At 65.2% G+C, this 51,989-nt stretch carries 49 protein-coding genes, 1 tRNA gene and 1 pseudogene; 23 read left to right on the top strand and 28 right to left on the bottom strand.

Annotated elements, in window-relative coordinates:
• A pseudogene (locus tag IOC82_RS15185) lies at positions 1-126 on the top strand (IS630 family transposase); the annotation flags it as partial.
• Here IOC82_RS15185 and IOC82_RS15190 read toward each other — a convergent pair.
• From IOC82_RS15190 to aroA, 4 genes are all read right to left on the bottom strand, one after another.
• The gene (locus IOC82_RS15190; RefSeq protein ID WP_290547051.1) at positions 119-1,153 is read right to left on the bottom strand and encodes a hypothetical protein; all 1,035 of its coding nucleotides are present in this window, start codon (positions 1,151-1,153) and stop codon (positions 119-121) included. The pseudogene IOC82_RS15185 and the gene IOC82_RS15190 overlap by 8 nt on opposite strands.
• Before the next feature lie 243 nt (positions 1,154-1,396).
• On the bottom strand, positions 1,397-2,929 hold the full coding sequence (gene metG, locus IOC82_RS15195; protein WP_290547052.1) for a methionine--tRNA ligase: 1,533 nt from the start codon (positions 2,927-2,929) through the stop codon (positions 1,397-1,399).
• Positions 2,930-3,181: 252 nt separating this feature from the next.
• Positions 3,182-3,796 (bottom strand): (d)CMP kinase, encoded by a 615-nt coding sequence (gene cmk / locus IOC82_RS15200; protein WP_290547053.1) that lies wholly within the window; start codon positions 3,794-3,796, stop codon positions 3,182-3,184.
• Positions 3,793-5,130: a 3-phosphoshikimate 1-carboxyvinyltransferase gene (gene aroA, locus IOC82_RS15205; protein ID WP_290547054.1), complete on the bottom strand. Its 1,338-nt coding sequence runs from the start codon at positions 5,128-5,130 to the stop codon at positions 3,793-3,795. The genes cmk and aroA overlap by 4 nt, the downstream gene beginning before the upstream one ends.
• Positions 5,131-5,268: 138 nt before the next feature.
• Here aroA and IOC82_RS15210 point away from each other — a divergent pair, with 138 nt between their 5' ends.
• From IOC82_RS15210 to IOC82_RS15220, 3 genes are all read left to right on the top strand, one after another.
• Positions 5,269-5,676 (top strand): TIGR02300 family protein, encoded by a 408-nt coding sequence (locus tag IOC82_RS15210; protein WP_290547055.1) that lies wholly within the window; start codon positions 5,269-5,271, stop codon positions 5,674-5,676.
• Positions 5,677-5,759: 83 nt separating this feature from the next.
• Positions 5,760-5,835 (top strand) — tRNA-Ala (locus IOC82_RS15215).
• Between the two features lie 169 nt (positions 5,836-6,004).
• Complete coding sequence (locus tag IOC82_RS15220; RefSeq protein ID WP_290547098.1) at positions 6,005-7,162, top strand: LptF/LptG family permease; 1,158 nt, start codon at positions 6,005-6,007, stop codon at positions 7,160-7,162.
• A gap of 169 nt (positions 7,163-7,331) precedes the next feature.
• On the opposite strand, the gene IOC82_RS15225 is transcribed toward IOC82_RS15220, so the two are convergent.
• Together IOC82_RS15225 and IOC82_RS15230 are read right to left on the bottom strand one after the other, a co-directional pair.
• Positions 7,332-7,694, bottom strand: a complete 363-nt coding sequence (locus IOC82_RS15225; protein ID WP_290547056.1) for a cupin domain-containing protein — start codon at positions 7,692-7,694, stop codon at positions 7,332-7,334.
• Positions 7,695-7,802: 108 nt separating this feature from the next.
• The gene (locus IOC82_RS15230) at positions 7,803-9,530 is read right to left on the bottom strand and encodes an APC family permease (protein ID WP_290547057.1); all 1,728 of its coding nucleotides are present in this window, start codon (positions 9,528-9,530) and stop codon (positions 7,803-7,805) included.
• A 228-nt stretch (positions 9,531-9,758) separates the two neighbouring features.
• On the opposite strand from IOC82_RS15230, the gene IOC82_RS15235 reads away from it, so the two are divergent.
• The 6 genes from IOC82_RS15235 (at position 9,759) to IOC82_RS15260 (ending at position 17,466) form a co-directional block, all read left to right on the top strand.
• On the top strand, positions 9,759-12,122 hold the full coding sequence (locus tag IOC82_RS15235) for a DUF1989 domain-containing protein (protein ID WP_290547058.1): 2,364 nt from the start codon (positions 9,759-9,761) through the stop codon (positions 12,120-12,122).
• Positions 12,123-12,319: 197 nt separating this feature from the next.
• Positions 12,320-13,453, top strand: a complete 1,134-nt coding sequence (locus IOC82_RS15240) for an aminomethyltransferase family protein (RefSeq protein ID WP_290547059.1) — start codon at positions 12,320-12,322, stop codon at positions 13,451-13,453.
• Between the two features lie 15 nt (positions 13,454-13,468).
• The gene (locus IOC82_RS15245; RefSeq protein ID WP_290547060.1) at positions 13,469-14,074 is read left to right on the top strand and encodes a dimethylamine monooxygenase subunit DmmA family protein; all 606 of its coding nucleotides are present in this window, start codon (positions 13,469-13,471) and stop codon (positions 14,072-14,074) included.
• Complete coding sequence (locus IOC82_RS15250; protein WP_290547061.1) at positions 14,071-15,036, top strand: PDR/VanB family oxidoreductase; 966 nt, start codon at positions 14,071-14,073, stop codon at positions 15,034-15,036. The genes IOC82_RS15245 and IOC82_RS15250 overlap by 4 nt, the downstream gene beginning before the upstream one ends.
• Positions 15,037-15,047: 11 nt before the next feature.
• Positions 15,048-16,091, top strand: a complete 1,044-nt coding sequence (locus tag IOC82_RS15255; RefSeq protein WP_290547062.1) for a DUF3445 domain-containing protein — start codon at positions 15,048-15,050, stop codon at positions 16,089-16,091.
• Between the two features lie 34 nt (positions 16,092-16,125).
• Positions 16,126-17,466 carry an NAD(P)/FAD-dependent oxidoreductase gene (locus tag IOC82_RS15260; protein WP_290547063.1) on the top strand — a complete coding sequence of 447 codons (1,341 nt, stop codon included), beginning with the start codon at positions 16,126-16,128 and terminating at the stop codon, positions 17,464-17,466.
• A 250-nt stretch (positions 17,467-17,716) separates the two neighbouring features.
• Here IOC82_RS15260 and IOC82_RS15265 read toward each other — a convergent pair whose 3' ends face one another.
• The 14 genes from IOC82_RS15265 to IOC82_RS15330 all read right to left on the bottom strand — a co-directional run bounded on the left by IOC82_RS15265 (position 17,717) and on the right by IOC82_RS15330 (position 29,068).
• Positions 17,717-18,076: a hypothetical protein gene (locus tag IOC82_RS15265; RefSeq protein WP_290547064.1), complete on the bottom strand. Its 360-nt coding sequence runs from the start codon at positions 18,074-18,076 to the stop codon at positions 17,717-17,719.
• 1 nt (position 18,077) lies between these two features.
• The gene (locus IOC82_RS15270; protein WP_290547065.1) at positions 18,078-18,602 is read right to left on the bottom strand and encodes a chemotaxis protein CheD; all 525 of its coding nucleotides are present in this window, start codon (positions 18,600-18,602) and stop codon (positions 18,078-18,080) included.
• On the bottom strand, positions 18,602-18,991 hold the full coding sequence (locus IOC82_RS15275) for a response regulator (protein WP_290547066.1): 390 nt from the start codon (positions 18,989-18,991) through the stop codon (positions 18,602-18,604). The genes IOC82_RS15270 and IOC82_RS15275 overlap by 1 nt, the downstream gene beginning before the upstream one ends.
• Positions 18,992-19,002: 11 nt before the next feature.
• Complete coding sequence (locus IOC82_RS15280; protein WP_290547067.1) at positions 19,003-20,031, bottom strand: chemotaxis response regulator protein-glutamate methylesterase; 1,029 nt, start codon at positions 20,029-20,031, stop codon at positions 19,003-19,005.
• Positions 20,028-20,894, bottom strand: coding sequence for a protein-glutamate O-methyltransferase CheR (locus IOC82_RS15285; RefSeq protein ID WP_290547068.1), 867 nt, complete (start codon positions 20,892-20,894; stop codon positions 20,028-20,030). The genes IOC82_RS15280 and IOC82_RS15285 overlap by 4 nt, the downstream gene beginning before the upstream one ends.
• Positions 20,891-21,361, bottom strand: coding sequence for a chemotaxis protein CheW (locus IOC82_RS15290; RefSeq protein WP_290547069.1), 471 nt, complete (start codon positions 21,359-21,361; stop codon positions 20,891-20,893). The genes IOC82_RS15285 and IOC82_RS15290 overlap by 4 nt, the downstream gene beginning before the upstream one ends.
• 5 nt (positions 21,362-21,366) lie before the next feature.
• Positions 21,367-23,466 carry a chemotaxis protein CheA gene (locus IOC82_RS15295; protein WP_290547070.1) on the bottom strand — a complete coding sequence of 700 codons (2,100 nt, stop codon included), beginning with the start codon at positions 23,464-23,466 and terminating at the stop codon, positions 21,367-21,369.
• 13 nt (positions 23,467-23,479) lie between these two features.
• Positions 23,480-23,845 carry a response regulator gene (locus tag IOC82_RS15300; protein WP_290547071.1) on the bottom strand — a complete coding sequence of 122 codons (366 nt, stop codon included), beginning with the start codon at positions 23,843-23,845 and terminating at the stop codon, positions 23,480-23,482.
• On the bottom strand, positions 23,842-24,138 hold the full coding sequence (locus IOC82_RS15305) for an STAS domain-containing protein (protein WP_290547072.1): 297 nt from the start codon (positions 24,136-24,138) through the stop codon (positions 23,842-23,844). Before IOC82_RS15305 ends, IOC82_RS15300 begins: the two co-directional genes overlap by 4 nt.
• Positions 24,139-24,245: 107 nt before the next feature.
• Complete coding sequence (locus IOC82_RS15310; protein ID WP_290547073.1) at positions 24,246-24,764, bottom strand: hemerythrin domain-containing protein; 519 nt, start codon at positions 24,762-24,764, stop codon at positions 24,246-24,248.
• 81 nt (positions 24,765-24,845) lie between these two features.
• Positions 24,846-25,766, bottom strand: a complete 921-nt coding sequence (locus IOC82_RS15315; RefSeq protein ID WP_290547074.1) for a sugar kinase — start codon at positions 25,764-25,766, stop codon at positions 24,846-24,848.
• The gene (locus IOC82_RS15320) at positions 25,763-26,599 is read right to left on the bottom strand and encodes an ATP-binding cassette domain-containing protein (RefSeq protein WP_290547075.1); all 837 of its coding nucleotides are present in this window, start codon (positions 26,597-26,599) and stop codon (positions 25,763-25,765) included. Before IOC82_RS15320 ends, IOC82_RS15315 begins: the two co-directional genes overlap by 4 nt.
• A gap of 13 nt (positions 26,600-26,612) precedes the next feature.
• Positions 26,613-27,959, bottom strand: coding sequence for a sugar ABC transporter permease (locus IOC82_RS15325; protein ID WP_290547076.1), 1,347 nt, complete (start codon positions 27,957-27,959; stop codon positions 26,613-26,615).
• Between the two features lie 128 nt (positions 27,960-28,087).
• Positions 28,088-29,068, bottom strand: a complete 981-nt coding sequence (locus tag IOC82_RS15330) for a substrate-binding domain-containing protein (protein WP_290547099.1) — start codon at positions 29,066-29,068, stop codon at positions 28,088-28,090.
• Between the two features lie 295 nt (positions 29,069-29,363).
• Between IOC82_RS15330 and IOC82_RS15335 the strand changes: the two genes are divergently transcribed.
• The 9 genes from IOC82_RS15335 (at position 29,364) to IOC82_RS15375 (ending at position 39,812) form a co-directional block, all read left to right on the top strand.
• Positions 29,364-30,623: an ROK family protein gene (locus tag IOC82_RS15335; RefSeq protein WP_290547077.1), complete on the top strand. Its 1,260-nt coding sequence runs from the start codon at positions 29,364-29,366 to the stop codon at positions 30,621-30,623.
• Positions 30,620-31,942, top strand: a complete 1,323-nt coding sequence (locus IOC82_RS15340; protein ID WP_290547078.1) for a vanadium-dependent haloperoxidase — start codon at positions 30,620-30,622, stop codon at positions 31,940-31,942. Before IOC82_RS15335 ends, IOC82_RS15340 begins: the two co-directional genes overlap by 4 nt.
• The gene (locus tag IOC82_RS15345; RefSeq protein ID WP_290547079.1) at positions 31,939-33,543 is read left to right on the top strand and encodes a CRTAC1 family protein; all 1,605 of its coding nucleotides are present in this window, start codon (positions 31,939-31,941) and stop codon (positions 33,541-33,543) included. The genes IOC82_RS15340 and IOC82_RS15345 overlap by 4 nt, the downstream gene beginning before the upstream one ends.
• A 165-nt stretch (positions 33,544-33,708) precedes the next feature.
• Positions 33,709-34,902: an ABC transporter substrate-binding protein gene (locus IOC82_RS15350; protein ID WP_290547080.1), complete on the top strand. Its 1,194-nt coding sequence runs from the start codon at positions 33,709-33,711 to the stop codon at positions 34,900-34,902.
• On the top strand, positions 34,899-36,497 hold the full coding sequence (locus tag IOC82_RS15355) for a hypothetical protein (protein ID WP_290547081.1): 1,599 nt from the start codon (positions 34,899-34,901) through the stop codon (positions 36,495-36,497). Before IOC82_RS15350 ends, IOC82_RS15355 begins: the two co-directional genes overlap by 4 nt.
• The gene (locus tag IOC82_RS15360; RefSeq protein WP_290547082.1) at positions 36,488-37,132 is read left to right on the top strand and encodes an ATP-binding cassette domain-containing protein; all 645 of its coding nucleotides are present in this window, start codon (positions 36,488-36,490) and stop codon (positions 37,130-37,132) included. The genes IOC82_RS15355 and IOC82_RS15360 overlap by 10 nt, the downstream gene beginning before the upstream one ends.
• Complete coding sequence (locus tag IOC82_RS15365; protein WP_290547083.1) at positions 37,125-37,730, top strand: CDP-alcohol phosphatidyltransferase family protein; 606 nt, start codon at positions 37,125-37,127, stop codon at positions 37,728-37,730. Before IOC82_RS15360 ends, IOC82_RS15365 begins: the two co-directional genes overlap by 8 nt.
• A gap of 321 nt (positions 37,731-38,051) precedes the next feature.
• On the top strand, positions 38,052-39,188 hold the full coding sequence (locus IOC82_RS15370) for a type III PLP-dependent enzyme (protein ID WP_290547084.1): 1,137 nt from the start codon (positions 38,052-38,054) through the stop codon (positions 39,186-39,188).
• Between the two features lie 99 nt (positions 39,189-39,287).
• Complete coding sequence (locus IOC82_RS15375; protein WP_290547085.1) at positions 39,288-39,812, top strand: GNAT family N-acetyltransferase; 525 nt, start codon at positions 39,288-39,290, stop codon at positions 39,810-39,812.
• Here the strand turns inward: IOC82_RS15375 and IOC82_RS15380 are convergent.
• From IOC82_RS15380 to IOC82_RS15395, 4 genes are all read right to left on the bottom strand, one after another.
• Positions 39,809-41,230, bottom strand: coding sequence for an FGGY family carbohydrate kinase (locus IOC82_RS15380; protein WP_290547086.1), 1,422 nt, complete (start codon positions 41,228-41,230; stop codon positions 39,809-39,811). The two genes, IOC82_RS15375 and IOC82_RS15380, sit on opposite strands and share 4 nt — an antisense overlap.
• A complete protein-coding gene (locus tag IOC82_RS15385; RefSeq protein ID WP_290547087.1) occupies positions 41,227-42,093 on the bottom strand; it encodes an FAD-dependent oxidoreductase in 867 nt (288 codons plus the stop codon). The genes IOC82_RS15380 and IOC82_RS15385 overlap by 4 nt, the downstream gene beginning before the upstream one ends.
• Positions 42,080-43,435 (bottom strand): NAD(P)/FAD-dependent oxidoreductase, encoded by a 1,356-nt coding sequence (locus IOC82_RS15390; RefSeq protein WP_290547088.1) that lies wholly within the window; start codon positions 43,433-43,435, stop codon positions 42,080-42,082. The genes IOC82_RS15385 and IOC82_RS15390 overlap by 14 nt, the downstream gene beginning before the upstream one ends.
• A gap of 66 nt (positions 43,436-43,501) precedes the next feature.
• The gene (locus IOC82_RS15395) at positions 43,502-45,073 is read right to left on the bottom strand and encodes an amino acid permease (protein ID WP_290547089.1); all 1,572 of its coding nucleotides are present in this window, start codon (positions 45,071-45,073) and stop codon (positions 43,502-43,504) included.
• A 342-nt stretch (positions 45,074-45,415) separates the two neighbouring features.
• On the opposite strand from IOC82_RS15395, the gene IOC82_RS15400 reads away from it, so the two are divergent.
• Positions 45,416-46,966 carry a trimethylamine methyltransferase family protein gene (locus tag IOC82_RS15400; RefSeq protein WP_290547090.1) on the top strand — a complete coding sequence of 517 codons (1,551 nt, stop codon included), beginning with the start codon at positions 45,416-45,418 and terminating at the stop codon, positions 46,964-46,966.
• Positions 46,967-47,119: 153 nt separating this feature from the next.
• The gene (locus IOC82_RS15405) at positions 47,120-47,758 is read left to right on the top strand and encodes a MarC family protein (RefSeq protein WP_290547091.1); all 639 of its coding nucleotides are present in this window, start codon (positions 47,120-47,122) and stop codon (positions 47,756-47,758) included.
• Here the strand turns inward: IOC82_RS15405 and IOC82_RS15410 are convergent.
• From IOC82_RS15410 to mscL, 4 genes are all read right to left on the bottom strand, one after another.
• Positions 47,736-48,029 (bottom strand): hypothetical protein, encoded by a 294-nt coding sequence (locus IOC82_RS15410; RefSeq protein ID WP_290547092.1) that lies wholly within the window; start codon positions 48,027-48,029, stop codon positions 47,736-47,738. The genes IOC82_RS15405 and IOC82_RS15410 overlap by 23 nt on opposite strands.
• Positions 48,026-48,352, bottom strand: a complete 327-nt coding sequence (locus IOC82_RS15415; protein ID WP_290547093.1) for a DUF4112 domain-containing protein — start codon at positions 48,350-48,352, stop codon at positions 48,026-48,028. The genes IOC82_RS15410 and IOC82_RS15415 overlap by 4 nt, the downstream gene beginning before the upstream one ends.
• Before the next feature lie 477 nt (positions 48,353-48,829).
• A complete protein-coding gene (locus tag IOC82_RS15420; RefSeq protein WP_290547094.1) occupies positions 48,830-50,023 on the bottom strand; it encodes a pyridoxal phosphate-dependent aminotransferase in 1,194 nt (397 codons plus the stop codon).
• A gap of 73 nt (positions 50,024-50,096) precedes the next feature.
• The gene (gene mscL, locus IOC82_RS15425) at positions 50,097-50,537 is read right to left on the bottom strand and encodes a large conductance mechanosensitive channel protein MscL (RefSeq protein WP_290547095.1); all 441 of its coding nucleotides are present in this window, start codon (positions 50,535-50,537) and stop codon (positions 50,097-50,099) included.
• 109 nt (positions 50,538-50,646) lie between these two features.
• On the opposite strand from mscL, the gene pip reads away from it, so the two are divergent.
• Positions 50,647-51,612 (top strand): prolyl aminopeptidase, encoded by a 966-nt coding sequence (pip, locus tag IOC82_RS15430; RefSeq protein ID WP_290547096.1) that lies wholly within the window; start codon positions 50,647-50,649, stop codon positions 51,610-51,612.
• A 106-nt stretch (positions 51,613-51,718) separates the two neighbouring features.
• Positions 51,719-51,853, top strand: a complete 135-nt coding sequence (locus IOC82_RS15435; protein WP_290547097.1) for a hypothetical protein — start codon at positions 51,719-51,721, stop codon at positions 51,851-51,853.
• Positions 51,854-51,989: the final 136 nt, after the last annotated feature.

Genomic DNA, 51,989 nt, shown 5'->3' on the forward strand with positions numbered 1-51,989 from the left:
CACCTCAGAGCCAAAGCAGCACGCACCATCGATGATCTCTGGAAGGCCATCGGAAACATCTGCTCGCTCTTCACTCCAAACGAATGCGCCAACTACTTCGCCGCTGCAGGATATGGATTCAATTGACCGCCCGATGCTCTAGTCCGGGGGCGCAGGCTGCGACCAGATCATGCCCGGCGAGCCATTTGGCGGCGGCCCGCCAGACCTCCGCAGGCGCGTCCACATTGCCCTTGGCCTGCATCTGATGGATGCGGGGAATGGGGTTCCAGTGCAACCGCTCCACCGCGAGTACGGCCTTGCGGGCATCGCCCTGCCTGACGCTCCAGAAGGCCACCGTTCCGTCCGCGACATCATCCAGATAGTCGCGTATGCAGTTCTCCATCGCATCTGCCTCGGCAATGACCTCCTCCCGCGTGACGATGGGCTGGAACACGTATCCGTCCACCTCGCGACACTCCCGCGGCAGAATCAGCGGCGCGGCGGAGAGGCCGGCGAGCCGCGCATTGACGGCGCTGAGCCAGACGCGCGCCGCGTCGCGCGCGCTGTCGATGGCAATGGCGGGCGTCCAGGGCGTGGCGATCAGCCCGCTCGCGGGAAGGTCCGGCCGCAGCGAATGCCAGGCCCAGAGCGAAAGCCTGGCCCAGTCCCCCCGCCCCCTCGCCTTGGGCTTGGCCAGCTGCGCTGCAGCCCAGACGGCGAAATCCTCGCCACCCCAATAGGCCGCAAAGGCGACAACAGCCAGCCACCGCCTCATGGCGCTCTTGCGCTTGGGCAGCGCGTTGCAGATGCGGCGGCGGAAGACCTCGCCGTCGGGCAGTTTCGGGATGGGGCCCACGAACATCTCCGGCGGCAGCTTGCGCAGCCAGAGGGGCAGGCCCGCCAGCTGTGCGACATTCTTCAGGCTGTCGCCGCGGATCACGGCGTCGATCACCGCGCTCGCCGGAAAGCCCGCCCGCCTGACGCTGAGCGCGAACAGGAGTGCGGGAAAGGAGAAGGCGAGATCGGCGATGCGCGGATGGCGGCTGGCCATCCAGGCGAGTGGCGCGCGATGGCGCTTATCGAAGCGCCGCAGTTGTTTTTCCAGCTGCCGTTGCGCGGCATGGCCGGCCATTGCCGGCAGCCGCAGGGGCGCCAGCGCGGTATGAGCTTGCATGACAAGAGGTCCCGATGCGCCGGAGAAACTCCGGGCGGTGATGGATGAGCGGTGGAATGAGCCCGATGGAGCCGGGCAGCTCAGCGCAGCTAGCTGGACCGGCCCACCGGGAAGCGGCGTTCAAACGTCATGGCGCTTCTCCGTGTGGAAGTTGTCGGAGGCGGTGGATAATCCGAACGCGGATGAACCGCAACCCATCCGGACACTTTCTCCACCCCTGTTGCGCGCGCGACACAGGGTGCATCACAGCGTTCGCCCCATGCGCGGAAACAGGATCGATGCCTCTCCCAGCGATGCACCGTCCTCAAGCAGGTCGAGCTGCGGTTGCCAAACTTCGGATGGGCCTGCCCGGCGCGGCAGCGGGGCCAGCGCCCGCTGCGCGGTGGCGGGCATGATGGGCCAGAGCGCTTCGAAGACAAGGCGCAGGCCGTCGAGCGCCACGTGAGTGACGGTCTCGCCGCGGCTGCGGGTCAAGCGGGACTTCGCGAGCGACCAGGGCGCTTCTGATGTGACATAGCGGTTGAGCTGCTCGACGGCGTCCAGCACGGCCCGCGTGCTGGCTGGAATATCCTCCGGCGACAGCGATGCTGCGAAGCGCTGGGCGGCCGCCAACACGCATGACCGCACCGCCTCATCGACCGGGGACAACGCTCCTTTCGGCGGAACGCGGCCCGCAAAGGCCGCGTGCGTGAAGGAAAGGAGGCGCGCATGCAGGTTGCCGAGCTTGTTGGCGAGCTCCGCCACATAGCACTGGCGGATCAACGCCACCGAGATCGCACTGTCCGCATCGGCGCGCATGTGGCGGGCGAAGACATAGCGTAGCGCGTCCGCACCGAGTTCATCAATCACCGCGTTGGGATCGACGACGTTGCCGAGCGACTTCGACATCTTGAGGCCGCCCTCGCCCACCCAATGGCTGTGGACAAGCAAGCGCTTGGGCAGCGGCTCGCCCAAGGCCAGCAGCATGGCGGGCCAATACACGCCGTGGGTCTTCAGGATATCCTTGCCGATGATGTGCTCCGCCCCGGCCCACCAGGCCCTATACCCGGGCGCGGGCCAGCCGAGATTAGTGAGATAGTTGATCAGCGCATCGAACCAGACATAGACCACATAGTCCGGATCGAAGGGAAAGCGCACACCCAGCGGCACGCGCGCCGCGGGGCGCGAGATGCAAAGGTCCTCCAGCGGTTCCGCCAGCAGCCGCAAAAGTTCCATGCGGAAGGTCAGTGGGCGGATGAAATCTGGCCTGGCCGCGATATGCGCGCGGATCGCCTGACGGAAGGGCTCGATCGCGAGGAAATAGTTCTCCTCGCGGATCAGCCCCGCCACAAGGTTCGGGTGCTCGCGGCAATGGCCCGCCTGGTCGAGGTCGGAGGTCTTCTTGAACTGCTCGCAGCCCGCGCAATAGTGCCCCTCATAGGTCTTGCGGTGAAGCAGGCCGCGCTCGTGGAGCCTGCCCACGATGTGCTGCACCTGGGGCACGTGGACGGCGCTGCTGGTGCGGGCGAAGACATCGTAGCCGACGTTGAGCCTGTCGAAGAGCGCGCGGAACTCGGCACTGCGCAGGTCGAGATAGCGCTGCGGATCGAGCCCCATGGCGCTCGCAGCTTGGGCATTCTTCTGGCCATGCTCGTCGCAGCCGGTCGAGAGCAGCGTGGCAACGCCAAGCCGCGCATTCTGGCGCTTGAGGATGTCGGCGACGACAGTGGTGAAGGCATGGCCAAGGTGCGGCGGGCCGTTCACGTAATAGATGGGCGTGGTGAGATAGGACTGCATGTCCGCTCCTGACCTGACAAGCTGACGGGAAGGGCTTGTGCTGCGCAAACGGGCGAAGCCCGGCGCAGCGGCAGGTGAGTCACATTCGGTCGTTGAGTGCAAAACACAGGGGCCGCGGGCGCCGCGGCTTGGTTGTTTCGGAGCGCAGATAATTGGTCTGCGTGAGATGGTGAGCGAAAATCCGGAAAGGCGACTCCTGAAAGTGATGATCATTCAACCAGAAGGTTACATCCTTGTCAATTTGAACGGAGCCTATGGTGACCGCCGGCGTTCGACCACATCGATGGAGGCCTTCACCGCCGCCGCGATGTCCATCCCGGAGGTATCCAGCACCACCGCGTCCTTCGCCGCCACCAGCGGGGCCGTGGCGCGTTTCGAGTCGCGTTCGTCGCGGGCGCGGATGTCGGCCAGCACCGCCTCGTAATCCTCAGCGCCCAGTTCCAACTGGCGGCGCTTCGCACGCACCTCCGCACTCGCCGTGATGAAGAGCTTGGCGTGGGCATCCGGGCAGACCACGGTGCCGATGTCGCGGCCGTCCAGCACCGCGCCCGGCTTCTGGCGGGCGAAGGCGCGCTGCAACTCGAGTAGCGCGGCGCGGACCTCCGGGATCACCGCGACGATGGAGGCGGCGGCGGCAACCTGCTCGTTGCGCAGGTCCGAATCCGCAAAAGCGGTGGGATCAAGCGATTTCGCGGCGGCGATGGCGGCCTCCGCCGCGATCGGCTCCCCGCCCGCCCGCAGGGCCGCCAGCCCCACCATGCGGTAGAGCGATCCCGTGTCGAGGAAGTGGAAGCCGAAGTGCTGCGCCAGCGCGCGGGCGATGGTGCCCTTGCCGGCGGCGGCGGGGCCGTCGACGGCGATGATCATGCCGAGATCTTCGCGCCCATGCCGTTCATGAGGCCGGCGAAGTCCGGGAAGGACGTGGCGATGAAGCGGCTGTCGTCGACCCTGGTGGCTTCCGCCGAGGCCAGTCCCATGACCAGGAAGGACATGGCGATGCGGTGGTCCATATGCGTCACCACCGTGCCGCCGCCTTTGGCGCCGCCGCCATCGACCTCCAGCCAGTCATGCCCCGACCGCGTGGTGACGCCATTGGCGTGAAGGCCTGCTTCCACCGCTGCGAGGCGGTCCGATTCCTTGACGCGCAGTTCCTCCAGCCCCTCCATGCGGGTGACGCCCTGCGCGAAGGAGGCGGCAACCGAGAGCACAGGATATTCATCGATCATCGAGGGCGCGCGCGACGCGGGCACCGTGATGCCCTTCAGCTGCGAGTGCTTCACGTGGAGGTCGCCCACCTCCTCGCCGCCCGCCAGCCTGCGGTTCTCGATCGCGATGTTGCCGCCCATCTCGATCAGCGTGTCGATGAGCCCCGTACGGGTGGGGTTCAGCATGATGTTCTCGATGACGATGCTGGAACCCGGCGTGATGAGGGCCGCGACCATCGGGAAGGCGGCGGAGGACGGATCGCCCGGCACGTCCAAAGCCTGCGCCTTCAATTCGTGCTGGCCTTCGACGGAGATGTGATTGCCGTCCGCCTTCTTCTCGACCGAAATCTTCGCGCCGAAGCCCTTGAGCATGCGTTCCGTGTGGTCACGCGTGGGGGTGGGCTCGATCACCGTGGTCCGGCCCGGCGTGTTGAGGCCCGCCAGCAGCACGGCGGATTTCACCTGGGCGGAGGCGACGGGCAGCGTGTAGGTGACAGGCACGGGGTTCTTCGCGCCATGCAGCGTGAGCGGCAGGCGGTTTCCCTCCGCCGTCTCAAACCTCGCGCCAAACTGGGAGAGCGGAACGGTGACGCGGCCCATGGGGCGCTTCGAGAGCGAGGCGTCGCCCACGCAGGTGGCGGTGAGCGGGGTCGTGGCCATCAGCCCCATGGCGAGCCTGACGCCGGTGCCGGAATTGCCGAAATCGAGCGGCTGGGAAGGCGACTTGAGACCCGCCACGCCCACACCCTGGACGCGCCACACGCCGTCAGCCCCGCGCGTCGCATCCGCCCCCAGCGCCGTCATGGCCCGGGCGGTGTTGATCACGTCCTCCGCTTCCAGCAGCCCCCGGATGGTGGTCTCGCCAATGGCGATGGCCCCAAACATGAGCGCCCGGTGGGACATCGACTTGTCGCCCGGCACGCGGATACGGCCCTGGAGCGCGCTGGCGCGGCTGGACGTGAGGGGAAGGGGGTCGGCGGGGGTGTGGCTGGTCATTGTCGCTCCATGTGCCGGTTCCGATACACGATCGCTTCGCCCGCTTCCAGCCCTTGGGCATCCGGGGTTTTGACATTGCCTGCCAGAAGTGTCATGGAGCGCCGCAATCAACCTGTTTTGCCGCCGAAAGGAACAACCGTGGTCAAGGCTGAACTCGGAACCAAGCGGACGTGCCCGTCCTGTGCCGCCCGCTTCTATGACCTGATGAAGAACCCGATCGTCTGCCCGAAGTGCAACGCTAATTTTGTGGCCGCCCAGGTTCTGCCGTCCAAGGGCGAAATGCCCGCGCCGGCGCCGAAGCCACGCGTTCTCGAGGTGGCGGACGACGTGGAAGTGGCGGACGTCGAACTCATCAGCCTCGAAGACGCGGAAGCGCCCGACACCGGCGACGACGACGAGACTGCGGGCATCGAAGACGTGGATCTCGGCGAAGAGGGTGCTGCGGAAACCGAGGACGACACCTTCCTGGTCGAGGAAGAAGAGGACGGCGACAACATGTCGGGCCTGCTCGACACCGGCGGCAAGGAAGACGAGGAAGGAGCCTGAAAATAGTTCTTGCGTGTCAGCGGCGGCGGAACTAGTTTCCGGCCCGCTTTGCCACCCCCATGTGGCGAAAGCGATGGTTTCATGGGGTCATAGCTCAGTTGGGAGAGCGCTTGAATGGCATTCAAGAGGTCGGCGGTTCGATTCCGCCTGGCTCCACCATCGCTGGCGGTCCGTCGGCCGTTCCTCTGCCGGTCCCCGCGTGGCGTCATGGCTTTCCGAAGCCGCTTCTTGGTTTCAGTTTCGCAATTCGATCATGTTTCTCTGATGTCCTGAGAGTCGACGCGGGCAACCAGGCGAGGCCAGACTGACCATCATCGACCGCTATGTACTGCGCCAGAGCCTTATTCCGATCGTGGGGACGATCGTGATCGGCCTGCTTGTGCTGTCGGCGGCGAGGTTCCTCATCGTCTTCGACCTGGTGCTGGGCAATGACCAGGGGCTGCTGATCGTGGCGCGGTTGCTCGGCGCCTTCGTGCCGCATTACCTGGCCTTCACGCTGCCGCTGTCGCTCTACTGGGGCAGCTACGTGACAGTGCGCCAGCTGACGGTGAGTTCGGAGGCGAACATCCTGCAGGCCACGGGCTCATCCATCGGCCGCACCTTCCGGACGCTGCTGGTGCTGGGCGCCGTTTTCGCCTGCATCAACGTTGCCGTGGTGGGCTGGCTGCAGCCGCTGGGGCGCTATGCCTATCGTGCCCTGTCCTACAAGCTTGAGAAGGCCGACTTCTACCTGCGCGTCCGCGACAGCACCTTCATGAACCTAGGGCCGCGCACCGTCTTCGTCGAAAAGATCAACCCCGACCGCCAAAGCTTCGAGAAGATCCTGATCTACGAGCGGCTCGACAAGGGCGGCAGCATGACGATCGCGGCGCCGCGCGGCAGCATCGCCAAGCTGGGCGAGCGGCTGAGCCTGCGCCTGAACGGCGGACAGCGCATACTCATCGAGAATCCCGCCGAACCGGACAATGTGCAGATGATGAACTTCGACGTGCTCGACGTGCCCGTCGGCGGCGTGATGGAACCGTTCCGCCGCCGCGGCGGCGACGAGCAGGAATTGCTGCTGCCGGAACTGCTGCGGCAGGACAAGCCGCTCGCCGACGCCAGCGTGGCGGACATCTCCTCCAGCACCCACAAGCGGCTGGTGATCGCGCTGTCCTGCCTGTTCCTGCCCATGCTGGGGATCGTGCTGGGGGTGCAGAGCGCGCGCAAGAAGAACCTCTATCAGTCGATCGTTGCCCTGCTCATCGTCATCGTCTATCACCAGCTGGTCGAGTTCATGGGCGACTTTGGCAAGGGCCTGGCCGCCGGGCCGGCGGCCCTGCTGTGGTTCACCTACGCGATCTTCTTCACCATCTCCGCCGTACTTTTCTACAAGACGACCACCGGCATCGGCACGCTGCCGGACCGCTTCTGGTCCACCGTGAGCCGGTGGGGACTGGACGCAAACCTGCCGGTCTGGCGGCGCGGCAAGCCGCAGACGCCGTGACCGCGATGGCGCATGGCCTTTTCGCAAAAGTGGGTTCCGCTTTCGCGGGTCATGCTCCGGTGTAACGGGACCTCAAGTGCATTTGCAATTGAGGGCGGAAAGTTGCGCCAGCTTATCAATCCAGAGCACCTTTCGCATCGCAAGCGAGTCCACTTGCCCGAACGGTGCTCTAAAGATTCCTTTCGAGCTCCCGGACGAAGACCACGAGAGTTGCGCCCGTCCCGGTCGTGGAGAAATGCTGCGTGCCGGTTTTCAGCAGCACGAAATCGCCGGCCCGATAGACATAGCCGTCATTGTCGGTCACCTCGCCCTCGATGACGAAGAACTGCTCATGGCAGGTGTGCTCATGCGGCTGGCTGGAGGAGCCGGGCGCCATGCGGTAAAGCGTGAAGCCCGCTCCCTCCGGGAAGGTGTCGTCGAACTGCACGAAGGACTGACCGGGGATCGCGCGGCCATCGGCGTCGACATAGTTCCTGTAGGGCGCAGTCTTATAGTTAGCGACGATGCGCTCGGTGGCGGCGATCTTCTTCATGGTGGAGCGTCTCCCTGTTCAACGGAGTTTAAAACGAGAAAGCTCTTGCTGAAAGACGCATGCGGGGCCCCGCAGGACCCCGCACGGTCGGAGAGTCGAGACCGGAGTTCAGCCAGGCAGCACGAAGAACCAGTTGGCCCAAAGCGCAACGGCAGCTCCTGCCGCAAGCGTCAGATATGGCAACACGCCCGCCTTGCGTTCGCCAAGCCCACTGCCGACGATGCCGAGATCATCGAGCGCCTCCTTGGGGAACTTGCCACCATCCTGAACATAGTGCCGGAAGACGAAGACCGGGATGATCAGTGCGGCAAAGACAAGTCCTGCCCAGAGGGGGTTGGGTGCATCAGCCTTTGCGCCAACCAGCTGCCAGACCTTTGCGCCTGCTCCCAGCAGCATGATGTTTACAAAGGCCAGGATGGTATTCAGTCCGATCAGCCACGTTGGGGCCTTCCAAGGCCGTTCAACGTGCCCCGAATCAACCCGGTGAATCCAGCCGGAATTGAGATTCAGGAAGTTAAAAATAATGTACCCCACGTTTGAGACCGCCAGGACGAAGAAGTATCCGCCCACATCCGAGGCGATTGCCAAGAGCAGGAGGTTGAAGCAGAGGTCCGTCCACATGGCGCCAGTGGGGGCGCCGTGGGCGTTCACACGGCCCAAGTACTTTGGCAGCCAACCGTCCTTTGAACCTTGGTAAAGGGTTCGCGAAGATCCGGCCATGGCCGTCATGATTGCCAGAAACAATGCCATGATCATCAGAATTACGAAGATTTGGGTGATCACTTTGCCACCGCCGACCATGTTTCCGAGAGCTTCGCCAACCCCGGAACCGTCGACGATCGGAGTTGCGAGCATCCCCTCGAGACCAAGCACCCCCTGGAACGTGAAGGGCACAAGGAAGAAGAAGAGGATGCAAAGCAGGCCGGAGAAGAATATTGCCTTGAATGCGTCTGTCGCTGGGTTCTTGAGCTCGCGCGTATAACAAACGGCTGTTTCGAAGCCGTATGTGGACCACGCTGCAATGAATAGACCGGCGAAGAACAGGGTCCAGCCAGGATTGTTCCATGTACCGTCTGTTGTTACGTAGACGTTAGATGGGGGCACCAGCGGTGAGAAGTTCGCGAAATTGATCGATCCCTCAAGAATGGGAATAATGCCCACCAGTAGCAGGGGTACGAGTACGATGATGGCAAGCCATTTTTGAGCATTCGCCGTCCCCAGTATACCACGATGCTGGATCGCAAAGATCGCTAGCATCAGAATGGCGCCTATCACAAACGTGGCATTGATGTTGAACGACGCCACCCCCGGAATGGAAAAGTTAAAGAGACTCCATGTGCGCACAGCGGGCGTGGCAGCCGCCGTAAGGGCAGCAATTGCGTCAGTGGCTAGTTTTCCGGCATGAGCGGGATCCGCCATCCATGCAATGACTTCCGGTGAAGTATCGGTGAATACAGGAACCGGGAACAACGAGTTCAACACGTAACTGGCGGCGATGGCGCAGCCCAGCGACAGCACCGGGCTCCAGGCGAACCAATTGCACCACACAGACAGGGGTGCGATGAACTTCGAATAGCGCAGCCAGGCCATTGCTCCGTACACGGAGGCGCCGCCCGACTTGTTGCCGAACATGCCGGCGATCTCGGCATAGGTGAAGGACTGCAGGAAGCCCATGATCATCGAGATGATCCACACCAGGAAGGCGAGCTTGCCGGTTACACCGGCGATGCCGCCGATGGAGAAAAGCACGAGAGGCGGCACGCCGGCCGCCACCCAGAAGGCGCCCTTCCAGTCGAGCGCCCGGACGAGTTCGCCCGATTTTGATTGTTCCGACATAATGGTCCGATCCTCCGTTGGTTCCCAATTCCCATCCCCCGGAGGCGCGCCCGCCTCTCCCGGGCGGGTCGAATATCCAACGGGCGGGAAATGAGGCAGCGGAGCCTGCCGCCGTTCCCCCTCAATCCCTCAGGAAATAATTTTGAATGCCGTTATATCGACGGTCAAGCGAAACTCACTTATAGTTTCAAAAGACATTGGGAGCATAACCCTAGGGAAGGGCGATCGATGCTGGATTTATTGCGACGCAACACGGCCCCGCCCGCGAGCCGCATTCTGCGGCCGGGGGTGCGCACACTCCCGGAAAGAGTGGAACGATATCCCGTTCCGGGGGCGGGTTCGGTGGTGGTCGAGATCAAGGCGGGGGATGTGCTGCGCCTCACTGACATCGAAGGCGGACAGGGCTGCGAAGTGCTGTTCTGCGGGGCGGATGGCAGCTTCGACGTTGCAGCACTCGGCGCGAAGCCCGATGGCACGGGCGAGGGATTGAAGGCCATCCTGTCACGCCAGGCTGGGGGTGCGGCCCGCACGCTGGGCGCGCTGCGCCGCCGCGGCATCGATCTTGCCAAGGCGCGCTCCGCGGGCCTGTTCAGCCAGGAGAGCCGGGCCGGAAACCATGCCGAACTGACGGTGGCGCGTGACGGGCTGGTGATTGTTGCCGTGCCCGGCGCCGACATGAACCCGGATGAACAGGACACCGCCACCCCCATCGAGTTGCAAATAACCCGCGCGGCGCCGCCCACGGGCAAGCAGTTCGACATCCTGCCTGAGCCGCTGGCCGATCCCATCCACGACATCCGCATCAGGGCAGCCACCGCGCAAGCCTACCTGGTCCGCGCCGGCGAATGGATCCAGGTGATCGACGTGTCGGGCCGTCAGTGCACGGATTTTCAGGCGCTGGCCGCGCGCAAGGTGGACAAGGGCCTCGACTATGCGCTGGACTCCACCGTGACGCGCACGCTGCTGGGCCGCAGCTACCCGGCACCGGGCCTTCCGTCGAAGGCCTTCGACCGCGAGTTCGAGCCCCTGGTCGAGATCGTGCAGGACACGGTGGGCCGCCACGATGCCTTCGCCACTGCCTGCAACAGCCGCTACTACGACGACATGGGCTATCCCGGCCACGTGAACTGCACCGAGAACTTCAACAAGGCGCTGGCGCCTTACGGTGTCGCCCCGCGCAAGGGCTGGGAAGCGATCAACTATTTCTACAACACCAACATCGATCACCAGAACCAGCTCTATCTCGACGAGCCATGGTCCAGGCCCGGCGACTATGTGCTGATGCGGGCACTGACCGACATCGTCTGCGTCTCGTCCTCCTGCCCCGATGATATCGACGCGGCAAATGCCTGGGACCCGACCGACATCCACATCCGCACTTATGCCGCAAAAGAAACCTTCCAGAGAGCAGTGGCCTATCGCATGACACCGGACGCCGACGCCCAACTGACCAAGCAGACCGCCTTCCACGCGAGATTCTCCGCGCTCACCCGGAACTTCACGGAATATCGCGGCTACTGGCTGCCCACGCGATTCAACAATGACGGCCCGATCGAGGAATACTGGGCGGCGCGCGAGAAATGCGTGGTGATGGACTTGTCGCCCTTGCGCAAGTTCGAGGTGACGGGCCCCGATGCCGAGGCGCTGATGCAATATTGCGTGACGCGCGACATCCGCAAGCTCGCCACCGGGCATGTGGTCTACACCGCCATGTGCTACGAAAACGGCGGCATGATCGACGACGGCACGGTGTTCCGGCTGGGCCCCAACAACTTCCGCTGGATCGGCGGCGACGACTATTCCGGTATCTGGCTGCGCGAGCAGGCGGAGAAGATGGGCTACAAGGTGTGGGTGCGCTCCTCCACCGACCAGCTGCACAACATTGCGGTGCAGGGTCCCAACAGCCGCGACCTGCTGAAGGAGATCATCTGGACGCCGCCTGCGCAGCCGTCGATGGCTGAGCTCGAGTGGTTCCGCTTCACGCCTGCCCGCATCGGCCACTTCGAAGGTGCGCCCATCGTCGTCTCGCGCACCGGCTACACCGGCGAGCTCGGCTATGAGATCTTCTGCCACCCGAAGGATGCCAATGCCGTCTTCGACGCGGTGTGGAACGCCGGCCAGAAATATGGGCTGAAGCCGATGGGCCTCGAGGCCCTCGACATGGTGAGGATCGAGGCGGGCCTGATCTTCGCGCATTACGAGTTCGACTCCGAGACCGACCCCTTCGAGGCGGGCATCGGCTTTGCTGTGCCGCTCAAGACCAAGGCGGATGACTTCATCGGCAGGCAAGCCTTGATCAAGCGCAAGGAGCATCCGCGCCGCAAGCTGGTGGGCATCGAGATCGACTCGAACGAGGCCGTGGGCCACGGCGACTGCGTGCACATCGGCCGTGCCCAGGTGGGCGTGGTGACGAGTTCCATGCGCTCGCCCATCCTCGGCAAGAACATCGCGCTCGCAAGGGTCGATGCGCTGAACGCGGACCTCGGCACCGAGGTGGAAATCGGCAAGCTCGACGGGCGCCAGAAGCGGCTGCCGGCGAAGATCGTGAAGTTCGCGGCCTATGGCCCGGACAAGACCAGGCCGAGATCCTAAGGGATGATCCGCTTGGTTAAATCGCCGCACGGCGATGCTGCGCCTTTCCGCAGCAGTCTCTGCGTGCTTCACGGCGCGCAGTCCGGGCGCAATTCCTTCGCAACACTTTTCCCGCATGAGACGACTTGCGCTTCTCTGATTCCTGTGTACAGTTCGGAAAAAATAATTCCATACAGGAAACACAGAGGAGGAGACTGATGCCGCTTTCCTGGAGATTCTCGGTCCTTGGCGACCGTCACCGTGCGCTGGGCTCGAAGCTCGAAGACTGGAGCGGCATGGGCACCGCCTGGACCTATGACAAAGACATTTACGAGGAGCACATCGCGGTCCGCACCAAGGCCGGCCTCATGGATGTCTCGGGCCTGAAGAAGGTCCACCTTGTCGGCCCGCATGCGATCGCGGTGCTCGACTACATCACCACCCGCGATCTCACCAAGGTCTATCCCGGCAAGTCCGTCTATGCCTGCATGCTCAACGAGCGCGGCATGTTCACGGACGACTGCATCGTCTATCGCACGGGGCCCAACAGCTGGATGCTGGTCCACGGCTCCGGCTCGGCGCATGAGGAAGTGGTGAAGCAGGCCATGGGCCGCAACGTGGCCGTCCTCTTCGACGACGATCTCCACGACCTCTCGCTGCAGGGCCCGGTCGCCGTCGATTTCCTCGCCCAGCACGTGCCGGGCATCCGCGACCTCAAGTATTTCCACCACATGCAGACGACGCTGTTCGGCGCGCCCGTGATGATCTCGCGCACCGGCTACACCGGCGAGCGCGGCTACGAGATCTTCTGCCGCGGCCAAGATGCTCCGATGATCTGGGACACGATCCTCGACAAGGGCAAGCCGATGGGCATCATCCCCGTGTGCTTCAGTGTGCTCGACATGCTGCGCGTCGAGAGCTACCTGCTGTTCTATCCTTACGACAATTCGCAGATATACCCCTTCCCCGATCAGATCCCGGGCGACTCGCTGTGGGAGCTCGGCCTCGACTTCACCGTCAGCCCCGGCAAGACCGGCTTCCGCGGCGCCGAAGAGCACTACAAGCTCAAGGGCAAGGAGCGCTTCAAGATCTTCGGCGTGCTGGTCGAACATGACGGTCCGGTGGACCTGGGCGACGAGGTCTGGGCCGACGGCCGCAAGGTCGGCGTCGTCACCTGCCCCAGCTATTCGAAACTCACCAAGAAGAGCATGGGCATTGCCCGCCTCGAAGTTCCCTATGCCAAGCAAGGCACGCCGCTTGAAATCCGCGGCAAGAACGTGAAGGCCAAGGCCGTCGCCCACACCATCACCTTCGATGACCCGGAAAAGAAAAAGCGGACCGCAGTCGGTTAAGGAGCAACGGGGCGGATGCTCGTAGCAGGTATCAAGAGCCGCCCGGTGTACGGCGGGCTGAACGTCGACACCCACGCCAAGCGGCACCTCTTCGCCCTCGAGGGCGAAGGGGCGCTCGCCCTGATGGACCAGGTCAAGGCGGTGGGGCCGGACTTCCTTGAGCACAGCGACATCCTCTATGTCGCTGCTGCCTCGGCGGCGCATGAACATGACAAGGCGCTGGCGAAGCTGGGCGCCGATACGCTGTGGGTGGCGCCCACCATTCCGGTGCTGCTCAACCGGCTCAACGTCATGCTCGGCCAGGCCCACATGGGCACCCACATCTATCTCTCAGGGACAGAGGGCTTCATCGGCCAGGCCCAGCAGGTGGCGATGAACCACGGCGTCGATCCGGCCTCGCTTCACAAGGAGCACCGCGGCTCCACCGCCCGGCGCGTGCAATGCGTGCACTGCAAGGGCATCACCGACAATGTCACCACCAGCCCCTACACCTGCAGTGCCTGCGGGTTGCCGCTTCTGGTGCGTGACCATTACTCGCGCCGCCTCGGCGCCTTTCAGGGCGTCAATATCGATGCGGAGGAACCTGGCACGGCGCCCAAGCCCCAGGAATTGTTCCCGTGACCATCAACACCGAAATGAAGGTCCGCGTGGCCAAGGTCACGCAGGTTGCCGACAAGGTGAAGCGCTTCCGCTTCGAGCGCGTTGACGGCGAGCCGATGCCGGTCTTCTCCGGCGGCGCCCACGTCATCGTCTCGATGCGCGACGGCAAGGCGCTGCGCCGCAATCCGTATTCGCTCATGTCCTCGCCGGAAGACACCAAGGGCTATGAAATCAGCGTGCTGCGCGTCGAAAACTCGCGCGGCGGCTCCGCTTTCCTGCACGAGACGCTGAAGGAGGGCGACGAGCTCGTCCTCAGCCAGCCGGTCAACCTTTTCCCCTTCGACCAGCGGGCCAAGAAGCACATCATGATGGCGGGCGGCATCGGCATCACCCCCTTCCTTGCCATGATGGACCAGATGGAGCGCGAGGGTAAAAACTTCGAACTCCATTACGCGGTCCGGACGCGCACCCACGGCGCCTACTGGAAGGACCTGCAGCAGCGCTATGGCGCGCACCGCGTGAAAGTCTACTGCGACGCGGAGAATCTCTTTATCCCCGTCGAGAAGATCCTCGCCAACCAGCCGCTCGGCACGCATCTCTATGTTTGCGGCCCCGCCGGCATGATCAATGGCGTGCTCGGCAAGGCGCGCGACATGGGCTGGCCGAAGCAGAATCTCCATTCCGAGGAATTCCTCGCCCCGCCGCCCGGCAAAGCCTTCCAGGTGAAGCTGGCGAAGTCCAGCCGCGCCATCGACGTGGCGCCCCATCAGTCGATCCTCGAGGCGCTCGAAGCCAATGGCGTGGATGCGCCCTATCTCTGCCGCGGCGGCGCCTGCGGCCAGTGCGAGACGGGTGTCGTCTCCTGTGACGGCGCGCTCGAGCACAACGACCATTTCCTCGAGCCCGACGACAAGGCCTCGGGCAGGAAGATCATGATCTGCGTCTCGCGCATCAAGGGCAACGAGGTTACCCTCGACCTCTAGGAGTTCAGCCGATGAACATCAAATTCAAGACCGAATCCTTCCGCAACGACTACACTTTCAAGAACTCGGCCGAAGCGATCCGCCGCTTCCCCTTCCCGTTCAACGAAGACAAGTACATGTACTCGGTGAACATGGAACCGCATGTTCCGGCAGGCCCTCCGGGACATGCCTATAACAAGCCCATCGACGTCGACGAGCATTACGTGGCCGAGATGCATGACCGTGCGATGGTGCTGAAGGAGGACCCGCTGCGCTACCAGGCGCTGCCGCACATGATGGCGGCCCAGTGGGACACGCTCGAACTCCTGATGGAAGCCCAGGCGGCGGGATACCCCGAGCACTTCACGCTGGAAAGGAACGGCGGCCAGTGGCGCTGGATCAACCGCCCCATGGGAATCGACCAGACCTTCACCTTCGGCGATGCCTCGACCCTGCCGATGGAGCCGCTCGAATTCATCACCCGCCAGGCCCAGGGCGATTTCGTCATCGTCGACCAGCGTGACGGCCAGCTGTGGTGCGACGCCGGCATGGTGACGACCCAGGCCGACTGGTCGCTCGACTTCGACATCGGCATGAACTTCCATGAATGGCATGGGCCCGTGCCGCTGGCCCACGAGATCGGCGTGTTCGACCGCGCGCTGAAGTTCCTGCTGAACCTCCAGCAGGGCAAGCCGGTGCGCCGCCTCAACTGGACCATGACCATCAACCCGCGCCTCGATACGAGCCCCGAGAATTATCACAAGTGGGGCCCGGACCGCGCCACCGTCACACCGGAGAATGTCGGCAACAAGGTGCACCTGCGCTGCGAATTGCAGTCGCTGTGGCGCTTGCCGCGGTCCAACGCCATCCTCTTCGTCATCCGCTGCTATCTCATCAAGATGGAAGAACTGGTAACCGTGCCCAAATGGGCGCGCCGCTTCCACCGCGTGCTCCGCGACCTGCCGCCGGAGCTGGTGGACTACAAGGGTCTGACCCGCTACCGCCCGGCCACTGTCGGGTGGCTGTCGAGATTCGATGACGGCCAGCCGACCTCGCCCGGAATCTATCCGGAGTGAAGGCAGGCGGAAAGAAAAGCACCAGGGAGCTAACATGACGAAAGTTGCAGTTGTCGGCGCAGGCCCGTCGGGCCTGGCGGCGCTTCGCGCCTTCCAGTCCGCGAAGAAGAAGGGGGCCAAGATCCCCGAGGTCGTCTGCTTCGAGAAGCAGGATGATTGGGGCGGCTTGTGGAAATATACCTGGCGCACCGGGCTCGATGAGTTTGGCGAGCCCGTGCACTGCTCCATGTACCGCTATTTGTGGTCCAACGGCCCCAAGGAATGCCTGGAATTCGCCGACTACACCTTCGAGGAACATTTCGGCAAGCCGATCCCGTCCTATCCGCCGCGCGCCGTGCTGTGGGACTATATTGTTGGCCGCGTGAAGAAGGCGGGCGTCAGGAAGTGGATCCGCTTCAACACGCCCGTGCGCATGGTGGAGTACGACAAGAAGAAGAAGAAGTTCTCCGTCACCTCGCACGACCGCGTGAAGGACGTGATGAAGACGGAGGAGTTCGACTACGTGATCTGCGCGTCGGGCCACTTCTCGACGCCGAACGTGCCCTTCTTCCCCGGACTCGACACGTTCAACGGCCGCGTGCTGCACGCCCATGACTTCCGCGATGCGCTGGAGTTCAAGGGTAAGGACATCCTGATCGTCGGCCGCAGCTATTCGGCCGAAGACATCGGCTCGCAGTGCTGGAAGTATGGCGCGAAGTCGGTGACCACCACCTACCGCTCGAAGCCCATGGGCTTCAACTGGCCGAAGAACTTCGAGGAGCACCCGCTGCTGCAGAAGGTCGAGGGAAAGACGGCCTATTTCAAGGATGGCAGCAAGAAGGATGTGGACGCCATCATACTCTGCACCGGCTACCAGCACCACTTCCCTTATTTACCGGAGGACCTGCGCCTCAAGACCGCGAACCGCCTGTGGCCGGAGAACCTCTACAAGGGAGTGGTCTGGCAAGATAACCCGCGCTTCTTCTACATCGGCATGCAGGACCAGTTCTACACCTTCAACATGTTCGACGCACAAGCCTGGTACGTGCGCGACATCATCCTCGGCCGTATCAAGCTGCCCAAGGCCGATGCCATGAAGAAGGACTGGAAGAAGTGGCTGAGGCGCGAGAAGAAGCTCGAGAATGCCGAGCAGATGATCTGGTTCCAGGGCGACTACGTCAAGGAACTGATCGAGGCGACGGATTATCCGACCTTCGACATCGAGGGCGTCAACAGGACTTTCATGGACTGGGAGCACCACAAGATGGATGACATCATGGGCTTCCGCAACAACGCCTACAAGTCGCTGATGACAGGCACCATGAGCCCCAAGCACCACACCCCGTGGAAGGACGCGCTGGACGATTCGCTCGAGACCTATCTGGCGAACAAGTAAGTCTGCAGCTGGAGTTCGAACACGCATCGTCGCCGGGCCACGCGCCCGGCGATTTTTCCTGGGGAGGCGGTTCGCCACTCCTCCACTCGTGCGTCATCCCGGCTTCGAAAGGGAGATGGTCTCGATGGCGGTGCGCGGTGGGATGCAAGGTGTTCAGCGATGCATTTCACTGCACCTCACCGACCCCAACTGCGCCGGGGCCCGTTCCCCTCCCGCCTTACGGGTGGGTGAAAACGATCGAGCACGTCAATCAAGCGTCCGAGAACAGCTCGTAGCTATCCGTCTCCGCCTTCGCCGCGTGGCCCGTCCCGCGGGAGAGGCGTTGGGCAAGGCTGGCGAGCTTGATGCCGTGGACGGAGGCGAGACCGTCGATCTTGCATTCCGGCGGGGCGAGTCCTGCGGTGTTGGCGGCGAACTGGGCAAGCGCCAGCAGCGTCTGGTTCAGGATGTCGAGGAGTTGCAGGTTCTGGATCGAGCGCGCATCGAGGACGCCGGCATGGCGCTCGATCATGTCGTCCACCGTGGCCTCCATGTCGGCGGCCATCAGCTGCAGAGCGCCGAGCTCATGCGAGAGCTGGGCGAGGATGATGGGCAGCGGCAATTTGCTCATGTCAGAACAGCTCCAGGTCGCCCGCGGTGGGCAGGACAGGATCGGCGAGCGGCTTTTCTTCCACCGCGCGGACAAGCTTCTGAATCACCCGGCCCGAAGCCGGCCAGAACTGGATGCGCCGCCCGGTTTCGCCGCCGAGGCTGCCGCCGGTGACGGCAATGCCCTCGCGCCTGAGGAAGTCCTGCGCGAATTTCGCATTGGTGGCGCCGATGTCGCCCAGCCCCTGCATGGTGCGCGCGCCGCCGAACAGCTTGGCTTCCAGCCGGTGGCGCGCCGCACCCTTCTTGAGCAGGCCGTTGATCAGCAGTTCCATGAGGTGCACGCCGTGGCGCGAGAAGAGCGGCGCGGCCGCGGCATCCCCCGGCAGCAGGAAGTGGTTCATGCCGCCGACTTCCGCAACCGGATCATTGATGCAGGCCGCCACGCAGGAGCCGAGCAGTGTGGATATGGAGAGCGCCTTGTCGCCGCTCACGTGATATTCGCCCTGCACGATGTTAATGCGGGCATGATGGCCTGGATGCTGCATCAGACGAGCTTTCCCACCACCGCCTCGATGGCGGCCTTGAGCGTTGCCGTCGTGAAGGGCTTGGCGAGGAAATTGTTGAGGCCGTATTTCTTGCCCTCCTCGATCATCGCGCGGTCGCCCTTGCCGGTGACGAGAATGAAGCAGCACTGGCGCGTGGGCGCGTATTCGCGCAGAGCCTTCAGCAGCTGAAGCCCGTTGAGCTTGGGCATGTTCATGTCCGAGAACACGATGTGGCAGGGAGCCGCCATCATCAGTTGCAGCGCCTGCTCGCCATCGCCTGCCAGCACGGTGTTCTTGATGCCGAGTTCGTTCAGTCCCTCGACGAGCAGCATGCGGCTGACCGAGGTATCGTCAACGACCATCACCTTGAGGTGCTGCGTATAGGGCATTGGAGCCTCCGTTATATCCTGACGGCCGTCGCCTCGATGAGGGCCTGGCCGATGCGCGTGATGGGATGCTGGACTTCGACCGCGCCGAGCTCGACTGCCGCCTTCGGCATGCCGTAGACGATGGACGTGGCCTCGTCCTGGGCCATGGTGTGGCCGCCCGCCTGGCGGATATCGAGCAGCCCCTGGGCGCCGTCCCGGCCCATGCCGGTGAGCAGGACCCCCACGGCGCGGGGACCCAGCGAGCGCGCCGCCGAGGAAAACAACCGGTCTATGGATGGGCAATGGCCGTTCACCGGGCCGCCCGTCTTCAGCGCGCAGGCGAAGGTCGAGCGCCCCGCCACCTCGAGATGAAGCTCGCCGCCGGGCGCGATATAGACCGTGCCGGGCCTCAAGGCCGCGCCGACCGTCGCCTCCATGACTTCGGGTGCGCACATCTTGTCGAGCCGGACCGCGAGGTTGCGGGTGAACACCGGCGGCATGTGCTGGGTGACGAGGGTCGGCGGGCAATTGGCGGGAAAGGCCGTCAGAATAGAGATCAGCGCCTCGACGCCACCTGTTGATGACCCCATGAAGATCATCTTGCCATCGGGCTTGTAGACGTCCGCGTTAGGTGGCTTCTGCTCGACGGTCCGGGCAGCCGGCGCGCGGCGCTTCACGTTGGAGGCGATCTTCACCTTGGCGGGAAGCTCATCGAAGCTGTTGGGGTTATGCACGCTGGGTTTGACCACGCAATCCACTGCCCCCAGCGCCAGCGCGGCGATGGTGGTGTCGGTGCCGCGGGCCGTCATCGAGGACACCATGACGACCGGCATCGGCCTCAGGCGCATCACCTTCTCAAGGAAGGAGATGCCGTCCATTTCCGGCATCTCGACGTCCAGCGTCATGACGTCCGGGTTGAGCATCTTGATGAGTTCGCGCGCCTGCAGCGCCGACTTTGCCGAGCCCACCACCTCGATTTCCGGGTCAGCCTCGAGCACATTGGCGACGAGCTGGCGCATGGTGGCTGAATCGTCAACGACAAGAACCTTGATCTTGCTCATGCCGGGGAGCCTCCAATCTTCCGGTAAACGGTTGTGCCGTCGATCTTGAAAAGCTTCTCGGCAGGGCCGATGACGCGTTCGGAATGCCCAAGATAGAGGTAACCCCCAGGGCGGATGAGCGGCAGCATGCGGTTGAGAAGCCGCATCTGCGTTTTCTCGTCGAAATAGATCACGACGTTGCGGCAGAACACCGCGTCGAACGGGCCCTTCATCGGCCAGGACCCCATGAGGTTGAGCTGGCGGAAGGTAACGAGGCCGCGCGGCGCCTCGTCGAAGCGCATGGCGCCCGTTCCCGTGCTCTCCATCCAGCTGCGGCGCAGCTCGGCGGGAAGGCTCGCCGTTTCCTCGGCGGGATAGGTGGCCCGGCGGCCGGTCTCGAGCACCAGAGGATTGATGTCGGTCGCCAGGATGCGGGCGTCATAGGCGCGGGCATCCGGCAGCACGGAAAGAATGGAGAGCGCGATGGAGTAGGGCTCTTGCCCGCTGGAGCAGCCGGCCGACCAGATGCGCAGGCGGCGGCCGTCGCGCAGCTCCTTGGCCATCGGCTCGATCAGCTTGCTGCGCAGGTGCTGGAAGTGATGCGGCTCGCGGAAGAAGCGCGTGACGTTGGTGGTGAGCGCCGCGATCATCTGGGCGCGCTCGTCCACGCCGTTCTCAGAACCCACGAGGGCGCAATAGTCGCGGAAGTTTTCCAGCCCCAGCGCGCGCAGGCGCTTGGCGAGGCGCGAGTAGACAAGGTTGGCCTTGGAGGCGGGAAGGCTGATCCCCGCATCCTCATAAAGGGTGTTGGCGATGAAGGCGAAATCGGTTCTGTCGAAGCCGAACTCGCCGGCTGCGAGCGGAGCCGCAGCTTGGGTGTTCATGCGGCTTCCAGATCCATACCGGCCGGGAGCACGTTGTCCATGGTGATGACGGAGATCATGCGGCCATCCATGGCGATGACGCCACGCACGAACATGCGGGCGAGCTGGGAGGCGACATCTGGCGTCGGCTGAATGGAGGTATCCTCCACCGAGAGGATATCGGACACGGAATCGACCAGCAGACCCGCCGCGCGCTCGCCCACCTGGGCCACGATGATGACGTGGCGCGCCGTGGGTTCGGTGCCGGGAAGGCCGAGCCTTACGCCGAGATCGACGATGGGCAGCACCACGCCGCGCAGGTTGATGACACCGCGAATATAGGAGGGTGCTCGCGGGATGGCGGTGGCCGGCGTCCAGCCGCGGATCTCGCGCACCGACATGATGTTGATGCAGAATTCGAGGCTGCCGGAACGGAAGGCGACGAATTCGGCCTCGCGGCTCTGCGGGTTCAGGGATTTCTCGATCATGTACATCAGCTCGCTTTGGCAAGGGGGGTTTCGGCGGCGACCCAGTCATGGTGGCGGGGGCCCACCAGCGCATCGACATCGAGGATCATCGCCACGCGGCCATCGCCGAGGATGGTGGCAGCGGCAATGCCGTCGACGCGCATGTAGTTGGTCTCGAGGCTCTTGATCACCACTTGGCGCTGGTCCTGGATATTGTCGACGAGCAGAGCGCTGCGCGTGCCGTTGGCCGTCTCGATGAGGATCGCCACGCCCGACCGCAGGTCGGAGGTGGGTCCGCGCACGCCAAGTTCGGCGCCGACATCGATCAGCGGCACCAGCACGTCGCGCACGCGCAGCACGAAGGAATGGTCGCCTAAGTGATGGATGCGCGAGGGTTCGTGCTTCACCGTCTCGACAATGGCCGTGAGCGGAATGACGAAGACCTGCTCGTCCACGGTGACCACGATGCCATCGAGCACCGCGAGCGTGAGAGGCAGCGAGAGCGTGAAGGTGGAGCCCTGCCCCGGCGCGGAGGAAATCGAGATGCGGCCGCCCAGCGCCTGGATCGAGCGCTTGACCACGTCCATGCCGACGCCGCGTCCCGAGATGTTGGACACCGTGCTTGCGGTGGAGAAGCCGGGAAGAAACAGCAGGTTGTCGATCTCGCTGTCGGACAGCTGCGCATCGGGCGGCACGAGGCCGTTGGCGATGGCCTTCTGCAGCACCCTGGGGCGGTTGATGCCCTGCCCGTCGTCGCTGACCTCGATGATGACGCGGCCGGACCGGTGGGCGGCGGCGAGCTTGACCGTGCCCTCGGGCGGCTTGCCTGCGGCGACGCGCTGCTCCGGCCCTTCGAGGCCGTGGTCCACGGCGTTGCGGATCATGTGAGTGAGCGGGTCGGCCAGCAGCTCGACCACCGTCTTGTCGACTTCGGTCGCTTCGCCTTCGGTGCGCAGCCGGACGTCCTTGGACGTGGCATCGGCCACTTCGCGGACGATGCGCGACATGCGCTGGAACAGCGGGCGAACCGGCTGGGCGCGTATGGCCATGACGCTTTCCTGGATCTCACGCGTCAGCCGCTCCAGCTCTTCGAGGCTCGAGGTCACCTCGCGGTCGCGCACGTGGCTCGAATGCAGCACGCGCTGGGTGAGCATGGCCTGGTTGATGACCAACTCGCCCACGAGGTTGATGAGGCGGTCGACGCGGTCGAGGTCGACGCGGATCGTCGGCTGCACGGCGGCCTTCGCGGCCTTGGGCGCGGCGTCCGCTTCCGGTTGGGGCGCGGCGGCGGCGGCCGCGGCGGCGATCGCCGGGGCCTCCTCGCGCACCTTGCGGAGGATTGCGGTGATGTCCATCTCCTGCGGCGGCGGCGTAGCCGTGGCGGGCTGCGCAAGTTCAATGGCGAGATCGCAGTCGCCCTCGACGAAATCGAAGACCTCCTTCACCGCCGCGCGCTGGCTTTCGGTTTCGAGGCGGAGCTCCCAGGAGAGATAGCTGTCCTCCGGCTCGAAAGTATCGAGGAAGGGCAGATTTTTGATGTCGCAAGCCGACGTGAGCGTACCGAGCCGCGCCAGTTCGCGGAACAGTGCCAGAGGTTCATTTGCCTTGGCGAAAAGCTCGCGCAGCGGGCGGAAGCGGATGGTGAAGACGTTCCGTGCCGGAGACGGCGGCTCATCGAAGGCGGTGATGATGGGCCGGAACTCGAGGCCCGCGAATTCGTCCTCCTCCGCGGCGGCGCCACCGCCACCGATGAGCGCGTTGAATTCCTCTTCGATGGCCAGATAGGGGGCGGTGACTTCCACCCCGCCGTCACGGCTCGCCGACACAAGGTCGGCCAGCGCATCGGCGGCGCGCAGGAACAGCTTCATCGCATCGGAATCGGGCACCAGGTCGCCGGAGCGCACCCTGTCGAGCGCGGTCTCGAAGATGTGGGCGAAGCTTACCAGCGCATTGAGCTTGAAGGCGCCGGCCCCGCCCTTGATCGAATGCACGGCGCGGAACACGGCATTGACGGTTTCGGAATCGCTGTCGCCCTCCTGCATCGACAGAAGGCCGTTCTCCAGGGCGGTGAGCTGCTCCTCGCATTCCTGGAAGAATGTCAGGCGGATTTCGGCCATCGGGTCCATGCCGGCACTCCCCTCAGGCAGCGACGCGGCGGACTGCGGCGATGAGCTTCGCCGGGTCGAAGGGCTTGACGATCCACCCGGTGGCGCCAGCGCGGCGGGCGCGCAGCTTCTTCTCGTCATCGCTCTCGGTGGTCAGAACCAGGATGGGAATGGCGCGGTACTGCGCATCCTGGCGGACCGCCTCGATAAAGCCGAAGCCGTCCATGCGCGGCATGTTGATGTCTGTGATGACCACCTGCGGCTGTTCACCGCGCAGCACATCAAGGCCGTGCAGCCCGTCCTCGGCCTGCACGACACGGAAGCCGGCATCAACGAGGGCCATTCGGAGCATGTCGCGCATGGTACGGGAGTCATCCACGGTGAGAATAGTGACTGTCATGCAGTGAGTCCTTCGCGGGAGAGAAAGTCTTTCGGGAGGCCGAGGAGGGATGCAGCATCGCCAAGGGCGGGCGAGGCGGAGGCGACGTGAAAGTCATGGCCGTCCGAGCGCCACGTCATCCAGGCGGAGAGCAGTGCCTGCAGAGCGATGGTCGAGACGCGCGTGACATCCCCGGCCTCGACGACGACGGCGGTGTTGCGGGCCTTCTTCAGCTCGCGCAGCAGGTCCTCGATCGCCGTCGGATCGAGCGAGGGCCGGAGCCTGAGCACGGTGATGCCGGGGCTGTCGCTCATCCGGCGCTCTGACGTTGGGGGGCGAGACACATGTGCGAGGGCTCCGCTGTTGATGGCGGAACGCTAGAAAGGAAAGATTGCGTCAGGCTGGAGGGATCGCAGGCGGCCTAGCCGGCCTGGCGGCGGTTTTCGTTCATCCGGGCCAGCAGGGCGTCCAGGTCATCTTGGGTGAGGCGCAGCCGGGCGAGCGGCATGACGAGCTGGTTTTCCCAGTGCACATGGCGGCGGTAACGCTCGAAGAAGCCCCGCAGCATGTAGCCCAGCATCTCCGGATTGCCGGGGCGGCCGCCCTGGCCCAGCGTCTCAAGCGCCTCGGCAATTTCGGAGGCGAAGTCATTGTCGAAGGAATGCTCGGCGGCCAGACGCTCAAGAATCTTGTCGAGCCCCTCCTCCGGACTGGCGCGCCTGCGGAGCAGCGGGAACAGCCCCTCCTCCTCGTCATGATGGTGCAGAGGCAAGTCGAACTGCAGGCAGGAGGCGACCTGGGCGCAGAGGCGGCGGTCCACCTCGTCCGGCAAGCTATCGGCGATGCGCTCCATGGCGTCGCACATCTCGACCTGCACGGCATGCGCACTGGCGATCATGTCCAACGGGTTGCGCGCCGGTGCACTCGGCTTCTCACTCACGGCGTGCTCGGACCTCAAAGCGTGGTTCCTGACGATCTGGAGCAATGTCGCGGCGGGGACGTTGCCAAGCCTTGATCCAGATCAACCGGGGGTGGCCAGAAGCGCCTCGACGGCGGCCCGGCGCGGCAGAGGTGCTATGGCGCCATAGCCTTGGGTGGCAAGCCCGGCGGCGGCATTCGCGAAGCGTGCAGCGGCGGCAAGCGCCTCGCCGCGCGCCAGCTCCGCCAGTAGCGCGCCGGTGAAGGCATCCCCCGCACCCGTGGCATCGACGGCGGCAACCTTACAGGCAGGCAAGTGCTCCAGCCCGTCGCGCGTCGCCAGTGCCACGCCGTCCTTGCCCAGCGTGATGACCACCGACCCGGCCCCAAGCCCCAGGACACGGCGCCCGATCTCCGCCGGGTTGCGCAGGCCGAACAGCGCCTCGGCATCCTCCGCCGAGGTCTTGAGGATGTCGGCCCATGCAGCGGCAGCCTCGATCACGGGCCGGGCCTTCTCCGCCGCCCATAAGCGGGGGCGGAAATTGGTGTCGTAGGAGACGCGCACGCCTGCCCGGCGGGCCATGGCGATGGCCGCGGCGACGGTTTCCGCCGCGCTGTCGCTAATCGCCTGGCTGATGCCGGAGGCATGGAGAAAGCGAGCCGAGGCGATGAGCGCGGGGTCGAGGTCCTCGGGCCGCATGCGGCTCGCTGCGGAGCCGGCGCGGCGGTAGGTGAAGACATGGCCCGTGGGCCCGTGGGTGACGAAATAGAGGCCGGTGGGGGCGCCCCTGTCCTGCACAACGGCGGACGTGTCTATCGCCTCGCGCTGCATCAGCACGCGCAGCTCATCGGCGAAGATGTCGTCCCCCAATCGCGTCACATAGGCGGCCCTGCTGCCGAGTCTTGCGGCAGCCATGGCGACGTTGAGCGTGTCGCCGCCGAAGCCCGTCAGCCAGTTGCCGTCCGGCTGGCGGTTCAGTTCATAGAGCGGCTCGCCGATGGCGACGACGTCGATTGGGCTCACGCCGCAGCAGCCGGGCTCTGCAGCGCGCCGGGGCCGGGAACGGCGCCGGGCGGGCACTTGCCGGCTATGATCATGCCCAGCACCTCGTCATGGTCGACGTCGGTGGTGCGCGCCGTGCCGACGACGCGGCCGTTCTTCATGACCGTCACGCGGTCGGCGAGGTCGAACACGTCATGAATGTCATGGCTGATGAGGAAGATGCCGATGCCCTCCGCTTTCAGCTGCTTGATGAGCTCGCCCACCTGGGCCGTCTCCTGCGGGCCCAACGCGGCCGTCGGCTCGTCCATGATCAGGATGCGGGCGTTGAAGTGGATGGCGCGGGCGATCGCGACCGACTGGCGCTGGCCGCCGGAGAGCGCCTTCACCGGCTCCTTGAAGCGGCGGAAGTTGGGGTTGAGGCGCCCCATCACCTTGCGGCACTCGGCCTCCATGGCGACGTCGTCGAGGGTTCCCCATGAGGTGCGCAGCTCGCGGCCGAGATAGAGGTTTGCGGCGGCGTCGACATTATCGGCCAAGGCCAGCGTCTGATAGATCGTCTCGATGCCCAGCGCCTTGGCGTCACGCGGGTTGCTGATCTCCACTTTCTCGCCATTGATGAAGATGTCGCCATGGTCGCGCTTATAGGCGCCCGACAGAATCTTGATCAGCGTCGATTTGCCGGCGCCATTGTGACCGAGCAGGCCGACCACCTCGCCGGGATAGAGGTCGACCGAGGCATGGTCCACCGCCTTGATGCCGCCGAAGGCAATGGAGATGTCCGTCATCGCGATCAACGGCGGCCCGGAGCGCAGAACCCCGGTGGGGTGCTTGTGGCCGTGATGGTGCGTTGTCATCTTTCGCTCCCCCTTATTTGACGCGGCGCTGATAGACTTGGTCGACGAAGACGGCGAAGACCAGCACGCAACCGACCACCATGTCCTTGGTGGCGGATTCGAAGTTGAGCAGCGTCATGCCCGATTGCAGCGACTGCATGACGAGGGCGCCGAGCATGGCGCCATAGATTGTGCCGAGGCCACCGGCCAACGAGGTGCCGCCGATCACCGCCGCGGCGATGACGTAAAGCTCGTCGAACTGGCCCAGCGCGTTGGTGGCCGAGTCGAGGCGGGCCGAGGAGATGGAGGCCGAGATCGCCGCCAGCATGCCCATGAGCGAGAACACCATGAGGGTGATCTTCTTGGTGTTGATTCCGGCGAGTTCGGCGGCTTCCGGATTGCCGCCGATGGCATAGATGTAGCGCCCGAAGCGGGTGCGGTTGGCCACGAAGGTCATGGCCACGCCGACGAACAGCGCGATCAGCACCGGGATCGAATAGCCGAAGGAGATGTTGAGGCCTTCGGGCGGGATGGTGGCGCCGGTCTGCTGCGCCCAGCGGTCCACCACACCCTTCGGCCAGTAATAGGCATTGAGCACCCAAGTGATGCCGATGACGGCGGCGCAGCCCGCGGCGGCGAGCAGCACCTCCGCCCAGACCGGCTTAAGCGTGAAGTTGAAGCGCTTCCTCTGCTGGCGGCCATTCCAGATCAGCGCCAGGATGGCGGCACAGATAAGAAGGCCCAGGATCCAGCTCGCCGTGGCGCCGATGGAGCCCGGCGTAATGCCGGAAATGCCCCCGCCGATGAGCTTGAAGTTCTTGTCCATGGGCGCCACCGTCTCGCCGCGGATGACGGACCAGGCTGCACCGCGCCACACGATGAGTCCGCCCAGCGTGACAATGAAGGAGGGAATGCCGAAGTAGGCGATGAGCGTTCCATGCAGCGCGCCAATCGCCGCACCGAGCGCCAGGCCAAGAATGAGCGTGATGATCCAGATGGCGGGGTGCCCAACGCCCAGCGCGGGGCCGAGCCAGTAGACCTGCATGGTGCCGATGCAGACGGCAGTGAAGCCGAGGACGGACCCGACCGAAAGGTCGATGTGGCGCATCACGATGATCAGCACCATGCCCGTGGTCATCACCGCGATGGAAGAGGTCTGGACAAGCAGGATCCACAGGTTGCGGGGCGTGAGGAACGTGCCGCCAAGCAGCCCGTCACCGCCCCGGACGAAGGCGCTGGCGAGATCAAATCCGGCCCAGATCGCCAGCAGCGCGCCAAGCATGCCGAGCATGCGTGAGTCGATCTCAGTGGCGCGCAGGAAACGCTTCAGCGTGCCTTCTTGTGCCATTCCCGGGTTCTGCGTGTTGTCGATCGCAGCCATCGGAGGTCCTCTCTTTACGCTGTCTCTGGTGGTGAGTGGCGCTTCTTGCGGCGCCTTCCGCTTAAGGAAACCGCGCCACCCCGGGGGAGTGGCGCGGCCATCGTGTCAGGTCGCCGGCGTGCCGCCGCTTACTTGCACGCGTCGACCGTGCCAGCGGCCACGCCGGCGCAGACTTCTTCCTTGGTCACCCAGCCGCCATCGATGACGTCGTTCAGGTTGGCCTTGGTGATCGGGTTCGGAGCGATCAGAACGGCGTTCACTTCAACGCCCTTGGCGCCGGAGTTGAACTTGCCCACACCCGGAATATCGGAGTTGGCCTTGCCGTCGGCGATCATGTTGGCGAATTCAGCGGCGGCCTTGCCGAGCACGCGCGAGTCTTTCCAGACCGACACGAGCTGCGTGCCGAGCGCCACGCGGTTAAGGGCGGCCTTGTCGCCATCCTGGCCGGTCACCGGCACCGTGCCGGCGAGGCCCTGTGCCTCGAGAGCGGCAACGACGCCGCCGGCCATGCCGTCGTTCTCGGAGATCACCGCGTCCACCTTATTGTTCACCGAGGTCAGGCACTGTTCCATATTCTTCTGGGCGGCATCCGGCTTCCAGCCGTCGGTGAAGGTTTCACAGACGTTCTTGATCTTGCCGGCGTCGATGTTGGGCTTCAGCACTTCCATGATGCCTTGGAACAGGAAGGTGGCGTTCGGATCGCCCTTGTCGCCCTTGATGAAGGCGAAGTTGCCATCCTGGCGGCCCTTCTCGAGCATGGTCGAGGCCATCAGACGGCCGACGCCCACATTGTCGAAGGTGACGTAGAGCGCATCCGGATGCTCGACGAGCACGTCATAGGAAATCATCTTCACACCGGCGTCAGCCGCAGCCTGGAAGGCCGGCAGGATTGCGTCCGAGTCGAAGGCGACGACGAGAATGACGTTGCAGCCCTGGGTGATCAGGCCCTCGATGTCGGCCTGCTGCTTGGCGGCGGAGCCCTGGGCGTCAGCCGAGAAATACTTGTTGCCGGCTGCCTCGACCACGGCCTTGATCGCCGCTTCATCGGTCTTCCAGCGCTCTTCCTGAAAGGTCTTCCAGGAGACGCAGATGTTCTTACCGGCCGCCATGGCCGGCGAGGTGGCGAGGCTGGCCGCGGCGAGCGCAACGGCTCCGGCCGCCAGTGTCAGGATCTTGCGATACATTTGTTGGGTCCTCCTCCAAGCCGCTACGGCCCCCGTGAGACGCCTCCCTGAAGCAGCTTGTCGCCACCGCACGGGGTTCCTGGGCCATGGACGGTCTGTTGTTTTATTTCGGCGTCCAAAAAAATGTTGCGACAATCCGTCATCGGAGTCAACATGCAAAACAAGCAAAACAAAATAGTGCAGCGCAACAACAATGCTGCACGAGCGAAATGGGAGAGGCATGCGGGAGAAGGCCGACAGCGATCTCGTGCGCCGGCAGAACCGCCTCCTGCTGATGGAGGCGCTGCGCCAGCACGGCGCCATGGCGCGGGTCGAGATGGGGCGGCACACAGGGCTGTCGCCCGCCTCGATCACCACCATCTCCTCGCAGCTCATCGCCGACGGCATCCTCGAAGAGGCGCACGCCGCGCATGCCGCCGCCGAAGGCCCGCAGCGGCGCGGCCGGCCGGTGACGCGGATCGATTTCAACCCGAGATCCGCGAATGTGGTGGCCGTGAAGGTATCGATCGACGGCATCGAGCTGGCGCTTGCCGACGGACGGGGCGCGATACTGGCGCGGCGCACCGCGCGCACAGCCACCTATGACGCCGGCCCGCTGGCCTTCGGCAAGCTGGTGGCGGACGAGATCACCACGCTCCTCGCCGGGGCGCGGGTGCCCAAGCGGCGCGTCGCCCGCGCCGGCATCGCGGTGCAGGGGGTGGCCGACTCGCAGGCGGGCACCGTGGTCTGGAGCCCGGCCTTCCGCGAGCGGAACATTTCCGTGGCCGCCACCATCGAGGGCCAGCTCGGCATTCCCTGCCGCGTGGCGAATGACGCCAACATGATCGCTGAGGGGCTGATCGGCAGCGACCGCCAGCGCTACGGCGGCACGGCGGCGGTGGTGTTCATGGGTTATGGCGTGGGCATGGGTCTCATCATCAATGGGCAGGTCTATCACGGACCCACCGGGGCCGCCGCCGAGTTCGGGCACATGAACCACCTGCCTGACGGACCCCTGTGCCGCTGCGGGCGGCGCGGCTGTGTGGAGGCCTATGTGGCGGATTACAGCCTGCTGCGCTGGGCCTCGGGCCATGCAGTGACGCAACCCCCTTCCTCCAACGCCATCCCGCAACAGGACATGCTGGCACTGGAAGCCGCAGCCCATCGCGGCGATCCAGCCGCCGTTGCAGCCTACGCCAAGGCGGGCGAAGCGCTGGGCTTTGGGCTTGCCCGCCTCATCGCAATCCTCACACCATCGCGCATCGTGCTGGCAGGGCCGGGCACGCGGGCCATGCCGCTGATCCGCCCGCATCTTGAGCGGGCGCTGGAACAGGGTGTGGTCGACGAGCTGCGCCGCACCGTCGAGATCGAGGTGGTGCCGATCGGCACCGACATGATCGTCAAGGGCACCATCGACCGCGCGCTGCGCCACGTCGACCGCGAAATCTTTGCCCATGGCCCGCTGACGAAGCGCGGCCGCGAACTGGAGACCGTCGCATGAGCATCACCCGCCGCCGTGCCTTGCAACTGGGCGGCGCTGCCGCAGTCCTGGCGTTCACCGGCGGCATCGCGCGCGCCGGGGACAATGGTGGCGAGATCCTGCGCCAGTGGTACAAGGTGGTGCTGATGCTGGTGCGCCACACCGCCACCTACTCGCCGCCCGTGGCAAGCCGCGCCTTCGCCTATCTGGGCGTTGCGGCCTATCAGGCTGTGGCTTCAGGCTCGACCTCGCTGGTGTCGCTCGCAGGCCAGCTCAATGGCTTGAAGGCCCTGCCGCCGCGCGACCCCTCGAAGCGCTATAGCGACGCGGTGATCGCCCATTGCGTGATGGCCTCGGCGGTCAAGACCTTCTTCGGCAACACCGGCCCCACCGGCCAGCGCGTGATGGCGGCGGCCGAGAAGAAGCTGAAGGGCGATGCGCTGCAGGGCCTGCCTGACGGCGTAATCGCGGCGAGCCTTGCCTATGGCGAGACGCTGCAGGCGGCGATCATCGGCTGGTCGCAGGATGATGGCGGCGCCGTCATCGAGAACATGGGCTTTCCCATGGACTATCCCGTGTCGAAGGAGCCGGGGCACTGGGCGCCGACCAGCCCCATCCGCATGCAGCAGTTCCCGCTTCTGCCGAAGTGGGGCCAGAACCGAACATTCGCCATGCCATCGGGCGCAAGCTGCGGCCTGCCACCGCCGCCGCTCTACAGCGAAGACCCGAATTCCGATTTCGTGAAGCAGGCGAAGGAGGTCTATGACGTCACCACGCATCTGACGCCGGAGCAGATCGCCATCGCGCGCTTCTGGTCGGATGACCCGATGTTGTCCTTCACGCCGCCCGGCCACTGGATCGCCATCGCGCATGACTTGCTGGAGCAGGAAAATGCCGGGCTCGACAAGTCAGCCGAGGTGATGATGCGGCTGGGCGTGGCCATGGCGGATGGCTTCATCGGCTGCTGGAACGCCAAGTTCCGGTATGACTATGTGCGGCCCGTCACCGTCATCAAGAAACTGATCGACGCGAAATGGGAGCCGCTGCTCATCACCCCGCCCTTCCCCGAATATCCGAGCGGGCATTCGACGGGCTCAGGGGCCGCCGCCGCGGTGCTGACCGCGATCTATGGCGAGAACTTCGCCTTCACCGACCGCAGCCATGCGCGCGACGGGCTGGGCGAGCGCAAGTTCCCGAGCTTTGCCGCCGCGGCCGAGGAGGCCGGCATCTCGCGTATGTATGGCGGCATCCATTTCCGCCCCGCCATCGAACAGGGTCTCGTCCAGGGCCGTTGCATCGCGCAGTTCGCCATCGGGCTCCGCACGCGGAGCTCGACGTGAGGACTTTCGCCATCGCATCCGCAACGCTTCTGATCTCGGCGCGCGCGGCGCTTGCCGGCGGCGGGCCGGTGGTCCCCTCCTTCGTGGAGGAAACGAAAACATCGGGCATCGCGAGCGTCTACAGCGGCGAATGGCAATACATGGTGGGTGGCGGCGCTGCCGCCTTCGACTGCAATGACGACGGCTTCGAGGACGTGCTGATCGCCGGGGGCGGGAAGCCTGCCACCTTCTACTTGAACAAGAGCACGCATGGCGGCGCCCTGAAATTCGAGAAGCACACGAGCGGCCTCGAATTCGACGCGATGACGGGCGCCTATCCGCTCGACGCCGACGGCGACGGCATCATGGATGTCGTGGCGCTGCGGGTGGGCGAGAACATGCTGATGAAGGGCAAGGGCAACTGCCAGTTCGCCCGCGCCAACGAGGACTGGGGCTTCGCGGGCGGCGACGGCTGGTCGACGGCTTACGCCGCAACGTGGGAAAATGGAAATGACTGGCCCACGATCGCCATCGGCAACTACATCGACCGCACCGAGGAGCTGGAACCCTGGGGCTCCTGCACGCCCAATGTGCTGCAGCGACCCAGGGACGGAGGCAAGGGCTTCGCGCCGCCTCTTGAGCTGAAGCCCAGCTACTGCCCGCTCTCCATGCTGTTCACCGACTGGAACAATTCCGGCACGCCCGACCTGCGCATGGCCAATGACCGCGAATATTACGAGGGCGGGCAAGAGCAGATGTGGCAGGTGCGGCCGGGCCAGCCGCCGAAGCTCTACCGGAAGGAAGATGGCTGGGCCTACCTGCGCATCTGGGGCATGGGGCTGGCGGGCTATGACCTCGATGGCGACGGTTTCCAGGAATATGCCATCACCTCGATGGCCGACAACAAGCTGCAGACGCTGAAGGAGCCGCCCAAGGATGGTTCTGCACCCAAGCCCACCTACAAGGACGTGGCTTGGCCCAGGGGTGTCACCGCGCACCGGCCCTTCATGGGCACCGACCTCAAGCCCTCGACCGCCTGGCACATCGACTTCCAGGACGTGAACAATGATGGGCTCGCCGATCTCTTCATCGCCAAGGGCAATGTCTCCGAGATGCCGGACTTCGCGATGAAGGACCCCAACAACCTGCTCGTCCAGGGCAAGGATGGCAAGTTCATCGAGATGGCCGATAAGGCGGGAGTCGCCTCGACCGAGACCTCGCGCGGCGCCGCCCTCGCCGACTTCAACCTCGATGGCCTCGTCGACCTCCTCGTCGTCAACCGCAATGCGCCCACGCAGGTCTGGCGCAATGTGACGCCTGCTGCTGGCAACTGGATCGAGGTGAAGCTGCGGCAACCGGGCGGCAACGTCAACGCCATCGGCGCCATGGTTGAGGTGAAAACGCCGACGGGCCGCCAGACGCGCGAGGTCGTGTCGGGCGGGGGCCACGTCTCCGGCCAGTCCGGCTGGGTGCATTTCGGCATCGGCGATGCGAAGCAGGCCGAAGTTCGGGTGCGCTGGCCGGGCGAAGACTGGGGCAAACCCATGACGCTGGGGGCCAATCGCTTCGCGGTTCTGGACAAGACGAAGGCTGAGGCTGAAGCGTGGACGCCCAACCCTTAATGCCGTCACCCCAGCGCAAGCTGGGGCCCAGCTTCGGGCAGAAGACACGCGGACAGAAAGCTGGGTCCCGGCTTTCGCCGGAATGACGGTTCAGTGAGTTTGCACCATCCTGATTTTCTTTTCCCCTCCGCCACCTTATGACGGTAGCAAGACGGAGACGGACCCATGCCCCTGACACTCACCCGCCGCGGTTTCGCGAGCCTCGTTGCGCTGACGCCCTTTCTTTCGACTGCGCATGCCGAGGAGAGCTGGGCCGGCATCGAGAAACAGGCGAAGGGCCAGACCGTCTATTTCAACGCCTGGGCCGGGTCGCCGCAGGTCAACGACTATATCGCCTGGGCGGCGGGAGAGCTGAACGCGCGCCATGGCATCACGCTCGAACATGTGAAGCTCACCGACACGGCGGAGGCGGTGCGCCGGGTGCGTGACGAGGTGAAGGCGGGCAAGGACGGCAGCGCCGGCCTCATCTGGATCAATGGCCAGAACTTCCACGTGATGAAGGAGGAGCAGCTGCTCTTCGGCCCCTTCGCCTGGGACCTGCCGAACTTCGCGCTGGTCGACACCGATGGCAAGCCGACGACGCTTGTCGATTTCGCCGAGGGCACCGAGGGGCTCGAATCGCCCTGGGGCATGGCGCAGCTCACCTTCTTCGCGGATGGCGCGAAGCTCCCGGCGCCGCCGATGTCGATGATGGAGCTGCTCGACCTGGCGCGCGACGAGCCGGGCCGCATCGCCTATCCGGCCCCGCCCGATTTCCACGGCGCCACCTTCGTCAAGCAGGCGCTGGCCGAAACCATCGCCGACCGCGCACTGCTGCCGCTCGCCATCGACAAGGACGATTTCAGGGAGGCCACGCAGCCGCTGTTCGCATTCCTCGACCAGCTGCACCCCTATCTGTGGCGAGAGGGCAAGCAGTTCCCGCTGACCCAGGCGCAAGTGACGCAGATGCTGTCTGACGGCGAGCTGTTGATGGGCCTCACCTTCAATCCCAACGAGGCGGCGAACCTGGTCTCCTCCGGCACGCTGCCTGCCACCACCATCGCCTGGCAGAACCGCGGCGGCACAATCGGCAACACGCATTTCGTGGCCATCCCCGTTAATGCGAAAGCGAAGGCAGCAGCGCAGGTGGTGGCGAATTTCCTGCTCTCGCCGGAAGCCCAGGCGCGCAAGGCCGATCTCAAGGTCTGGGGCGATCCCACGGTGCTCGACATGGACAGGCTGACGCCCGGCCAGCGCGCATTGTTCACGGGCGGTGACGCGCCCGGCGCGGTGAAGGACCCGGCCCGCACCATCCCGGAGCCGCATGGCAGCTGGGTGCCGCTGATCGAGGCCGCATGGCTCGAACGCTACGGCGCATGAACAGGCTGGGTGCAGCACCGCTGCTGCTGCTCTGGGCGCTGCCGCTGCTCGCGCCACTCGCCATGCTGCTGCCCGCGGCGCTCGATGGCGAAGCATGGCGCATGGCGCTGGCGCACCCGCAGCTGTGGCCGGCGCTGGCCCTGTCGCTCGGCGCCGGAGCCGTCTCGACACTCGGTGCGCTGGCCCTCACGCTCACGCTGCTCGCCGGGCTCTACCGCAGCCGCGTTTGGGACAGCCTGCAGGCGCTCGCGGCTTCAGGCCTCGCCATCCCGCATCTGGCCTTCGCCATCGGCTTCGGCTTCCTCGTCATGCCATCCGGGCTGTTGGCGCGGCTCTTCATTGGAGGCGAAGCGCCGCCGCAATGGGTGAGCGTGCAGGACCCATGGGGGCTGACGCTGAGCCTGGCACTGGCGCTGAAAGAGCTTCCCTTCCTGCTCACCGCGGGGCTCGCACTCCTGTCGCGCGGCGACGCGGCGCTGCAACTGCGTCAGGCCTGCCGCGCGGCGGCAAGCCTCGGCCATGCGCCGGGCTCCGCCTTCCTGCGCGTGGTGCTGCCGCCGCTGCTGAAGGACCTTTGCTGGCCATTGATCATCGTCTTCGTCTATGGCGCCACAGTGGTCGACATGGCGCTGGTGCTGGGCCCGACGCAGCCGCCGGCACTGGCCGTGGTGATCTGGCATGCGCTCAATGACGTCGATCCCGCCATGAATGGCATGGGACTCGCCATGGTGCTGCTGCTGACCGCCGCGCTGGCGCTGGTGCTGGGTGTTGTGGCCCTGTTGCTGCGGCGAGCTCGTGACCCGCTGCACCGGCGGCTCGCTGCAGGCCCGTCACCGCTCAGCGCACCACGCGGCCTCGCGGTGCTGCTCGGCGCAGCGGCGCTGCTCATCCTCCTCCTCGCAATGGCGGTGCTGGTGATCCTCTCCTTCGCACCGCGCTGGCCCTACCCCGCGCTGCTGCCGCCCGTGGCGGATGGCGCAGCCTGGATGAAGATGACGGCAGCGCCATTGTGGGTGAGCCTGACGCTGTCGCTCACCGCCGCCGCGACAGCCGTCGCACTGGCGGTGCTGTGGTTCGAGACGCAGGCGCCCGCGCGCGATAGCTGGGTGAACGGCCTTGCCCTTCTCGCCCTCGCGCTGCCGCAACTCGCCAGTGCGGGCGGGCAATACAAGCTGTTCTTGCCGCTGGGCCTCACCGGCACCGTGTTCGGACTGTTCCTGGCGCACCTGACACCGGTGGCCGCCTACGTGCTGATCGTGCTCGCCGGGCCTTACCGCGCCTTTGACGGGCGCTATGTGGCGGCGGCCCGCGCCCTCTCGGTGTCCCGCATCCGCGCCCTGCTGACGGTGAAGCTGCCGCTGCTGAAGGCGCCGCTGCTCACCGCCGCCGCCATCGGCTTCGCCGTGTCGATCGCGCAATATGTGCCGGCGCAACTGATCGCCGCGGGACGCTTCAGCACGCTGCCGATGGAGGCGGTGACGCTCGCTGCTGGCGGCAACCGCGCCCTCACCGCCGCCTTCGCGCTGGCGCTGGCCACACCACCGCTCCTCGCCTTCCTCGCCGCCGCGATGCTGGGGAGGCCCAGGTGGCGCTGAAGCTCGAGCACGTCTCGATCCGCCTCAATGACCGGACATTGATCCAGCCCCTGTCGCTCAGCGTGGAGACCGGCGAAACGGTGGCGCTGATGGGCGCCAGCGGCTCCGGTAAGTCGACGCTGCTGTCCTTCATCGCAGGCGGCCTCGAGCCGCCCTTCACCGCCACGGGCAAGGTGAGCCTCGACGGCGTGCAGCTCGACAGTCTGCCACCAGAGGCGCGACACATCGGCCGGCTGTTCCAGGACGATCTGCTCTTCCCGCACCTCACCGTGGGCGAAAACCTGCTCTTCGGCATGCCGCGCGGGCCCCGGCCTGCGCGGCTGGCGAGAGTCGACGCCGCCCTGGCGGAGGCGGAGCTGCCGGGCTTCGGCGAAAGGCCGCCGCACACGCTCTCCGGCGGCCAGCGCGCCCGCGTGGCGCTGATGCGCGCACTGGTGGCGGAGCCCCGCGCCATGCTGCTGGATGAGCCCTTCAACAAGCTCGACGCCCCCTTGCGCCAGGCGATGCGCAGCTTCGTGTTCGAGCACATCGCGGCCCGCGGCATCCCCTGCCTTATGGTGACGCATGATGAAGCCGACGTACCGCCCGGCGGCCGCGTGCTGCGGCTGAAGGACGGCGAGGTGACCCATGCTTGACCGGCTGGCGCTGAACCTCGTGAAGCCCGCGGTGGACGCGGCCGCCCGGCATCTGGCGGCGCGCGGCATCACAGCGGACCAGGTGACGCTGGCGGGCTTCGGCTTTGGCATGCTGGCCGCCGTGCTGGTCGCCTCCGGCCACAGCCTCCTCGCCATCCTGCCGCTGGTCGCCAACCGGGCGCTGGATGGCATCGACGGCGCGCTGGCCAGGCTTTCCACCTCCTCCGAGCGCGGCGCCTTCCTCGACATCTCGCTCGATTTCGTGTTCTACGCCGCCATTCCGCTGGCCTTCGGCATCGCCGCGCCGAGCGAAAACGCGCTCGCCGCCGCGGTGCTGCTCGCCGCCTTTGTGGTAACGGGGACGAGCTTCCTCGCCTTCGCCGTGCTGGCGGAGAAGCGCGGGCTGAAGAGCACAGATTATCCGTCCAAGGCCTTCTACTATCTGGGCGGCCTGACCGAGGGCACGGAGACGATTGCCTGCTTCCTTGCCATGTGCCTGTGGCCGCAACACTTCGCTGCGCTGGCATATTTCTATGCATTCCTCTGTGCGCTGACGGCCGCGACGCGGCTGCAAGCGGGCTGGAAGGCCTTCGGCTGAAAAAACTTTGCCCGCGCGGGCAAGAAAACTCTTGCATGTGACGGCGAACAGGAACATATCGCGCTCGCCCAAAGTCGCACGTGCCCCAAGGATTTCCCCAAAGCAACGACGGTGCGGGCTTTTTGGTCTCTGCCGGCTCCTCCAAAGGCCGGGGTTACTGAGAGGCACCACTATCCTTGCCCCATGTGCGATTGGGAGCTTCCCGATCAAGCCAAGGCGAACGTCAGTCTGAGCAGAGCGTTTCCGCGTCTCCACAGCGTGGCACGACCGTCATCATTCTGGCGCAGGCAACGCTTACCCTTGATTCCGGGAGATACCCCCATGGCCACCACCGTCCGCATTCTCGACTTCCTGCGTGACCGACGTCCCGAGGGCCCTTGCCTCGTCGTCGACCTTGAGGTCATCGCCGGCAATTACCGCGCCTTCCGCCGCGCCATGCCCGACACCCGCATCTTCTATGCGGTGAAGGCGAATCCGGCGCCGGAGATACTGAAGATGCTCGTCGGCATGGGCTCCTGCTTCGACACCGCTTCGGTGCCGGAGATCGAGATGGCGCTGGCCGCCGGGGCCACGCCGGACCGCATCTCCTTTGGCAACACCATCAAGAAGGAGCGCGACATCGCGCGCGCCCACCAGCTGGGCGTGAAGCTCTTCGCCGTCGACTCGGGTGAGGAAGTGGAGAAGGTCGCCCGTGCGGCTCCGGCTGCGCAGGTGTTCTGCCGCATCCTCACCGATGGCGCGGGCGCCGAGTGGCCGCTGTCGCGCAAGTTCGGCTGCGAGCCCGCCATGGCGGTGGACGTGCTGATGCATGCCCACACGCTGGGCCTCGAGGCCTATGGCATCTCCTTCCATGTCGGCTCGCAGCAGACCAGGCTCGAGGCCTGGGACCAGGCTCTCGAGGAGTCGAAGGCAATCTTCGATGCGATGCAGAAGCACGGCATCACGCTGAAGATGGTGAACCTCGGCGGCGGCTTCCCGACCAAATACCTGAAAGAGGTGCCGGGCACGGGAAGCTATGCCAACGCCATCCACGAGGCGCTGACCAAGCATTTCGGCAACGCGATCCCCGAGACGATCATCGAGCCGGGCCGCGGCATGGTGGGCAATGCCGGCGTGGTGAAGGCGGAGGTGGTGCTGATCTCCAAGAAGCACGCCAACGACAACCACCGCTGGGTCTATCTCGACATCGGCAAGTTCGGCGGCCTCGCCGAGACGATGGACGAGGCGATCCGCTACCCGATCGTGACGGCGAAAGACGCCGATGCGAAGGCGCCCTGCGTGATCGCAGGTCCCACCTGCGACTCGGCCGACGTGCTCTACGAGAAGACGCCGTATGACCTTCCCGTGACGCTCACGGTGGGTGACGAGGTCCTGATCGAGGCGACCGGCGCCTATACGACGACCTATGCGGCCGTGGCCTTCAACGGCTTCTCGCCGCTCAAGTCCTACGTCATCTGACGTTACGCACACTCCAGTCGCCCCCGGCAGGTGCCGGGGGACCACCTCGTTCTTTGGTTCCCGGCGCTTGAGCGGCGGGATGACAGGAAGGCTTTTGACATGATCCAGATCCGCACCGAGACCGCTGCCGACGTTGCCGCCCGCGAGCGCCTGCTCGACCGCGCTTTCGGCAAGAGCCGCCGCCGCAAGACCTCCGAGCGCCTGCGCGAGGGGCGCCAGCCGTCCGAGAGCCTCGCTTTCACGGCGGTCGACGAGAGGGGCAAGCTCGTCGGCACGCTGCGCCTGTGGGACGTGGTGGCGGGTTCCGCCGGCCCCGCACTCCTGCTCGGGCCGCTGGCGGTGGAGTGCAAGCACCAGGGCAAGGGCATCGGCGCCGCGCTGATGCGCCATGCGATGGCGCAGGCGAAGGAGCTCGGCCATGCGGTCATCATCCTGGTGGGCGATGCGCCTTACTATGCGCGCTTCGGTTTCTCCGGCGCTCTGATGGCGGACCTGCATCTGCCGGGCCCGGTGGACCGCGCGCGCTTCCTCGGGATCGAGCTGATCCCCGGTGCGCTCGATGGCGCGGAAGGCCTGGTTGCCGGCTGCGGCCGGCTCAAGGCGCTTCGTCAGGAAGCAGCTTAAGCTTCCTTCCAGCCCCGGGCGCGCGTTATCGCTGTGGCGAAGCGGCTGCGCGCCTGAGGGCCATAGGTCCCCACCGGCTTCACGCTGCTGGCGGGCGGCGGCAATTCTGGAAGAGTTGCCACGCCCAGCCCCCGCATCGCCATGCGGGCGGTTCCCAGCGCCGTGAGGTCGGTGGAGGACGGAACCACGATGGTCCGCCCCGTCACATCCGCCAGCACCTGGAGGAGGTAAGGGTTCTTCGCCATGCCGCCATCGACCGACACGCTGGCGCCGAGCGGCAAGAGCTCGGCCATCGCGGCGATCACCTCCGCCGCGCGGAGCGCCACGCCCTCGATCAGGCTCTGCATCAGATCGGCGCGCGTGGTGTCGAGGCCAAGCCCGATCCACAGACCCGCCGCCGCGCGGTCCCAATGCGGGCAGGCAAGCCCTGAGAGCGCGGGCACGAAGGCGAGGCCGCGTAGGATGGCGGGCTCCTTCCCGAAGGCGTTGATCTCCGCATAGTCGGAAAACAACCCCAGCTGCTTGGCCCAGTTCACCGCCGAGGCGGCATTGTAGACCCCGCCTTCCAGCGCGAAATGCGGCTTCTCTTTCAGCCGCTGCCAGGCGACCGTGGACACGATGCCGAAGCGGCTGCCGTTCACGCGCTTGGCCCCGGCAATGGCCAGCGCGAAAGCGCCGGTGCCGAAGGTAATCTTCACGTCGCCCACGCCTGAGCAGCCATGGCCGAAGAGAGCCGCCTGCTGGTCGACGAAGCTCGCGGTGACCGGCACGCCCTTGTGCTCGCCGAAGTGACCGGTCGAAGGCCTGATTTCCGGCAGGCACTCCATCGGCACGCCGAAGAGATCGCAGAGCTTCGGGTCCCACTGGAACGAGTCGAGCGACATCAGGCTGGTGCGCGAAGCATTGGTGACGTCGGTCACGAACTGGCCGGTGAGGCGCGCGAGAAAGAAGGCCTCCGAGGTGCCGAGCCGCAGCCGCTTCTGCTTGAGCAGGCCCTTCGCCTCGGGCACGTGGTCGATGAACCAGCGCAGCTTGGCGGCGGAGAAATAGGAATCGAGCGGCAGGCCCGCCAGTTCTTGTGTCAGCTCCTCCGCACCCTCAGCCTCGAGCCGCGCGGTCACGTCCTTCGTGCGGTCGTCCTGCCAGACAATGGCATTGTGGATGGGGCGGCCCGTCGCAGAGTCCCAAGCGATGACCGTCTCGCCCTGGTTGTCGATGCCGATGGCATCGACTTTGCCGGCAGCGGCGATGGCCAGTGTTACATGGCGGACGAGTTCCTCCGGATCATGTTCCACCCAGCCTGGCTGCGGATAGACCTGCGCATGCTCGAAGCCGGCGACGGACGTGAAGCGCCCGTCCACATCGTAGACATAGGACTTGGTACCCGTGGTGCCCTGGTCGACTGCAACGACTTTCACGCCAATTCTCCTGCCATCTTCTCCGCAATGGCGCGGCCCTCGCGCCAGCAGGCGCCGGAGGTCTTGAGCGCACCATGCACATTGCCGGCGAGCGTCACCTTCGGCCGGTTCACCAGCAGCGATGCCTCCGGCACCCATTCGCCCGTGAAGATCACGCCATCGCAGGCCACGCGCTCATGACTGCCCTCGCGCTCGATCTCCACCGCTTCCACCTGCGAACGGCCCTCGATGGCGATGAGTTTCGTCCTCGTCCAGACCGGGACGCCATAGACAAACTGTGCAACGAGATCGCCGGGGCGGGGCGCCGAGATCCGGTCCTTCGCCTCGATCATCGCCACGGGGCGGATGCAGAGATGGCGGCAGGTGAGGATGGCTGAGAAGGAGACCAATTCAGTGCCGATGATCACCGGCCGCGCGAAGGGTGCGAAATTCTGCAGATAGATATTGGCCTGCAGCGCGCCGGTGGTCATCACCCCGCGCGGCCTGCTGCCGCCGACGAAGCGCGGGGCGCGCGGCGTCTCGCGCGTGCCGGTGGCGAGGAGGATCTTGCCTGCCGCCATCTCGTGAATGCCACGCGCGTTCTGCACGCGCAGAATGTCACCGTCGATGCCCAGCACGGTGTGGCCCGCTCGCACATCGAGAGCCGCCGAATCCGCCCGCAGCTGCGCGGCAAAACGCGGGCCGGTCCAGATGCGGCGGTGGCTCTGCCAGCCGAAGCCCAGATGCCCGCAATGACGCGGAACGCCACCGGCCTGTTGTTCGCGCTCCAGCACCGTGGCGGCGATGCCGAGCTCGGAAAAGCGCCGCGCGGCGGAAAGCCCCGCGGGCCCGCCGCCGATGATGATGGCGTCACGCCGCTCCATGGATCTTCTCCCTGAATATGGCCTCGACATGGGCGGAACAGTTGAAGCCCTGGCAGCGCCCCATCATGGCCCGCGTGCGGCGCTTGAGGCCGCCCAGATCTCCCGCGGGCAACGGACCTTCGAGTGCCCGTTCGATCTCGCCGCGCGTCACCCATTCGCAATGGCAGACGATCTCGCCGCCTTGCATGTAGGGCCGCGGACGTACCTCGGTAAGATTAGGCACCGGGGTCCAGATCGGCTCGACCGGATTGGGCAAGGCGCCGAAATGCGTGACGTAGAGCCCAGCCGCATGCTGCGCGATGCCGAGGCTGGCGGTGAGGCCAGTGGAGCGGATGCCGCCCACGGTGATCCAGCCGCGCCCGGGCAGCGCCTCGATCACATAGTCCTTGTGCTCCGTCGCAGGCCTCAAGCCAGCATAGATGGCATTGACGCCGATGCCTTGCAGTGCGGGCACCATCTCCAGCGCGCGCGACTTGAGTTTTTCGAGCGTGGCGGTGTCGGTCGCCGCCACCTCGCGCTCGGTCACGTCCTCGGCCGTCGGGCCGATGGCGAGATTGCCGAAGGCGGTGCGGAACAGCACCACGCCCTTGGTGCGTTCGGCGGGCACAGGAAGGATGATGGTATGCACAAGCTGCGAGGCAGGCTTGTCGAACACCACGAACTGGCCGCGGCGCGGCGTGATGGTGAAGGGGGAGGGCCGCGCGATCGCCTCGACGAGGTCGCCGAAATTCCCGGCGGCATTGATGACGACGCGCGCGGTGACGGGACCCGCCTTACCGGCGAGCGTCCACACACCATTGACAAACTCACCGCCCGTCACCTCCGCATGGCGCAGGATCACCGCGCCATGGGCCAGCGCCTGGTGGGCATAGGCGAGCGGGGCCGACCATGCATCGATGATGTGTTCGCCCGGCACCAGAACGGCAGCCTTCGCTGCGGGCGAGAGCTGCGGTTCGATCCTCAGCAGCTCTTCGCGCGCCACGTGGCGCACGTCGGCGACGCCATTGGCATGGGCCTTGGCCACGATGCCGCCGAGCTTCGAGCCCTCCTCTTCGCTCCACGCGACGACGAGCGCGGAACTCTTCACCAGCGGCAGGTTCAGCCTGTCGCGGATCGCGATATACTCGGCATAGCCCGCCTGCATGCAGGCAAGTTCGAGGCTGCCGGCGGGCGCATCGAAACCCGTGTGAAGAAGTGCGCTGTTCCCTTTGGAGGCGCCGCTGAGGATGTCGGCGCCCCGCTCCAGCAGCACGGCAGAAAGGCCGGCCATGGCGAAACGGCGCAGGATGGCGAGGCCAACAACGCCGCCGCCGATCACTGCGATGTCGAAGCTTCGCTGCATGGGACGATCCTAGCAGAAACGAAAAGGGGCGGCACTTGCGGGCCGCCCCTTCGGAAGTGATGTCGTTTACGAGGCTTCCGCGGCGTCGAGCGCGCTTTCGCGGGCCGCGATCTCGGCCTGGCGGCGCTTGATCTCCTCACCGATCGGCGGTCCGGGGAAGCGCTTGCGCTCCGACAGGAACCATCCCAGCGCCAGCGCCACCGCCAGGAAGATCAGCGGATTGGTGAGTTGGTTCAGCGGGAACACGAGATCCGGGAACAGCGGCAGGATGATCGGGTTAAAGGGCGGCTGGATGCCGGCGTAGGCGAGGATGACCACACCGATGACGGTGACCAGCGCGAAGGGCTTGGACCAGCCGCCGAGACGGAACGGGCCGTATTCGGTCCAGGTCTTGCCTTCCGCAATGAGCCCCGCCGCCACGGGCATGGCGTAGGAGATATAGAGGAATAGCGCGCAGCCTGCCGCCAGCGCGAACATGAAGGGCGCATAGTAGCAGGTACCCGCCGACAGAGCCGCCGTCAGCCAGATTGCGTTGACGGGGGTGCGGTGCTTGGGGTGGATGCTGGAGAGCGCCTTGGACGCCGGAAGGCCGCCGTCACGCGCGAAGGCATAGATCATGCGCGAGGTGGAAGTCATGCCGGCGAGGCCGCAGATGTAGTTGGCGATCACGATGCCGATGGCGAGCAGATCCCGGATGATCTCCGGCATCGGCAGGTTGTTGAAGAGGTTGAAGAAGGAGTTAAAGCCGTCCTTCGCCGCCACCGTGGTATCGGGCATGGCCAGCACGAAGGACGAGGCGAGGAAGAAGCCGAACAGCAGTGACCAGAACACCGAGTTCAGCATGCCCTTCGGCACTGTGGAGCGGGCGTTGATGGTCTCCTCGGACGTATGCGCCGAGGCGTCGAAGCCGGTGATGGTGTAGAGCGGATAGAGCAGGCCGATGAGGAAGGCCACCAGCGCGGTGCGTGGTTCCGGCACCACCAGGCCACCCGGCTCGCCCGTGTTGTTCACGAAGGAGAACAGCCGCGAGAGATCGAAGGACGCGCCCCAGATCAGCATCGAGGCCGTCAGGACGATTGCCACCACGAAGATCAGATAGCCGGAGAAGTCCGTCAGCATCGTGGTGACCTTGATGCCGAAGTGGTTGAACAGCGCCTGGGTGACGGCGAAGACGGTCACGAAAATACTGGCATGGAGCGCGCCCCAGGCCGAGGTGTCGATGCCGAAGACGCCGGTGATGACGAGGTCCTTCAGCAGCAGGTAGACGCCGAAGTTCACCGAGGCGACGACAAAGATCAGGCCGACGAGATTGATCCAGGCGCAGAGCCAGCCCCAACCGCGGCCGCCAAGGATCGACGCCCAGTGATAGAGGCCGCCGGCCGTCGGATAGGCCGAGGCGATCTGGCCGACCGAGGCGGCCACCACGAGGGCGAAGAAGCCGCCCACCAGCCAGCCGATCGACACCGAGAAGCCGCCGCCCGACGAGAAGGCCACCGGGAAGGCGGTGATGCCTCCGGCAAGAATACAGATGATCGAGAACGAGATCGCGAAGTTCGAGAACCCGCCCATGCGGCGCGCAAGCTCTTGCGCATAGCCCATGTTGTGGAGGACTTTTTCGTCCTCGGTCATGTGTTTCATAACGGCATCTCCCCCACGCCGTCGGGGCCACCCGGCGCATTACATGTTTGATCAGCTTGGAATCGCCAGCTTGGTCCAGCGATACCCTACTCCCCTCCTGTCATTCTGTAGCGTAATTTACAATCGGTCAACGTGCCGTAACTGATTGGAAACCGAAGGAGTTGCCGGTATCGTTGGCCGCGCCGTTGCCAGAGAATAGTGTTTCGCTACGTCAACCGGCGACATAAAGTTGCGGGTTGCGGCACCGCGGCGATGATTTGCCCTCGCTCACCGCGCGCTGCCGCCAAGATTGCAGGTGCGCCGCCGCCACGGTGTTTTATGATGCCTCGCTCCAGGAGACCCATGATGACCGAAACCAGCACCACCGCATCGCCCACCGCACGCCGCGCTGGCGGGCGCGACGGGCGCCGTGCGCTGCGCGCCACCCCCATGGCCTCCTTCCCCACGCTGGTGCGCGGGATCCCCGTCTACAACCTCGTGCCCGACGAGGCGGTGGAGCTGATCCACGACGAATCGATAAAGATCCTCGAGGAAGTCGGCTGCGAGTTCCGCGACGACGAGGCGATCGGGCTATGGAAGGCCGCTGGCGCAAATGTCTCCGGCACGCGCGTCCGGATCGACCGCGGCCTGCTGATGAGCCTCATCGCCAAAGCCCCCGCAGAATTCACGCTCAATGCCCGCAACCCGGAGCGCACCGTCCAGGTAGGCGGGCGCAACCAGATCTTCGTGCCCATGTACGGGGCGCCTTACGTGCGCGACCTCGATAATGTCCGCCGCTATGGCTCGCTCGAGGACCTCAACAACTTCCACAAGCTCGCCTACATGCTGCCGGCGCTGCACTCATCGAGCTCGATCTGCGTCGAGCCGATGGAGATCGCGGTGCCGAAGCGCCACCTGCACATCATCCATTCGGCGCTCACCTATTCCGACAAGCCCTTCATGGGCATCGTCACCTCGAAGGAGCGCGCCGAGGACGTGATGAAGATGTGCGGCATCGTGTTCGGCGAAGACTATGTGACGGACAACACGGTGGTCGTCTCGATCGCCAACTGCAATTCGCCGCTGGTGTGGGACGCGACCATGCTGGACGCGATGAAGGTCTATGCCGCGCACAACCAGCCAATCATCTGCGCGCCCTTCGCGCTGTGCGGGGCCTCGACGCCGGCGTCCGCCGTGGGCGCTGTGGCGCAGGTCAATGCCGAGGCGCTGGCTGGCGTTGCCTTCACCCAGCTGATCCGCATGGGCTCGCCCGTCATCTACGGTCAGTTCATGGTGGCGGTGGACATGAAGTCAGGGGCGCCCATGGGCGGCACGCCGGAAGCAGCTCAGATGATGTATCTGATGGGCCAGCTGGCGCGGAAGTATGGTCTGCCTTGGCGCACGTCCGGTTTCCATGTCGGCTCCAAGCTCAACGATGCGCAAGCGGGCTATGAATCGAACATGCTGATGCATGCGGCGATCCTGTCGGGCGCTAACTACATCTGGCATGTGGCGGGCTGGCTGGAAGCGGGCCTGTGCTGCGATTATTCCAAGTTCGTCACCGATGCCGAGCAGCTGGTGGGCTGGTACAAATATGCGGGCGGTGTGTCCTTCGCCGACTTCAAGGAGGCGATGGCTGCAGTGCGCGAGGTGGGGCCGCAGGGCCACTTCCTCGGCACGCAGCACACGCTGGATCATTTCGAGAAGGCCTTCTTCAGCCCCTCGATCATGGACTTCAATAGCTTCGAGCAGTGGTCCGCCGAGGGTGCGAAGGACCACGCCACGCGCGGCCGCGACAAGGCGCGCCAGATGCTGCAGGCCTATGAGCCGCCGAAGATGGACGAGGGCATCGCCGAGGGCCTCAAGGACTTCATCGCGAAGCGCGAGGAAGTGCTGCCCGACACGGTGAACTGAGGCCGATGGCGTGGGGCCCCGCCCCGTGCTGGCGCATGTTCCGATCGGGTGGACTCGCATGATCGATAAGAACATGCGCCAGGCCGAAAGCTTGAGCATGATCTTATCGCAAAAGCGGTTCCAATTTTGCGGATCATGCTGTAGCACGGCCCGGTGCTCGCCGATTTCATCACCTCCGCCATCGCCACGCTGCTGGTCGTCGCCGACCCGGTGCTGCTGAGCGCGCTGTTTCTCGGCATCACCCATGGCATGACCAAGGAGCACCGCCGCGAGGTTGCGCTGCGGGGATCGATCATCGCCTTCTCGATCCTGCTGGCGGCAGGCCTTGGCGGCGCGAAGCTTCTCGACCTGCTGGGCATCTCGCTCTCGGCCTTCCGCATCGCCGGCGGCCTGCTGCTCTTGTCGGCGGCTGCCGAAATGGTGTTCGACCGCCGCGGCGAGAGGCTGAAATCGACCGTCGAGCAGGCGATCACCATCGACCATGTGCGCAACATCGCCGCCTTCCCGCTGGCCATTCCGCTGATGGCGGGGCCCGGCGCCATCACCGCCATGATCCTGCTGGCCGGCCGCGCCGAGGGCCGCTTCACCTGGCTTCTCTCGCTCTATGGCGTGGCGGCCCTCGTCATGGCGGCGTGTTTCGTCAGCTTCCTGATGGCCGAGCGCATCTCGCGGCTTATGGGCGTCACCGGCCAGGCGGTGCTGTCGCGCCTGCTCGGCATTATCCTGGCGGCGCTGGCCGTTCAGTTCGTGATCGACGGCGTGTCCGCCATCACGCCGTGGCACGCTCGCTGAGCAGCTGCAGCAGCTTCGTCGCCACAAAGCCAAGCGCGACCAGCACCAGCGACACGAAGCCCCAGACGGCAACCACCAGCCACTCGCCGATGCCCGTTCCGGCAGAGGCGAGCCAGGAGGCCCATTCGACGAGCCGCGGGTCAGCCGGGATGATGTCGGCATTGCTGGCGGCGAGGCCGCCGGCAACCCCCAAAAGGCCATGCACGATCCATGCGGCGAGCGACCACAGGGCCACCACCGCTGCCGTGAGAATCCAGACGAGCGTCTTCATCGATGTGTATCCACGAGATGCTGCCGCAGCAGGTTGAGATTGCGCTGGTTGGCCTTGAACGCCATGTCGAACAGGACGCCAATGACGGGCACGGCGCCGAGTGCGGTGTCGGCCGCGACGTTGAGGCCCATGCGGGCCAGAAGCCGGGCCGGTACGCCGTGCCGCACCGCTTCGCCCAGCACGTAAAGCGACAGGCCGGTGCCGGCGAGCGTGCCCACTCCGGGCACGAGGCTCAGCACGCCGTCGGCGCCGATGCTGCGCGAGGTGCCGGGAATGCGCAGCGCGGAGTCGCAGAACCAGGCGAGCCATTCAAGCCGTTCCATGGTGCCCTGTGGGGTGAGGTCTAAGGTGACCGAGGGGCTGGTCATTGGTTCATCTCCCAGATTGCGGCGCGCGAGGCGCGTTCAAGGTGGAAGAGTCCGACATCGCAGCCTGAAGGCTGCCAGAGGGGCCCGGACCCGTTGCATGATCATGTGGAGACGCGCGGCGCAGGGACAAGGCGTCCGCGCAAAAAAATGGGGTGAACGGCAGCAACCACCAACCACTCACCCCTGAGCCGGCCTGAGGCCGGGACGCTCCGAGTGCTCTTCACTTGAGAATGGGAGGACCCAAGAAAGACGTTTGCGCTGCTTGTTTACCAGCAACCTTTGTGCCAAAGCACCGACACCCCGCAGTTCAGATCTAAGTTCATGATATCGCAAAAAACTATTCTTCACCGGTAGATCGATCCCGGCGATCGGCAAACCGCCATGCCCGGGCTTTGTGCAGTGCAACGCAAAACTGTTCGGCAATCAGGCAGATCAGACCGGCCCGTGCTCGCGCATCCACTCTACGAAGCGGCCGAGCGCCTCCTCCAGCGGACCGAGGTCCTTGAGGTAGCACATGCGCAGGTGCCCCTCGCCGCCAGGGCCGAAGGTGCTGCCTGGCGCGAAGCCGACCCTGGCCTCATCGATGAGGCGGCGCACGGTGGCAGCCGAATCGGTCATGCCCTCGATCCCGAAGAACAGATAGAAGGCGCCCTGCGGCGCCTCGAACTGCAGTCCCGGCAACTCCTTCAGCATCAGCACGGTGAGGTCGCGGCGGTGCCGCGCCATCAGCACCTGGCGCTCAATGAATTCATCGCCAGTATCAAGTGCGGCTACGCAGCCACGCTGCAGGAAGGCCGGCGTACCGGAAGACGAGACTTGCACGATGCGCTCGATCGGCGGACCCAGCGCCTTGGGCGCCTGCAGCCAGCCGACGCGCCAACCGGTCATTGCCCAGTTCTTGGAGAAGGTGTTGGCAAGCAGCAGCTGCTCCTCATCCTCGCAGATGTCGAGGAAGGAGGGGGCGCGCGTTTCGCCATTCCCGCCATAATAGAAGCGGGTATAGACCTCGTCGCCGAGAATCCACAGGCCGCGCTTGCGGCAGAAATCGCGCACCGTGACGAGCTCGTCGCGCGTTGCCGTCCAACCCACGGGGTTCGACGGCGAATTGAGCGCGATCGCCTTGGTGCGCGGCGTCACCGTGTCGAACAACCGGTCAAGGTCCAGCTTCCACTTGCCATTGGCGAACTGCATCGGCGCCTCGACGGGTCTCGCTCCCGAGAGGCGCAGCGCACCGGCATAATTCGGCCAGGCGGGTGTTGGCAGCACGATCTCGTCGCCATCGCCAGTGATGAGCTGCACGATGATCTGGATCGCATGCATGCCGCCCGAGGTGACGATGAAGTTCTCAAGGTCGAAGGCACGGCCGAAATTGCGGGTGTGATAGCGCGCCAGCGCGTCCCGCAATTCGGGGATGCCGCGCTGCCAGGTATAGAAGGTCTCGCCATTGAGCAGCGCTTCGGCGGCGGGCCTCGCAAAGGCCTCTGGCGTGGGCTGGTTGCCTTCGCCCGACCACAGCGGAATGATGCCGGGCACGGTAAAGCCATACATGGCGGCCTTGACGATGCCGCTGTCGGGCTCGTTGCGGGCCTGCGGCGTCAGCGCCGCGAGAAGCTGTTCCGAATTCATGCTGGGACCTTAAGCCAGCGCGCTGGAGTGTCCACCCCGGCGCGCTGGCATTTCACTGCAGTTCTGCTTGGCGTCAGGCGGAGGTTCTGGCCTTCAACGAGTCGCGGATTTCGGCGAGCAGCTCTTCCGTCTTGCTCGGCGGCGCAGGCGGCGGCGCGGGCTCGGCGCGCTTCACCCGGTTCGAGATCTTGACCAGCTGGAACAGCACGAAGGCGACGAGAAGAAAGTTGATGATCACGGTGATGAAGGCGCCATAGGCGAAGACCGCGCCCTGCTTCTGCGCCTCGGCCAGCACCGGCGAGGTCACGCTGGCGGAGAGCGGCAGGAAATAGGAATCGAAATTGAGCCCACCGGTAAGCGCCCCGATGAGCGGCATGACCAGCAGGTTCACGATGCCGTCGACAATCCGCCCGAAGGCCGCGCCGATGATCACACCGACCGCGAGGTCGAAGGCATTGCCCTTGAAGGCGAAGGATTTGAAGTCGTTCCACTCATTGCGCACAGTCTCGTTCATGTCGTCCCCCCGTTGCCGGATCTGCATTCCGGCGTTGAATAACAGTGGCTGCCATTATCCAGCAGATACTGGCAAGATTAACCACACATCGTCCAAAACTGCGAATCAGATGAGTGAACGCCGCACATTCTACCCCGGCCTCCAGCCCTTCAACCGCGGCCGGCTGAAGGTCTCAGCCCTGCACGAAATCTATTTCGAGGAATGTGGCAACCCCAAGGGCAAGCCCGCCGTGGTGCTGCATGGCGGCCCCGGCGGCGGCATCTCGCCGTTCTTGCGCCAGAGCCATGACCCGAAGGCCTATCGCATCATCCTGTTCGACCAGCGCGGCTGCGGCCAGTCGACCCCGCATGCCGAGCTCGCCGAGAACACCACCTGGGACCTCGTCGCCGACATGGAGAAGCTGCGCCAGCACCTGAAGATCGAGCGCTGGCAAGTGGTGGGCGGCTCCTGGGGCTCCACCCTGGCGCTGGCCTATGCCGAAAGCCACCCCGAGCGGGTCACCGAACTCATAACCCGCGGCATCTTCACCCTTCGCAAGAGCGAGATCCACTGGTTCTACCAGGAAGGGGCGGACCAGATCTTCCCCGACCTGTGGGAAGGCTTCGTGGCGCCGATCCCGCCAGCGGAACGGCATGACTTGCTCACCGCCTATCACCGCCGTCTCACCGGCCCGGACAAGGTGGAGCAGATCGCCTGCGCCCGCGCCTGGAGCCAGTGGGAGGGCGCCACCATCTCGCTGCTCCCCGACCCCAAGCGGGTGGCGGAATTCGGCTCGGACCATTTCGCCATCGCCTTCGCCCGCATCGAGTGCCACTATTTCGTCAATCGCGGCTTCTTCCGGCAGGACGGCCAGCTGATCGCCGATGCCCATAAGCTTGCCGGCATCCCCGGCGTCATCATTCAGGGCCGCTACGATGTGGTCACGCCCCCCGTCACCGCCTGGGACCTGCACAAGGCGTGGCCGCAGGCGGAGTTCATCATGGTGCCGGATGCCGGCCATACCGCCACCGAGCCCGGCATCGCCGACGCCCTCGTCCGGGCCACCGACCGGTTTCGTCATGCAGAAAGTGCATAGCGGGATCGGTGTGCAGTGCAGCACGATGCTGCAATCCGTTCACAATTGATCGCCATATGGAGAGCGGACTGAAGAAACGCACCACTGCAACGTTTTGAGGCACCCCATGATCGTTTTCTCCGCCATGCGCGACTTGGCCGATGGCCTGACCCGTGGTCTCGGCCTGTTCCTGACCGAGCGCCAGGACACCACGGCCCGCGGCATCAACCCCACCCCCGTGAAGCGCGGCTTCCGCCGCTAGAGCATTTTCACGCTTAGCGGAATCGCGGATTTTCTTAGGGCCTGTTTGGTGATTCAGTGTTCATGTTGATTCGGCATGGAGACCTGCGATGGGAGTTGCCTATTCTCAAGATCTGCGTGAACGTGTTCTGAGCGTC

Source organism: Aestuariivirga sp., assembly GCF_020252395.1.
Lineage (GTDB): Bacteria > Pseudomonadota > Alphaproteobacteria > Rhizobiales > Aestuariivirgaceae > Aestuariivirga.

Coding starts and splice junctions, on each gene's coding strand:
- IOC82_RS15235 (WP_290547058.1), top strand. CDS start 9,759: ATGCTGGATTTATTGCGACGCAACACGGCCCCGCCCGCGAGCCGCATT.
- IOC82_RS15225 (WP_290547056.1), bottom strand. CDS start 7,694: ATGAAGAAGATCGCCGCCACCGAGCGCATCGTCGCTAACTATAAGACT.
- IOC82_RS15265 (WP_290547064.1), bottom strand. CDS start 18,076: ATGAGCAAATTGCCGCTGCCCATCATCCTCGCCCAGCTCTCGCATGAG.
- IOC82_RS15280 (WP_290547067.1), bottom strand. CDS start 20,031: ATGAGCAAGATCAAGGTTCTTGTCGTTGACGATTCAGCCACCATGCGC.
- IOC82_RS15385 (WP_290547087.1), bottom strand. CDS start 42,093: ATGGAGCGGCGTGACGCCATCATCATCGGCGGCGGGCCCGCGGGGCTT.
- IOC82_RS15305 (WP_290547072.1), bottom strand. CDS start 24,138: ATGAGCGACAGCCCCGGCATCACCGTGCTCAGGCTCCGGCCCTCGCTC.
- IOC82_RS15375 (WP_290547085.1), top strand. CDS start 39,288: ATGATCCAGATCCGCACCGAGACCGCTGCCGACGTTGCCGCCCGCGAG.
- IOC82_RS15395 (WP_290547089.1), bottom strand. CDS start 45,073: ATGAAACACATGACCGAGGACGAAAAAGTCCTCCACAACATGGGCTAT.
- IOC82_RS15230 (WP_290547057.1), bottom strand. CDS start 9,530: ATGTCGGAACAATCAAAATCGGGCGAACTCGTCCGGGCGCTCGACTGG.
- IOC82_RS15340 (WP_290547078.1), top strand. CDS start 30,620: ATGAGCATCACCCGCCGCCGTGCCTTGCAACTGGGCGGCGCTGCCGCA.
- IOC82_RS15295 (WP_290547070.1), bottom strand. CDS start 23,466: ATGGACCCGATGGCCGAAATCCGCCTGACATTCTTCCAGGAATGCGAG.
- IOC82_RS15350 (WP_290547080.1), top strand. CDS start 33,709: ATGCCCCTGACACTCACCCGCCGCGGTTTCGCGAGCCTCGTTGCGCTG.
- IOC82_RS15285 (WP_290547068.1), bottom strand. CDS start 20,894: ATGAACACCCAAGCTGCGGCTCCGCTCGCAGCCGGCGAGTTCGGCTTC.
- IOC82_RS15435 (WP_290547097.1), top strand. CDS start 51,719: ATGATCGTTTTCTCCGCCATGCGCGACTTGGCCGATGGCCTGACCCGT.
- IOC82_RS15275 (WP_290547066.1), bottom strand. CDS start 18,991: ATGCCCTATACGCAGCACCTCAAGGTGATGGTCGTTGACGATACCTCG.
- IOC82_RS15410 (WP_290547092.1), bottom strand. CDS start 48,029: ATGAAGACGCTCGTCTGGATTCTCACGGCAGCGGTGGTGGCCCTGTGG.
- IOC82_RS15255 (WP_290547062.1), top strand. CDS start 15,048: ATGAACATCAAATTCAAGACCGAATCCTTCCGCAACGACTACACTTTC.
- IOC82_RS15240 (WP_290547059.1), top strand. CDS start 12,320: ATGCCGCTTTCCTGGAGATTCTCGGTCCTTGGCGACCGTCACCGTGCG.
- mscL (WP_290547095.1), bottom strand. CDS start 50,537: ATGAACGAGACTGTGCGCAATGAGTGGAACGACTTCAAATCCTTCGCC.
- IOC82_RS15420 (WP_290547094.1), bottom strand. CDS start 50,023: ATGAATTCGGAACAGCTTCTCGCGGCGCTGACGCCGCAGGCCCGCAAC.
- IOC82_RS15390 (WP_290547088.1), bottom strand. CDS start 43,435: ATGCAGCGAAGCTTCGACATCGCAGTGATCGGCGGCGGCGTTGTTGGC.
- IOC82_RS15245 (WP_290547060.1), top strand. CDS start 13,469: ATGCTCGTAGCAGGTATCAAGAGCCGCCCGGTGTACGGCGGGCTGAAC.
- IOC82_RS15355 (WP_290547081.1), top strand. CDS start 34,899: ATGAACAGGCTGGGTGCAGCACCGCTGCTGCTGCTCTGGGCGCTGCCG.
- IOC82_RS15320 (WP_290547075.1), bottom strand. CDS start 26,599: ATGACAACGCACCATCACGGCCACAAGCACCCCACCGGGGTTCTGCGC.
- cmk (WP_290547053.1), bottom strand. CDS start 3,796: ATGATCATCGCCGTCGACGGCCCCGCCGCCGCCGGCAAGGGCACCATC.
- aroA (WP_290547054.1), bottom strand. CDS start 5,130: ATGACCAGCCACACCCCCGCCGACCCCCTTCCCCTCACGTCCAGCCGC.
- IOC82_RS15325 (WP_290547076.1), bottom strand. CDS start 27,959: ATGGCTGCGATCGACAACACGCAGAACCCGGGAATGGCACAAGAAGGC.
- pip (WP_290547096.1), top strand. CDS start 50,647: ATGAGTGAACGCCGCACATTCTACCCCGGCCTCCAGCCCTTCAACCGC.
- IOC82_RS15415 (WP_290547093.1), bottom strand. CDS start 48,352: ATGGAACGGCTTGAATGGCTCGCCTGGTTCTGCGACTCCGCGCTGCGC.
- IOC82_RS15365 (WP_290547083.1), top strand. CDS start 37,125: ATGCTTGACCGGCTGGCGCTGAACCTCGTGAAGCCCGCGGTGGACGCG.
- IOC82_RS15335 (WP_290547077.1), top strand. CDS start 29,364: ATGCGGGAGAAGGCCGACAGCGATCTCGTGCGCCGGCAGAACCGCCTC.
- IOC82_RS15370 (WP_290547084.1), top strand. CDS start 38,052: ATGGCCACCACCGTCCGCATTCTCGACTTCCTGCGTGACCGACGTCCC.
- IOC82_RS15270 (WP_290547065.1), bottom strand. CDS start 18,602: ATGCAGCATCCAGGCCATCATGCCCGCATTAACATCGTGCAGGGCGAA.
- metG (WP_290547052.1), bottom strand. CDS start 2,929: ATGCAGTCCTATCTCACCACGCCCATCTATTACGTGAACGGCCCGCCG.
- IOC82_RS15290 (WP_290547069.1), bottom strand. CDS start 21,361: ATGATCGAGAAATCCCTGAACCCGCAGAGCCGCGAGGCCGAATTCGTC.
- IOC82_RS15260 (WP_290547063.1), top strand. CDS start 16,126: ATGACGAAAGTTGCAGTTGTCGGCGCAGGCCCGTCGGGCCTGGCGGCG.
- IOC82_RS15300 (WP_290547071.1), bottom strand. CDS start 23,845: ATGACAGTCACTATTCTCACCGTGGATGACTCCCGTACCATGCGCGAC.
- IOC82_RS15190 (WP_290547051.1), bottom strand. CDS start 1,153: ATGCAAGCTCATACCGCGCTGGCGCCCCTGCGGCTGCCGGCAATGGCC.
- IOC82_RS15400 (WP_290547090.1), top strand. CDS start 45,416: ATGATGACCGAAACCAGCACCACCGCATCGCCCACCGCACGCCGCGCT.
- IOC82_RS15330 (WP_290547099.1), bottom strand. CDS start 29,068: ATGGCGGCCGGTAAGAACATCTGCGTCTCCTGGAAGACCTTTCAGGAA.